Genomic DNA, 57,671 nt, shown 5'->3' with positions numbered 1-57,671 from the left:
CCACGTGACGAGCGACGGCGAGGGCGAGCTCGCGGGGCCGGCGGTGGCGCCGGTGCTCGCAGCGCCGTGGGCGGGGACCGGGGCGCCGCCGGCGGCGCCGCACACGGTGATCCGGGACGCGCGGTTCGGGGGCGCGGACGCGTGCGCGGCCTGCCACGAGTTCGCGTTCCCCACGGCGCGAGGGCGGTCGACGGCGGAGCTGATGCAGTCGACCCTCACCGAGCACCGCGCGTCGCCCGCCGCGGCCCAGCCCTGCGCGGCGTGCCACATGCCGCGCGGGCCGGGGCTGCGGCGCGGCCACGGGTTCGCAGGATCGCGGGACGAGGCGCTCGTGCGGAGCGCCGTGGCGGTGACGGCGCGGCGGCTGTCGGCGACGCGCGTGGCGGTGACGCTCGCGCCCGCGAACGCGGGGCACGCGTTCCCGACGGGGGATCTGTTCCGGAGGCTCGAGGTGTCGGCAGAGGCGCTCGGGCCCGACGAGCTCGTGCTGGGGCAGGAGGAGCGCTACCTGACGCGGCACTTCGTGCTGCGGCCGGGGACGATCGGGCGGAAGCTCGTCGCCGACGACCGGGTGCACGCGGAGCCCGTGACGGTGGAGCTCGACGTCGGGTCCGCCGGCGAGGGGCGGACGCTCGCGTGGCAGGTGGCCTACCAGCGGGTGGCGCACCCGAACGGGGTGGACCTGCGCGACGCGGCGATCGAGGGCGAGATCCGGGTGGCGTCGGGGAGGCTCGCGCCGTGAGCGGACGCGGGATGGCGCGGCGGGGAGAAGGAGGAGCGATGAGCGGGCGAAGGGCGTGGTGGGGGCTGGGCGGGCTCGTGATGGCGATGGCGGGGTGCGGGCCGGCGCAGCGGGCGGCGGACGGGCCGCGGGCGGCGGATGCTGCGCCGGGGCCGGGCGCGCCGGGTACGGCAGGCGCGGCGGGCGGATCGAGCGCCGCAGGCGCGGCGGGCGCCGCGAAGGCGGACGAGGCGGCGAAGCCGGCGCCGCCGCCGAAGTCGGCGTTCACGCCGGTGGCGCAGGTCCCGGCGGAGATCGATGTGCGGCTGCACCCGGTGGAGGGGGCGCTGCTCGTGTCGACCACCAACCTGCTGACGCTCGAGGGGGAGCAGATGGGCGCCGCCGTCGGCGTGCTGAAGGATGGGACGATCGAGTTCCCGAAGCGGCTGCGCCTGCTGGCGTGGGGGGCGGCCGTGATCGGCGTCTACGGGCGCTATCCCGACCAGCTCGACCTGATCGCGACGGGCACCACGGGCCGCACCGGCGTCGCCGAGCACCACGTGCTGGGGGCGCAGGGCTGGGTGCAGCGGATGGGCGACCCGGGGCTGTGGTTCACCGGGGTGGCGAGGATGGGCAGCTCGCTCGTGGGGCTGGTGGGGCCGACGATGATGGGGGTCCCGAGGTTCGTCACGCTGCGCGGGCCCAGGGTGGGGCTGACGATCACGCCGGCGCCCAAGAAGGAGCCGTGCCGCGGGTGGGAAGCGCCGCTGCCTTACCCGGAGGCCGAGGTCCGCCCGCAGGCGTTCGGGGCGACGCGCGACGGGACCGCGCTGAGCTACGGGCTCGACTGCGACGTGGAGAGCGCCCTGGAGGTCTGGAAGCCGGGCGAGAGGCGCTCGACCCTCATGCCCGTCCCGGCGCTGTCCGAGGGGCAGAGCCCCGACGATGCGCGCACGCTGATCCTGCCGGGCCCCGGCGAGGGCGAGGCGTGGATCGTGGACGGGGGCGTGCTCCGCTACCAGGGCGGGGAGCCGAAGAGGATCGACCCGCCGGCGAAGGGCGCGCGCGTGCTCACGGCGTCGGCGGCGCCGGACGGGACGCTGTGGGCGATCGCGGACGGGGCGCTGTTCGCGCGCAAGGGCGAGGCCTGGGAGCAGGCGCCGCTGCCCGACGGGGTGAAGGCCCAGGACGTGGCCGTGGGGAGCGACGGGGCGGTGTGGGTGGCGGCCGGGGGGGCGATCCTGAAGCACGGCGGCGGCAGCGAGGCCGCGGGCGCGGCGCCGGGGACCATCCAGCTCCAGAAGGGGCCGCCGCCGAAGCCCAAGCCGAGCCGGCCCTTCCCCGAGCCCGGCGGGCCGACGTGCCCGCAGAACCTCGTGGTGCTCTATACGTTCAGCAAGACGGCGCCGGACGACTACGACTTCCCGCTGACGCGAAAGGCGCTCAAAGGACGCACGGAGTTCTCTCCGGCGCGCTTCGTCGTGACGCGCGACATGGGGCAGCGCTTCTTCGCCGCGTTCGTGCCGAGCTGGGATCTCGCGAAGAAGCTAGAGGAGCGGATCAAGACCGATGTGCAGGGCTCGACGCCGCAGATCGTCTGCGCCGAGCCGGAGGTGGTGCGGGAGCTGAAGCTGGATCTGAAGACGGGCGAGGTCGTGAGGTGAACGCGGGTGGCGGTGGCTGCCACGACGGTCCACCGCCTCGGCGCGGCGCCGATCGACGTCGAGCGAGACATCGACCTCCAAGGCGCCAAGATATCGTCCTCTTCTTGGCGTCTTTGGCCGGGTCAGAACACGAGCCGGGCCGATAGCCCCGCAGGGCCGAGCGACGCGATGGGCCGCAGCTCGATCTCCACCTCGCCCCGATCGTGGACGCGGTAGACCTGTGGCCTGTTCATGAGGAGCAGGACCGTCCCCGTGATCATCGTCGCTCCGCCGGCGACGAAGGCGCCTATCGCCAGGTCGCCGCTGGCCTGGTCGCCCTTGTGTGCCGCGTCGCTCCACATCAGCCCGCCACCCGCGACGCCCAGGGCTGCGCCTGCCCCGAGCATGGTCCAGGGGACCCACGCGGGCCACCGCGGCTGGCCGATGACGGTTTCGACGCGCCGCGCGAGCTGGCCGGAAGCCTCTTTGCCGGCGATGACGAGGATGGGCTTGACGACCGTGGAGTAGCCGTCCCTCCTCACCATGACGACGTGCTCTCCGGGCGTGACCATCCGGCGCTCGGCGCCGGGGCCGACGAACCAGGGCTTGTCGTCGAGCAGCACGGCAGCGCCCGGCTCATCGCAGCGGATCTCGATGGCGGCGAGCTCGTGCTCCATGAGCGCGCGCATCGCCGCGCGCGCCTCCTGCTCCGTCTCGGGCGCGAGCGTGCCGGGCCCCCATCGCAGGGCGAGCCGCAGGTTCTCATAGGCCACGAGCGGCAGACCGAGGCTCTTCAACACCCGCGCGAGATAGAGCCGGAGCTCGGGATGCTCCCAGGCGGCCAGCGCCTCTTCGTATTTGACCCGCGCCTCGGCGAACATCATGCGCCGGTGCAGCGCCCGCGCCTCCGTGAATAGCTCGTGCGCCCGCTGCTTTCGATCGTCGGAGATGCCCTGGTGCCATGGCCGCGGCGGCCGCGACGCACGGGGCGAAGACGTCTCCACCGCCGCCGGCGGCGGCAGCGGCGGCGACGGGGGATGCGGCGAGAGAGAAGGCGGATGCGGCGACAGCGACCCTGGCGGCGGGCCCGCCGACCCAGGGCCCGTCCCTGAGCCCGTCCCTGAGCCCGTCCCTGAGCTCGTCGTCCCTTGGGCCCGCGCAGGCGCGGCGCAGAAGGAGCACAAGGCCACGAGAGCGATCGATGATGAGAGCTTCGCTGCTGGGAGGGGGACGTGCATGGGTCGTTTTGCTTCGCGGGTCGCCCGGGGTGATCCATCGAGCCTTCACCCCGGCTCACCGGGCCGGCGAGCATGCCGCGCTCCCGAGGGTACGCCCTCGCATGTCCTCCTGTGAAGCGAGGTCGTATCAGATTTGAGGATGCACGCATGCATTGGGCGCCTATGCTATCGTGATCGCGCTCGCAGCTCTCGCCGTGGTAACCGCCGTTTCAGTGATGGCGTTGTTTTATGCGCAGGGGGGAAGATGTCCACCGAGCTGATCATTCTGGGGCCGACGGGTGGTCGATCGTCCGGCGCGGGCGAGCACCATCATGCGGGGAGCTTTCCGCTGCGCACCGGAGGGCGCGAGGACGCAGGCTACACAAGCACGATGTTCGTCGGCGCGGCGCCCGCTGCGCCCGCGCGGGCCGGCTTCGCGGCAGAGGCGGCCGTCGTGCCGGCGGGCGCTCGCGCGGCGAAGGCCGGCGGGACGGCGAGCGCGGGCGCTCCGCCGTCCTCGTCGCCTCGGCAAATCAACCCGCTGCTCTCGGCCGGCGCCCGCATCGGGCATTACGAGATCTTGCGCGAGCTCGGCCGGGGCGGCATGGGCGTGGTCTTCCTCGCGCGAGACATAAGGCTCGCGCGCCTCGTCGCGATCAAGCTCCTCACGAAGCTGAACAGCAACGGCGTGTTGCGCTTTCTGAACGAAGCGCAGGCGACCGCGCGCTGCAAGCACGAGCATATCGTGACGATCCACGAGGTGAACGAGCACGACGGATACCCGTACATGGTGCTCGAGTACATCGACGGGCAGAGCCTCGGCGCCTGGATGAGGCAGCGCAGGCCCGCGGACGCCGGGGAGGAGACGTCGACGGCGCCGGTGCCGCCCAGCCTCGCCGTGGAGCTGATGGTCCCGGTCGTGAGCGCGCTCTCGCGCGCGCACGCGTCCGGCATCGTCCATCGCGATCTCAAGCCCGAGAACATCATGCTCGAGGCGTCGGGGGCGATCAAGGTGGTCGATTTCGGGATCGCCAAGCTGCGCGAGGACGAGGCGCGCCTCGCGGCCGCGGTCGAGCGCTCTGTTACCAGCGCCGTCGCCCGCGATGCGCGCCTGACGGGCGAAGGAGCGGTCATCGGCACACTACCTTATATGTCTCCCGAGCAGTGGCGAGGAATGGATATCGACCAGTCGAGCGATATCTGGGCGGTGGGCATCATGCTCCACGAGCTCGTGCTCGGCGCGCACCCGCTCGCGCCGGTCAGCATGGCGAGCCTCCTCAGGGTCCCGGTCGCCGAAGATCCGATGCCCGAGGTCAGCGCGCGCCACCCGGAGCTCGGCCCGCTCGGCGCGATCATCGATCGCTGCCTGCGCAAGCGAAAGGCCGAGCGGTTCGCCTCCGCCGAGGAGCTCCTGGCCGCGCTGCTGCCCCTCCTGCCCGGGCGCCGGGAGGTCCACCTCGCCGCCGACGAGAGCCCGTTCGCGGGCCTGTCGGCGTTCCAGGAGGCCGACGCGGACCGCTTCTTCGGCCGCGCGCAGGTGCTCGCCGCCGTGGTCGCGCGCCTCCGGAGCCAGCCGCTGCTCGCGCTGGCGGGGGCGTCCGGCGTGGGGAAATCGTCGCTCGTGAGGGCGGGGGTGATCCCGGCGCTCAAGCGCTCCGGGGAGGGCTGGGAGGCGCTCGTCCTGCGGCCCGGGCGCGAGCCCATGGCCGCGCTGGCGCACCTCTTCAGCCACCCCGGGGTGACGCTGAGCGCCGCCTCGCGCGCGCTCGCCGCGCAGGGCGCCGCGGCGACGGGCGCGGGCTTCGGCGAGCGGCTGCGCGCCGAGCCTGGCCTCCTCGGCGCCGCGCTGCGCGCGTGGTCGGCCAGCACGCAGCGACGCCTGCTCCTGTTCATCGATCAGTTCGAGGAGCTCTTCACGCTCGGCGCCCCGGCCGGAGAGCGCGAGTCGTTCCTCGCGTGCCTCGAGGGGGTCGCCGACGACGCCTCCTCGCCGCTCCGGGTCGTCCTGTCGGTGCGATCGGACTTCCTCGAGCGGATGGCCGAGCACGAGCATTTCATGACGGCGATGATCCGCGGCCTCGTGTTCCTCCGGCCGATGGGGCGCGAGGGGCTGCGCGAGGCCCTGATGAAGCCGGTGGAGGCGGCGCGGCACGAGATCGAGGATCCGGCGATGGTCGAGGGCCTCCTCGACGCGCTGGAGAGCACGCGCGGCGCGCTGCCGCTCCTCCAGTTCACCGCGGCGAGGCTGTGGGAGATGCGCGATCGGGGGCGCCGGCTGCTCACGCGCGAAAGCTACGAGGCGCTCGGCGGCGTGGCGGGCGCGCTGGCGAGCCACGCCGACACGGTGCTCGCCGCGATGAGCGAGCGCCGGGCGAAGCTCGCGCGGGCGGTCCTGGAGCGCCTGGTGACGCCGGAGCGGACGCGGGCCGTCGCCAGCCTGGGGGAGCTGTGCGAGCTGCCGGGGGATCGAGGCGAGATCGAGCGGGTGGTGGGGCTGCTCGCCGACGCGCGGCTCCTGGCGCTCGAGACGGGGAGCGACCGCGCGGGCACCACGGTGGAGCTCGTGCACGAGTCGCTCATCGAGCGGTGGCCGACGCTCAAGCGCTGGCTCGATGAGAACCAGGAAGACGCGGTGTTCCTCGACCGCCTGCGCGCGGCGGCGAGGCTCTGGGAGTCGAGCGATCGCGCCGCGGACACGCTCTGGCGCGGCAAGGTCGCCGACGACGCGCGCCAGTTTCATAAGCGCTACCGGGGGGAGCTGCCCGAGCGGGAGCGGCTCTATCTGGAGGAGGTGCTCCGGTTCGCCGATCAGCAGCAACGCGGGAGGCGCCGCCTCGTGTCCGGGATCATGGCGGCGCTGTCGCTCCTGATCGTCGCGGCGGGGGCCGGGATCGTGAAGGTGACCGGTCAGAACCGGGTCATCACGGCGCAGTTCCACGAGATCCAGCGCACCGAGCACACGCTGAAGGGCGCGCTCGCGAGCGCGGAGGCCGCCCGGGGCGCGGCGGAGCGGGCGCGGCAGGAGAGCGAGGCCGCGCGGCAGGAGAGCGACGCGCAGCGGAGGCGGGCCGAGCAGCTGCAGCAGGACGCCGAGGAGGCCCGGGATCGCGCGGAGGCCGAGGCCGAGAGGGCCCGCGTGGCGGCCGGTCAGGCGCAGGCCGCGCGGGATGAGGCGCGGAGGTCCGAGGCGGAGGCGCGGCAGGCCGAGCTCAAGGCCACCCGGGAGGAACAAAAGGCCAGGACGGCGTCCGAGGAGGCGCTGCGGAGCCAGCGCGAGCAGGAGCTGCTCATCGAGCGGAGCGTGGGGAAGATCGGGGAGAGTTTGGACTAGGTCCGTGCCTCAGAGATCCCGCCGAGGATGGCTTGGCGGCCCCCTTTACCGCTTCTCGCCGCCCGCCGCCGGCGCGCCGCCGCCCGGCGTCGCGTCGACGGCATTGGGCCCGAGCAGCGTCCCGCACATCGTCTTGCACAGGATATCCGTCGCTTTGCACTCGCACTTGCCCTGCTGCTTGAGCTCGAGCTTGCCGCGCATCTGCTCGACCGTGAACTGCGCGAGCCGCTCGACCCGGTCCATGTTCCACCCCTCCTGGATCTGGCGCGGCGTCCGCGGGTCGGTGGTCTTGCCGTCGGGCTCGGCGCAGCAGCGGAAGCTCAGGAAGTAATAATAGAACCCCTCGTCGTGCGTGTAGATCTTCGGCCGGCACTGGTTGCGCACGCCCTTGTACCAGGGGCCGCCGGTGTGGACGCTGTCGAACTTGCCGCGCCAGCCGCCGGTCGTCTCGCTCGCCACGACCTCATCGGTGTTCGCGGGCAGATCGGCGACGCCATAATCGCTGATGCATTGCGCCTGCGACCCGCTCCGCACCCCTTTCCACAGGCGCGCCAGCTCGCCCGGGTCGCGCTTCGCCACCTTCTTCATGTCGGGGTCGTCCCAGAGGTGGTCGCCGTTGCACTTGGTCGCGTCGCGCGAGTACCCGTAAGGGAACGGCTTCATTTCCGGGCCCTCGCAGGCGAGCGTCCACTCCGACTCGGTGCAGAGGCGCTTGCCGACCGCGGCACACTTGACCTGCGCCTGGTGGAACCGGTTCATCACCTCGGGCCGCTCCCCCTTCTTGTTCGGCCACTCGTACGTGTCGATGCAATAGCGCTTCTTCGTCTTGTCGCCGACGCAGCGGCCGGGGGTGGGGGCGAACTCCTCGCAAATCGTCTTCTTGTTCGACTTGTCGTACCAGCTGCGGAGGCAGCTGTGCTCGACCTCGGAGCAATACTCGCCCTCGACGAGCTTCATGTCGGCCGGGCACGCCTGCTCCTCCGCGGCGGCGGTCTCCCCGCCGGCCGTCCCGGGCTCGGCGGAAGGCGCGCCGGGCTCGGAGGTCGGCGGCGTCGCGGCCGCGGGCCCGGCCGGGGACGGAGCGGCCGCGGGCGGGCGATCGTCGTGCGCGCGCGGGGCGGCGGGCGTCAGGGCGGGCTCAGGGGGAGCGCCGGAGCAGGCGGCGGCGAGCGTCAGGGCGGGGAGGGAGAGCAGGAGGCGTCGCATGGCCGGCGTCATAGTCGAGATCGCGGCGGGGGGAACCAGCCATCGCGCCCTCGGATCCAGGCCACGCGCGCCCGGGCCGCCTCGGAGAGGCGGCCCGGCAGGACCAGCGTCATCTCCCCGCCACGCTCCGCCGCTGCCGCGAGCAGGCCGATGCGCCGCTCCTGTCCAGCGTGCGCGGCGACTCACCGAGACAGGGCATCGGCGTGCATCGCCCGGGGCACGCCGGAGGCGCGCGGTGTCCTGCGGGCGAGTTTGAGATCTCCGTGTCGCGACCGCGCACGCCGGCGTCGACCTCGCCGGCGATGAGTCGGAATCGGGGTGTCCTATTGACGCGGAATCCGAGCGAGCCCAGCCTCGCGGCATGCGGAGTCCGTGGTGGATGGGCGTGCTTGCCTCGGTCGCGCTCGCGCCGGCTTGTGGGGCCCGGAGCGAGGTTTACTTCGACCTGCCTGCGGGCGTAGGCGAGGTCGGATCGACCACCGCGGGAGCTGGCGGCGGTCCCAGCCCTGCTTCGAGCTCGGCCGGGGTCGGCGGCGGCGGCGCCGGCGCCGCCGACCCCGCCGGCACGTCGGGCGCCGGGGGCTCAGGCGGTCAAGGCTCGGGCGGTATGGCGGGCGCGGGGGGCGCCGAGCAGGAGTGCGATCCGAGCTATGTGCACACCGGCTTCTGGGGCTCCACCCGCCAGGAGGCCCTCGAGGACCTGCGCGGCGTCACCGTGGTCGACGGCTCGCTCGCCCTCGGCGGCGACATCTCCGACCTGTCCCCGCTTGCGTGCCTGACGACCGTCACGGGCGAGCTCCTGATCAACGACACCACGCGCTTGACCAACCTGGACGGCCTCGGCTCCCTCGCCTCCATCGGCTCGACGCTGACGGTGGTCTATAACGCTTCGCTGCGCAGCCTCAGCGGGCTTCGGAGCCTGGAGAAGGTCGGGGGAACCATCGAGATCCGTGAAAATCCGCTCCTCGAGAGCGTCGCCGGCGTCGGGGTGGACGCGTTCCAGTGGGAGGTGCTGGACAACGATTCGCTCGAGTCCTTGTCGGGCTTCGAGGGCATCGAGGAGGGGGAGCTCTGGATCAGGGGCAACGACCGGCTCGCGACGCTGGACGGTCTGCGCAACCTGCGCCGGGGGTCGCTCATCCTGGCGGACAACGACGCGCTGACCAGCCTCGAGGGCCTCGGCGCCGTCGAGGCGCTCGTGAATCTCCACATCTCCGAGAACGACGGGCTCGTCGGCTTGCAGGGCCTCGAGCAGCTCACGACCGTGGATAACCTCACGCTGGCCGAAAACCGACATCTGAGATCGCTGGACGGCCTCGAGAGCCTCGTCTTCGCGAGCCAGATCTCCGTCTCGTCGAACGAGCGGCTCGTGGACCTGACCGGGCTCGCAGCGCTCGAAGCCGCCCACGACCTCTACGTCGGCCAAAATTCAGGGATGGTGAGCCTGGACGGCCTGCGTTCGCTGCGCAGTGTCTCGAGCGTCGTCGCCGTATCGAATCCCGAGCTGGTGAGCGCCAGCGCGCTCGCCCACGTCCGCTCGAACCCGGACGGCGCGCCGTCGCTCTACCTCCACGACAACCCGAAGCTCACCAGCATCGACCTCGGCGAGGTGACGAGCCTGGGGGAGCTGTCCGTCGAGGGGTGCGGCTCCCTGACGGACCTGTCCGGGTTCGCCGACATCGCTGAGATGACCGCGCTCACCGTGCGCCAGAACTCCGGGCTCGTGAGCCTCGCGGGGGTCGAGCGGATCTCGGAGCTCTCTCACCTGGAGATCACCGGCAATCCTCTGCTCGCGAGCCTGCAGCCCCTGAGCGGCCTCCGCGAGGTGCGAGGCGCGATCTATATCGCCCATAACCCCGCGCTCACCAGCCTCGACGGGCTCGGCTCCTTCCGCGCGGGCGGCGGCTTTACCGAGACGGTATTGCTCGCGGGCAACCAGGCGCTCGTCGACATCGACGCTCTGCGCGGCCTGGTCCGCGTGGGCTATTTCAGCATCGAGGACAACGACGCTTTGCCCCGGCTGACCGGGCTCGAGGATGTGACCGAGATCGACAGCCTCAGGATCGAGGGGAACGCGTCGCTCGCGACGCTCCGCGGCCTGGGCGCTCGAACGATCACCTCGCTGCTGGACATCAAGTACAACCCGAGCTTGCCGAGCTGCGAGGTCGATGCGCTCGTGGAGCGCCTCGACCGGACGCCTCCCAGCGTCGTCGAGGAGAACAACGGCACCGGCGCCTGCCCGCCCTGAGCCGGCGGCGCCGCGGCAGCGCTGGATCGGCGCGCCCCCCCGGCCGCGCGCCCGCTCAGCCCTGCTTCGGCGCCCTCATCCGGGCCGGGTCCACGACCGCGTCCCGCGCCACCTTGCCGAACGTGATGACGCTCCGGTCGCCGTTCTTCTCCTCGATGACCACCCGCCGCACCGACCACAGCTCCGGCCCCGACGTCATCTCGAGGCTGCGCACGTGCTTCGCGACCTCCTCGGCCCGCGGCCGCGCCGCCAGCGTGATCCCGTCGGCGCGGCTCGGGATCGAGAGGTCGTAGCGCGCCCTGAGCTTCGCGAGGTCGCCGCCGAGGAGCACCAGGAGGTCCGAGAGCACCGCGCCGAAGCGCCCCGCCGCCCCCCGCCCCGCGCCCGCCGCGCCCTTCGGCGTCGCGAAGCCGAACCCCTCGGGCGTGATCCAGTAGGTGATCGCGTCCGGCGGCTTGAGCTCCCAGCGGAGCCGGTCCGGCAGGACCAGCGTCATCTCCCCGTCGCTCTTCACCGCCGTCGCGAGCAGCCCGATGCTCCGCTCCTGCGTGAACGGCGCGACCAGCGTCTTCACCGACGCGCGCGCCCTCGTGATCTCGGCGAGCGCGTCGCCCACCTCGTCCGCGCGCGCGCGGCCGGCGAGCGAGAGCGCGCCGCCGCACGCCGCGAGGCCCATCAAAAACGATCGTCGCTGCATCCTCGTCCTCTACCTTCAGACGGGCGCGCGGCGCTCAGTCTGCAACGGCCTTCGGCGTGTTGGGCCCGCTCTCCGGCAGCGCCGGCTTGGCGATGTACTCCTTCGGGAGCTCGCCCGTCAGCGACTTCAGCCAGACCACGATCTGGTGGACCTGGCTCTCCACCAGATCCTTGCCGAGCTGGTGCTTCCCCATGAGCCGCACCGCCTCCTCCAGCGACGAGATCGACCCGTCGTGGAAGTACGGCGCCGTCGCGGCCACGTTGCGCAAGGTCGGCACCCGGAAGACCATGAAATCCGCCTGCTTCTTCGTGATCTCGAAGACGCCGCGGTCCATCGTGTCGGGCCACGACCGCACAAGGCCGAGCTTCTGGAACATCGTCGCCCCGACGTGCGGGCCGAAGTGGCACGTCACGCAGCCGACCTCGACGAAGGTGTTGAACCCCTCCTTCTCGGCGTTGGTCAGCGCGTCGCGCTCCCCCTCCAGGAACTGATCCCACCGCCCGCGCGTGAACAGCTTGCGCTCGAACGCGCCGATCGCCTTCGCCGTGTTGCCGACCGTCACGGGCCACGGGTCGTTCGGGAACGCCCTGCCGAACGCCTTCACGTAGTCGGGGATCGAGCGCAGCGTCGCCTCGAGCCGCACCGGCGTCATCGCCATCTCGCTCGGGTTCATCATCGGCCCGTTGGCCTGATCCTCGACGCTGTCGAAGCGCCCGTCCCACATGAGCGAGAAGAACCCCGCCGAGTTGTAGACGCTCGGCGTGTTGCGGCGGCCGCTCTGGTGGGCGTGCCCGATCGAGACCTTCGCGCCGTCGGCGCCGTAGCGGTCGAGCGGGTGGCACGAGTTGCACGAGAGGTCGTGGTTCTTCGAGAGCCGCGCGTCGTAGAAGAGCATCCGGCCGAGGTGGATCTTCTCGTCCGTGAGCGGGTTGTTCGAGGACGTGACGACCGCCGGCAGCGGGTTGAAGCTCGCGAGCCGCTCCGGATCGATCTGCACGGACGGCTCGGCGGGGGCCGCGGCGGTCGCCCCCGGCGCGGCCGCGGTCCCGGCCGGGGCCATGGGCGCGGCCGGCGCGGCGCCGGTCGCCGTGGAGGGCGCGGCCGCCGTCGTCTTCTGCACGAGCCAGGCGCCGACGCCGGCGCCCGTCGCGGCGACCAGCGCCGCCGCCGCCACGAGCGGGGCCGCCCTGCTGCGGGGGCGCGCGGCCGCGGGCGGCGGCTCGCCCGCCACGATGATCGTCTTCTGGAACGGCACGGAGGTGCCCGCGACCGTCCTCGACGAGGGCGGCCCGTCCGGCAGCCCGCGGATGACGGGGTTGCTGTGGCTCGGGTGCTGGCCGCTCTGCCCGAGGTGCTGGCCGCTCTGGCTCAGGTGGTGGCCGCTCTGGCTCAGGTGGCCCTGGCCGCTCTGCGAGAACGCCGTGACGTGCTCGGGCCAGCTGCGGGGCGTGGCCACGGGCGTGGGCGGGCGGCGACCCGTGTGATCGCCGTGGTCCTGCCAGCTGCGGGGCGTGGCCACGGGGGTCGGCGGGCGCCGCGTCGGGTGATCGCCGTTGTCCGGCCAGCCGCGGGACGTGCCCCCGGGCGTGGGCGTGCGGGACGTGTGGACGGGCGTGGGCGGGCGCCGCGTCGGCGCCTCGGGGTGCGCCGAGCGCGAGGGCGGCGGCATGTCGGCCTGCAGCGACTCGGGCAGCGGCTGCAGCATCTCCTCGCGGATCGAGAAGCCGTGCGGCAGGAGGATCCGGCACTCCTCGAGCATCTCCTCCGCGCTCTGGAAGCGCAGGTTCCTGTCGATCTGGAGCGCGCGGTGGACGATCTCGCCGACCTCGTAGGTGACCCAGGGCGCCAGGCTCTGGATGGGCGGCGCCGGCGTCGAACAGATCGCGACGATGAGCTCGCCGAGCCCGCGCGAGTTCCGGTAGGGGGTGCGGCCGGCGAGCATCTTGAAGAGGACGATGCCGAGCGACCAGAGGTCGGTCCGGCCGTCGACGTCCTTCATGTTGCGCGCCTGCTCGGGCGACATGTAGATGGGCGAGCCGATCAGGTTGCTCGTGGCGGTGAGCTCCTGGTGGGACTCGAAGCTGTCGTCCGCCTGGATCTTGGCGACGCCGAAGTCGAGGAGCTTGACCGCGTACTCCCCCCTGTCGCGCCGGGCCAGGAACAGGTTGGCGGGCTTGATGTCGCGGTGGAGGACGCGCGCGTCGTGCGCCTTGATGAGGCCCATGCACGCCTGGGCCACGATGCAGAGCGCGAGCTCGGGCGGCAGGGGGCCGAGCCGCCGGAGCATCTGGTCGACGTCCTCGCCGGAGAGGAGCTCCATCACGAGGAAGGGCAGGCCGGTGGCCCGGTCCCTGCCGCTATCGAGCACGCTCGCGATGTGCTCGCTCTCGATCGCGCCGGCGGCCCTGGCCTCGCGCTCGAAGCGGGCCATCACCGCGTCGTCCTGCGCGAGCTTGCTGGTGATCACCTTGACGGCGACGCGGCGGCCGGTGCCGAGGTGCCGTGCCTCGTAGACTGCCCCCATCCCGCCCTCGCCGAGCAGCCCGAGGATGAGGTACCGTTGATCGAGGGTGGTGTTGATCAGGTTGATGTCGGTCATGATCCGGTCGACCCGGTCGCCGCTCCGCTGCCGCGACCTTGCGCCCCGCATCGCATTGTCGGACGGAAGCTCCCGCTAGGCAATCTCGCGGTACGGGAGCGCCGGACGAGAGGTGTCCTAGCCCCGGTGTACGGGCGTGGGAGAGGGGCCCTGCGAAACTGCGGCGAAACAGTTGCGCGCCGGGCCCGGCCGTGTCTCCGGCGCGCCGCGGAGCGGCCGAAAGCGGCGCATCGCCGGCGTTCGCCGCAGGACGGCGCGACCCGGACGCAGCGCTGTCCAGCTCGCCATGGGATGGACACGACCCGGACGCAGCGCTGTTGCGCGGGCGCCGGGGACGGCCTGGGGCTGTCGCGATCGGGCAAGAGAGATTGCTTCGTTAAGTTGGTTATTTTTGGGTTAAGATCGTTGGTTATTTAAGGAGCGTCGCGCCGTCGCGCCCGAGGAGCGACGCGGTCGTGCTTTCAGGGATCGCCCGGGTCGCGCTTGGGGTCCGCGGCGGAGGGGCCCGGGGCGTCGCTGCCGAGCTCGCCGCCCGCGTGGGGCGAGCCGGCGCGCTCCCAGGCGGCGTAGTCGCCGCTCGTGAGCAGCGGATCCTCGGGCAGGGCGTCCGGCTCGGCGGTGTCGAGGGCGGGGTCGAACGCCGGGTCGAGCAGCCGCGACAGATCGAAGCGCAGGAAGCGGCCGGCGAGGTGGGGGCCCTCGCTGACCCAGAGGACGCGCGCCGTCGCGTCCATGACGACCGCGTGCGTGGCGATGAGGGCGTCGATCGCGCGCCGGTCGCCGAGCGGCAGCGGCGCGCCGCCGGGGCCGCGCCGGTCGCGCAGGACATCGACGGCCGCCTCGACGGTCGCGCCCTCGGGCAGCGCCGCGAGCCGCTCGTCGAGGCGGCGGCGGCGCGCGTGGGTCGAGGTCTCGGCCTGGACGCGGAGGTTGCGCGGGTCGCCGGCGAGCGGCCCCTCGAAGTGGTTGGTGAGGGCGACCTTGCCGCGGCCGCGGCGCGCGTGGAGCTTCGCGCCGGGCGCGCGCTCGGCGATCGCCACCTCGCCGGCCGCGTCGACGAGCATCACGAGGTGGGAGACCATGGGGGCGCGCGCCTCGAGGAGCGCGAGCGCCTCGTCGACGCCGCGGGCGCGGCCGAGCACCTCGCGCATCGTGTGCACGACCGGCTCGCCGGCCGCGCGCGGCTCGCCGGCCCGCCCGCCGTGGACGACGAGCGCGAGGCCGGCGGCGTTCATCCCGGTCACCGCGCCGACGAGGCCGGGCCAGGCCACCGAGGCGTACGGGATCTTGCCCTGCTCGTGGACGAGGAACACCGCCTTGCCCAGGTCGAAGACGGGCCCGGCCTCGAAGTCGAAGTTGCGGGCGAGCACAGCGTGCCCGCCCGCCGACGCGGCCCCGGTGAGGGCGAAGCTCGTGCAGCCGATGAGCGGGGAGTGCTCGAACGAGAGCGCGATGTCGTAGAGCGACTGGAGGAAGACGAAGCGGTGGTACGTGGGGAGGACGCCGTCGAACGGGTCGGGCGAGAAGGCGCGGGCCTGGGCGGCGATCTCGCGCCGCGCGCCGTCGCTCATGCCCTCGTCGACGCCGCGGAACTCGAGGCGCGAGAGGTCCATGATGAGCCACCGGAGCGGGGCGACGGGCACGTAGCGGCGGAACTGCTCGTAGAGGGTGCCCTCGTTCTGGACCATCTCCGGGTAGAAGAGCCGGCCGTGCTGGTGGCCGATCTCCTCGGGCGTCCCGGCGAGGCGCGCCTCGAGGATGCGGCCGCGGCGGCGCGCGTAGGCGGGGCCGAGCACGCGCAAGCCCGCGGGCCCTGCGGCGGGCTCGCCGGAGGCGGCGCGGATCGGCGGCGGCTCGATGCGGGTCGCGGCGGCGATGCCGAGGTGGGCGAGGACCGGCGCGGCGAGGAGCGCGGCGGCGGCGATGAGCTTGCGCCGGTGGCGGGCGAGGCGCGAGGGCGGGCGGCGCGCGTCCGCGGCGGCGCCGGGGGCCGCGCTGGCGCCGGGGGCCGCGCTGGCGCCGGGGGCCGCGCTGGCGCCGGGGGCCGCGCTGGCGGCGGGGGCCGCGCTGGCGGCGGGGGCCGCGCCGCCCGTCGCTGCGCTGCCCGGCGCCGCGCCCGCGCTGGAGCCGGCTGGGTCCGTCACGCGTTCCAGTGCGCTGGCCCCGCGTCAGGGGGGCGCGGCCGTCGGCTGCGACGGGCGGGGGTCGATCTCGGCGGCGAGGGCGCTCGCCACGGCGGAGCGGCGCGGGGCCGCGGACGGCGCCGGCGCGGCAGGCACGTGGCGGAGGCCGCGCGTGAGCGCGAGCGTCGCCACCACGCGGCCCACGATCCGCGCCGGATCGCGCACGCTGTCGAAGTGGGTGAGCCGCTCGTCCTCGGGCGGGTAGATGACCCGGATCGGCACCTCGACGATGCGGACGCCGGCGGCGACGGCGCGCAGGAGGATCTCCGCCTCGAAGGCGTAGCCGTCGTCGCGCGCGCCGAGCGACAGCGTCGTCCGGAGCGGGTAGCGGCGCAGGCCGCACTGCGTGTCGGCGAAGGGGCGGCCGGCGAAGAGCGAGAGGAAGAAGTTCGAGATGCGGTTCGAGATCTGGTTGGCGCGCGGCGCGCCGGCCGACGCGAGATCCCGGATGCCGAGGACCAGCGCCTCGGGATCGGCCTCGGCCTCGACGAGGCGCCGCGCCTCCTCGGGCGGGTGCTGGCCGTCGGCGTCGATCGTGATCGCCACGTCGAAGCCGGCGGCGAGGGCGAACTCCATCCCGGTGCGCAGGGCGGCGCCCTTGCCCTGGTTCTCGGGGTGGATGAGCACGGTGGCGCCGGCCGCGCGCGCGCGCTCGGCCGTGCGGTCGCTCGAGCCGTCGTCCACGACGACGACCGCGCCGTCCAGGCCGTTGACCCGGAGCGCCTCCCGTGTGACGTCCCCCACGTTGCGCTCGGCCTGGTAGGCGGGAATGATGGCGCAGATCCGCATGCAGCAGAGCGCGATTACCATGGTGTGCCCTGGATGAACAGCGGCAGGCACGATCTGTCCGTTGCGTCCGCGTCGTCCCGTCCGAGCCTGCTCCGCCGCCGACCCCAGTTCCGTCGCGTCTGGCTGAGCGAGATCGTCTCGCTCCTGGGCGACTGGATGAGCTTCGTCGCTGTGAGCCTGCTCGCGCTGGGCGGCGAGGGGGGCGGGGTCGTGGCGCTCGCGCTGGTGATGGTCGGGCATCACCTCCCGAACGCGCTGTTCGCGCCGGTGGCGGGCGTGCTCGCGGACCGGCTCGATCGGCGGTGGCTGCTGGTCGCGACGAGCGTGGCGCAGGGCGCGCTCACGGTCGCGATGCTCGGCGCCGCGGTGCTGGGCAGCGTGGCGGCGGTGCAGGTGCTCGTGTTCGTCCGCGCGTCGGTGGGGGCGCTGCGCCTGCCGGCGCAGAGCGCGGTCTTGCGCCACGTGGTCGCGGAGGACGAGCTCCTCGAGGCGAACGCGATCGCGTCGGCGACGTGGAGCGTGATGTTCGCGGTCGGGATGGCGGCCGGCGGTCTCATCGCGTCGCTCGGCCCCGCGGCGGCGCTCGCGCTCGACGCGGCGTCGTTCGGCCTGTCGGCGCTGTTCCTCTGGGGGCTGCCGCCGATGGTGGCCGAGGGGCGGCCGGAGGGCGGCGTGCTCTCGGCGCTCGCGTCGGTGCGCCGGGACATCGCGCTCGCGTGGAAGCACGCGTGGGATCGTCCGCCGCTGCTCGACGCGGTGCTCGCGAAGACGCCGGTCCACCTGGCGAACGGCGGGGCGCTGCTCTTGCTCAACCTCGTCGCGGCGGAGCGCGCGTTCGCGGGCACGGCCGCGCTCACGCTGGGGGTGCTCCAGTGCGTGCGCGGCGCCGGGACGGGGGTGGGCCCGCTGGTCGGCGTCGCGCTGGTGCGCCGCGGGCTGCGGGGCGAGCTCGCGGCGACCGGGGCCGCCTGGATGACGTTCGCGGCGATCGCGGCGTTCTCGGTGACGGGGCACGCGGCGGCGCTGATCGCGGTGGCGCTCGTGTGGGGGCTCGGCAGCGGCGCGAACTGGGTGCTGTCGAGCGCGGAGATCCAGCGGCTGTCGCCGGACCGGTTCGTCGGGCGGCTGTCGGCGATCGACAACCTGGTGCTCACGGTGGGGCTGTGCGCGACGTCGCTCGGCGGGGCGGTGCTCGTCGAGCGGGTCGGGGTGCCCGGGGTGGCGGCGTGGCTGGGGCTCGGGGCGGGGGTGCTCGCGTGGATCGGGTCGCAGTGGATGCTGCGCCGGCGGGCCGCGGCGGTGCGCGGGCGGGGCGCGGCGGAGGTCGCGGCGGAGCCGGAGGCGGTTTCCTTGCGGCCCGGGACGGAGCGCAGGTAGCTTGCCGTGTCGATGATCCCGGACGTGTGGGCGCCGCTGCGCGGTCTCTCGGTGGGCCGCTGCGACGATGAGGGCCTCATCAACGGAACGTGGTTGGCCGGCCTGGCCGGCGGCGGGCCGCCGCGGTTCGTGGTGCAGCGGGTGAGCCCGATCTTCGCCCCGGAGGTCCACGACGACATCGAGGCGGTGACCGCGCACCTGGCGCGCCGGGGCCTCGCGACGCCGCGGCTGCTGCGCGCGGAGGACGGCGCGCTCTGGGCGCGGGACGGCGCGGGCGCGGTGTGGCGGGTGATGGACTTCGTCCCCGGCCGCACGCACCACCGGGTCGGCTCGCCTGCGCTCGCGCGCGCGGCGGGGGCGCTGGTGGCGCGGTTCCACCGGGCGGCGGACGATCTCGAGCACGCGTACCGCCACGTGCGCGCGGGCGCGCACGACACGGCGCTGCACATGGAGCGGCTGGACGGCGCGGCGACCGGGGGGGAGGGGAGGCGGCTGGCCGACGCGATCCTCGACGCGTGGCGCACGTGGCAGGGGCGGCTGGATCTGCCGCTGCGGCACTGCCACGGCGACCTCAAGATCTCGAACCTGCGCTTCTCCGAGGCGGGGGAGGGGATCTGCCTGCTCGATCTGGACACGCTGGCGCTGCAGCCGATCGACGTGGAGCTCGGCGACGCGTGGCGGTCGTGGTGCAACCCGGTCGGGGAGGACGCGACCGACGCGCGGTTCGATCTGGAGGTGTTCGCCGCCGCGGCGGCGGGCTACCGCGAGGTGCGGCCGTTCGGCGCGGAGGAGCGGGAGGCGCTCGCGGACGCGGTGGAGCGGATCGCGCTGGAGCTCGCGGCGCGGTTCTGCCGGGACGCGTTCGAGGATCGGTACTTCGGCTGGGACCCGGCGCGGTTCCCGACGCGGGTCGCCCACAACCTGCAGCGTGCGGCGGGGCAGCTCGCGCTGGCGCGCTCGGCGCGGCGGCAGCGCGGGGAGATCGCGCGGCTGCTCGCGGGGGGGTGACACGGGTCCGTGCCCATCGGCCCGGACCTCGACCGCGCCCCCCGGCGATCGGCCAGATCACCCGGGGGGTGATCTTCCGGATCACCCGAGCGCGCGCGCTCGGCCCGGATCCCGCCCCGATCCGACCTCGGTTCTGGTCGCGATCGAATTTGTTGGCCTCCACGGACGGGCACGGCCGCTGCAAGTCGCGGCGATACGAGCGGACCACGCAGGTCGCCGTCGAAACCAGAGGAGGACGCATGGATCGGAGAGACGGTTGCGCAGCGCTGCTGACCTGGGCTTGCCTCGGCGCTCTCGGGGGGTGCATCACGGCGGCCGACGAGCCAGCGGGCGCGGAGGACACGACGAGCCAGGAGCTCGCCGAGGTGTCCTACAGCCCCGGCGCGGGGTGGAACCTCGTGTGGTCGGACGAGTTCGACGGTTCGAGCCTGAACACGGCCAACTGGAACGTGCTCACGAGCAACTACGATCCGGTCACCAACAACTGCAACTTTGGCACCGGAGAGCTCGAGTACCCGCGCGCCGCGAACGTCGCCGTCCGCGATGGCAAGCTGGTCATCTCCGCGCAGCGCACGAGCGACAACCCGGCCGCGTCCCAGTGTACCGGGTACGGCGGGCGGTCTTTCTATTCCGGTCGCATCCACACGAAGGGCAAGGTCGAGCGGCGGTACGGCAAGATCTCCGCGAGCATCAAGGTGCCCTCCGGCTACGGGATGTGGCCGGCGTTCTGGACGCTGGGCGCCAACATCGACTCCGGCGCCAACGCGTGGCCTCGCTCGGGCGAGATCGACATCCTCGAGTGGAGATCCACCGAGCCCACCTGGATGCAGTCCGCGGTCCACTGGTGGAACGGAGGACAGGCCGACTGGGGGACCGGGGCGAACCGCGGATCGAGCCTCGCCGATTCCTTCCACGTCTACGAGGTCGAGTGGTCGTCGAGCAGCATGATCTTCCGGCTCGACGGCAGCATCGTGGCCAACAATACGTATTACCACAACGAGGCGGAGCTCCAGCAGAACCACTACATCCTCTTGAACCTCGCCATCGGGGGCAACTGGTACGGCAACCCGAGCCCCGCGAGCATCGATCTGCCGTCGGGCACCACGAAGACCATGGAGGTCGAGTGGGTGCGCTGGTACCAGCAGGGTGGCGGCGGTGGCGGATCGAGCGGCATCTCGCTGACCAACGCGAGCTTCGAGTCCGGGATGACCGGCTGGACCAACTGGAGCCCGAACGGCACCGGGGCGGCGGGCTTCAGCGAGACGTACAACGGCGCGCAATCCGGCTCTTACCACCTCACCCACTGGACCAATGGCTCTCCGTTCGAGGTGTGGACGTACCAGACGCGCTCGGGGCTCGCGGCGGGCGACTACAAGGTCCGAGCGTGGGTGAAGAAAGGCGGCAGCTACGATTTCAGCCGGCTCCAGGCCAAGACGTGCGGATCGTGCTCGCCCACCTACACGACGATCGGGACCTATGGGGCCTGGACGCAGATCGAGACGCCGGTCATCCATGTCACGGGCGGTTATCTGGAGTTCGGCTTCCACACGAAGGCCACCTCCGGCAACCCGGCCAACTTCATCCACATGGATAGCGTCGAGCTGATCCGCCTCTGACGGCCCAGCGCTGCCGTCACACGTTCGCCACGGCGTAGGTCATCACCGGCTGCACGCGGCCTTTGACCGTGATTTCGCTGACGGGGCGCGTGTTGAAACGATCGCTCACGAGGCGGTGCGTGTCGTCGCTGAGGAGCACGCTCACGCCGAGCTCCTTGGTCGCGCTCTCCAGGCGCGAGGCGAGGTTCACGGCGTCGCCGATGACCGTGTACTCCATCCGCGCTTCGCTGCCGATGTTGCCCGCGACGACCTCGCCGGTGTGGATCCCGACGCCGGTCTTCAGCGCCGGGACGCCCCGCTCGGCGAGGCGCTCGTTGAAGCGCTCGAGGGCGGCGCGCATGCGGATGGCCGCGCGCACGGCGCGCACGGCGTCGTCCGGCCTGGGGACGGGCGCGCCGAACACCGCCATGATCGCGTCGCCGATGTACTTGTCGACGACCCCGCCCTCGTCGAGGATGATGGCCACCATCTCGGTGAAATATTCGTTCAGGAGCCCCACGAGCTCATGGGCGTTCATCTTCTCGCTGATGGTCGTGAAGCTCCGGATATCGCAGAAGAGGATCGAGACGGTGAGCGTCTCGCCGCCGAGCTGCACCTTGCCGGCGAGCAGGTGCTCGAGCACGGACTCGGTCATGTACTTGCCGAAGGTGCTGCGGAGCTTGTCGCGCTCCTTGAGGCCGTCGACCATCGAGTTGAAGCCGGCCGCGAGGTCCTCCAGCTCGTCGCCGGTCTTCACCCCCTCCACGTGGACGTACTGCTGTTGTTCGAGCTGCTTGAGGGCGACGTTCACGCGGGAGAGCGCGCGCGACATCGTGGTCGCGAGGCGCGCGCCGAGGATCAGCGAGACGAGCGCCGCGAGGGTGAGCACGCCGGCCGCGAGCATCAGGTTCTGGCGCACGATCTTCTGGACGTCGCTCACGTCGAGCGCCATGACGATCGAGAAATCGCCGGCCTTGCCCCGCAAGGAGCGGGGGGCGAAGCGGGAGAGGGCCCAGAGCGAGCTCGCGTCCTCGACGATCGTGGGGTGGGTCTCGTCGCCGATGGAGGCGCCCTGGAGCAGCTCGGTGGGGAAGCGCGCGGTGCCGGTGATCCGCTTGCCCGACGGATCGACGAGCGCGATCTCCACGCCGAGCCTCGTCGCCGCTTCGTCGAAGTAGGTGTGGTCGATGGGGATGCAGGCGAGCAGCGATCCGGCGTCGCCCCTCGCGCGCTGGGCGACCATGTACGCGGGCGGCGCGCCTTGCTGTCCTTCGCACCCGTGGACGAGCACGTCCCGCAGGTCCTCCATCTCGTCGAGGTTCGAGAGCCCCTCGGCGAGCCCGGGGACCTCGTCCGTGCTCGCCGGCGGGGCGTCGAGCCCTCGCGCGGCGACAAGGTCGCCGAGCTCGTCGAAGGCGGCGATGGCGACGTTGGGATGAGCGGCGATGACGGCCTCGAGCGCCGTATCGACGGCCGCCTCGTTCCGCAGCCGGAGCCCGTCGACGAGCTCGCGCGTGCGGGACGCCTGACGTGCGCTCGTCGAGATGGAGCGCTGCTGCTGCCGGAGCTCGAGGCGGAAGTTGCGGATCGCCTGCGGGACGCGCTCGCTGATCTGCGCGAGGAGCTGCCGGTGCATCACCCAGGACAGCACGGGGAGGGCCGCGAGGGTCGCGAGCGAAGAGAGCGCGACGAGGACGGTGAGCTTGGCGCGAACGGTGCCGAGGCGGAACATGAAGGGGTTCATCAAAGCAAAGTCCGCTGCGGGGGGACAGCGCGTCGTCCGGGGAGGCGGTCGCCGGCTGCTGGGGAGAGCGCCGCACGCGCCTCGTCAGCGACGGTGAGGCCGGCAACCGCGCTGTGTTGTGCGCTCGGCTCGCACTCATCGGCATGGAGCGCGAGGAAGCGGGAGGAGCGAGCAGGAGCTCGGGCCAGCGGCCCCGCGGCCCCGCGGGTCGTGGAGTGAGCTAGGGGATGCAGACGTTGGGCAGCACGCTCAGGCTGTTGTCGCCGAAGTTCGCGATGACGAGGTCGGGCTTGCCGTCGCCGTTCGTGTCCGCGGTCGCGACCGAGGCGGGCTGAGCCCCCGTAGGGTAGTCGACCTTCTGCGCGAAGGCGCCGTCGCCGCTGTTGAGCAGCATGCTCACCGTGTGCTCGCCGCGGTTCGCGGTGACGAGGTCGGTCGCGTCGTCGCCGTTCAGATCCGCGGCCGCGACCGAGTTGGGTGCGTTCCCGGTCGGGTAGTCGACCTTCTGCGCGAAGGTGCCGTCGCCGCTGTTGAGCAGCACGCTCACGGTGTCGCTCTCGGAGTTCGCGACGACGAGGTCGGGCGTGCCGTCGCCGTCCACGTCCGCGGCCGCGACCGAGACGGGGGCATTGCCCGTCACATAGTCGCGCTGCGAGGCGAAGGTGCCGTCGCCGCTATTGAGCAGCACGCTCACCTTGGCCCTCTCCCCCCAGTGCGCGACGGCGAGGTCGGGCTTGCCGTCGCCGTCCAGGTCCGCGGCAGCGATCGATTGAGGGGTTTTTCCTGTTGCGTAGTCGCGCCGTAGGGCGAAGATGCCATCGCCGTTGCTGAGCAGCACGCTTATGCCGTCGAGCTCGGCGTTCGCGGCGTTCGCGGCGGCGAGGTCGGGCCTACCATCGCCGTCCAGATCCACGACCGCAATCGGGTTGAGTACGTCGTCCGCTGGGGGGTCGAGCGTTGGGGCGAAGGTGCCGTCGCCGCTATTGATCAGCACACTCACGCCGTCGTTGGTTGCGACGACGAGGTCGGGATGGCCGTCGCCGTCCAGGTCCGCGGCCGCAACGGAGACGGGGGCATTGCCCATCGCATAGTCGCGCTGTGAGGCGAAGGTGCCGTCGCCGTCGTTGAGCCGCACGCTAACGGTGACGCTCTCGCGGTTCGCGACGGCGAGGTCGGGCTGGCCATCGCCGTTCAGGTCCGCCGCCGCAACCGAGGTGGGCATAACGCCTGTCGGGTAGTAACCCTTATTGTCGAGCTTGACGCCGTTGAGCTGCATGACGTTGAGCAGCACGCTCACGGTGTTGCTGTCGCGGTTCGCGACGGCGAGGTCGGGCCTGCCGTCGCCGTTCATGTCCGCGACCGCGACCGAGATGGGGGCATCGCCCGTCGGGGGGGCGCTATCGGCGGTGAAGCGAGCGTCGCCGATGTTGCGCAGCACGATGACGGTATCGCTATCGGAGCTCGTGACGACGAGGTCGGGCCGTCCGTCGCCGTCCAGGTCCACGGCCGCGATCGAGCTCGGGCGATCGTCCAGGGTGTGGTCGCGCCTAAGGAAGGTGCCGTCGCCATTGCCGCGCAGAATGCTCACGACGCTGCGCCCGGAGGAGCCGCTCCCGACAGCGAGGTCGGGCCTGCCGTCGTCGTCCAAGTCCGCGGCCGCAAGCGAGGTGGGGGAATCACCCGTGGGGGCGTCGATCGCAGGTTTGAAGGTGCCGTCGCCGCCGTTGAGCAGCACGCTCACGGTGTCGCTTTCGGAGTTCGCGGCGGCGAGGTCGACGTCGCCGTCGTTGTTCAGATCCGCGGCCACGACCGAGGTGGGCTGGTCCCCCGTTGGGTAGTCGATCTTGGCGCCGAAGGTGCCGTCCCTGTTGTTGAGCAGCACGCTCAGGGTGTTGCTGTCGCGGTTCGCGACGACGAGATCGGGGGTGCGATCGTCGTTCAGGTCCGCAGCCACAACCGAGCTCGGATTGTCGCCTGTGGCGTAGTCGCGCCTGGGGGCGAAGGTGCCGTCGCCGTTGTTGAACAGCACGCTCACCGTGGAGCTGGCGCTGTTCGTGACCACGAGGTCGTGCTCGCGGTCCCCGTTCAGGTCCGCGGTCGTCACCGAGAAGGGGCCACGGCCCGTAGGGTAGTCGATCTTGGTGGTGAAGGTGCCGCTGTTGAGCAGCACGCTCACGGTGTTGCTGTTGTAGTTCGCGACGATGAGGTCGGGCTTGTCGTTGCCGTTCAGATCCACGGCCCTCACCGAGGTGGGACTGTTGCCCACGGGAAAGATCAGCGGCCCGGGGAACCCGGGATTCCTACACACGCAGTTCCCATTGCCGCAGCTCTCGCCGATCCCGCAGACCACGGGAGCGCTGGTCTTGCACGCGGCGGTGGTCGGGTCGCAACCGACGCACGGATCGCAGATGTCGCCGTTGTTCTGCCAGGCCCCTTTCGCGTCGCAGACCTGCGGGATGTTCCCGGAGCACTGGAAATCCCCCGGCGTGCAGCTCTGCACGCAATCGCCGCCCAGGCATTGGAATCCGGAGTCCGCGTCGCACGGCTCCCCCGCCTCCCACAGCCCCTCGTCGTTGCACGTCTCGGGCGTCAGGCCCTTGCACCGCTTCCCCGGTGCGCACTCGCCCAAGCACGCTCCGTCCTTGCATGTCTGCCCCATGCACGCGTTATCTTCGTCCTGCCAGTTCCCCGACGCGTCGCAGCTCTGCGGCTGCTGGCCGCTGCACCGCCTGTCGCCGGGGCCGCAGACGCCCGTGCACAGGCCCGCCACGCAGGTCTGGTCGCTCGAGCACTCCCCCTCGCTCGATCTACAGGCGCACGCCTCGTCCGATGTACACGTGCACCTGCCGTAATCGCACCCCTCTGCGCACGCCGGCTGCCTCTCCCAAACACCGCTCGTATTGCAGACCAGGGGCGTCGCGCCATCGCACTTCAGGTCGTGGGGCGAGCACGCGATCTGGAGCTCGTCGATCCCCAGCATCGCATCGCAGCTCAACACGCAACCGGCCCCGATCACGAGCACCGCCAGCGCCGCGAGGACCTGCGTGACCCTGCTCATCACCGCGTCCATCAGAAGCTCCCCTCCGCCGAAAGTCCGAAAGGCCCGACGCCCACCTTCCACGCTGTCCCCGCCGCTGTCGCCCGCGGCTTCTCCTCTTTGAGCCGAGCCGCGACCAGCACGACCGTCCCCGCGGCGGCGCCGGCTCCTCCCACGATCAGCCCCGCGAGCGCCGCGACCCCGAGCGCATGCGCGCGCTCCTTCTGCCCGGCTCTCTCGCGCGGGCAGAGGCCACCCGGGCATGCCTGTTTCAGTTCGGCGCTCGTGTTCAATGCGAGCACGCCGCTCACCGCGAACACCCCGAGCCCCAGCACGCCGGCCCCGTACGCGGCCGTCGCCCCCACCGTCCTCGCCGTCCAGAACCCCGGCTCCGGCGGCACCCTGTCCAGCGCCACCGTCACCTCTCGCTGCTTGCGCCGCTCGAGCGTCACTTGCTGTCTCGCATCGAGATACCCGTCCGCCCGGACCCCGATCGCGTGCTCCCCCAGCGGCAGGCGCCCCTCCCACGGCGTCCGCCCCACCTCCTTGCCGTCGATCCACAGCCGCGCTCCCCTGGGCGCGGACTCGATCTTCAGCGGCGCGTCCTGGTCCTCCGCCCCGAGCACCACCTCGGCCACCTCGTACAGCCGCACGCTCACCGTCTCCACCGCCGACGCCATCTTCGCGCCCTGTCGCGCCCCCGCCCGCTTCTCTCCAGGCAGTGCCCCGGGCACGTCGCACGAGAGCAGCGCCTCCTCGTCCAGGAACCCGCGCAGCCTCACCGTGTGCTCTCCGGGATCCAGGAGCCCCTCCCAGGGTGTCACGGCGCCCGTCGCCTTCCCGTCGATCTCGATCTCCAGCGGCCAGTTGTGCCTCTCGCTCACCCGGAGCCGCCCCTTCCTCGACGTCGCCACGAGCTCGGCCACGTTCTCTCTGCCCGCCTTCACCTCCACCGTCGTCCTGATCGGCGCGAACCCGTCCTTCTCTACGCGGACCGCCCGACTGCCCACGCTCAGCCGGAGCGACTTGTCCAGGGGCAGCCTGCCCCGGAACCTATCGTCGATGAACAGCGACGCCCCCGCCGGCACGTCGCCCCTCAACACCAGCGTCCCCACGAGCCTCGCGAGCTCCGCCATGTCCGCCGCCACCATTGCTTCCGTCCCGGGAGGAAGCTTCGGGTACTCGCGGCGCATCGCTTCATAGTGCTCCAGCGCGTCGTCGTAGTGGCCGAGCTGCTTGAGGCACGAGGCCACATAACCCATTGCATTGCGGGTCTTCTTGCGCTCGAGCGACTTGCGGAACTCCTCGAGCGCCTCGCGGTACTCCTGCCGGTCGAAGTGCGCCACGCCTCTCTGGAAGTGGGCGCGGGCGGCGGCCTCGTCGCCGGACTCGTCGACCTGAGCCGTCCGGTCCGCCGGCTCCGCCGCCGCCTTTGCGCCGAGGAGCCCGAGCGCGAGGATCCAGCCAGCCGTGGCTCGTGCAGGAAAGCGACGCATGATCATTCCTTTTTTCCGGGAGCGGCCCAGTAGACGAGGTGGCTCGAAGCCCGTCAAGCCGAGCGCAAATTCTCCAAAGCGTCCGTCCGGTTGAGTTTCCGACGCGCGACACCCTCATCCCGTGGCCGCTCGGCAGCACGCGGAACCGTCGCATCGCATGGTCACGCCGCGCCGCCATGATCTTGACATGATCACGGCTGCCCCGGGTACGATGCCTCTCAGCTATCCAGTACATCTGTATTTGAGTAACCCATGTGGATCAACATCGAGGTGGGCGCGGGCGCGGATGGCGTGAGCGTGAGCGCGAGCGGGAGCCGCGGAGAGCACCCCCCGGCCCACACGCTTTCGCCCGAGCTGGGCATGCCTGCGCTGCAAAGCCTCGCCAGCAAGGTCGGCAGGGCGGTCCGCAGCGGCGGGGCGCTCGATCTCGCCGTCGTGAAGGAAGCCCAGGCACTCTACGGCGAATTGCTCAAGGACGACCTTCGGGACGTGCTGGCGAGGCTCCGCGAAGCGTCGAAGGGCAGCCCGGTCCTCGTGCGGCTCTTCCTGCGCGAGCGCGCGCTCCTCGGGATTCCCTGGGAGGCCCTTTGCCGGCCGGGCACGACGGAGGGGTTCCTGGGGACCGACCCGAAGCTCCTCCTTTCGCGCGGCGTGACGTCGCCCGAACCCTGGGAGCCGCGCGACGTCCTCGGCGCCGTCCGCGTGCTGGCGATCGCGCCGGGCAGGGACGAGCGGAGCCTCGTGGTGCTGAGAGAGGCCCTCGCGCCGTCCATCGAGGCAGGTGAGGTGGAGTGGCTGGATCCGATCGCCGGCCCGCACATCGGCGCTCAAGCCCTCTTCGATCGGCTGCGGCGCGGAAAGACCCCTCATGTGCTGCACTGGCTCGGTCACGGCGGGGTGGATCTGTCCGGAAACCCCGTCCTGCGCCTGGCAGACGACGAGTACGACGAGGAGGTGTGGATCACCGCGGAGGCCCTGGGGAACGAGCTCTCCGCGAGGTTCTCCGAGGATCTGCGCCTCGTGATCCTCGAGGCGTGCGAGGGCGCGAAGGCAGGCGCGCTCGGCAGCGCCGCCGAGATCCTGGCGCGCGCCGGCGCGGACGCGGTGGTCGCCCACCTCTGGCCGGTGAAGGCGGACGTGGCGCGCCTCTGCTCGTCCGAGATCTACCGGTCCCTCACGGGCTCCCAGCAAGGCTTAGGCGACATCGGCGTCAGCGTGACGGCGGCGCGCAGGACGCTGCTCGTGCAGAGCGCCGAGGCGTTCTCTCCCGTCCTCTTCCTGCGAGGCCCGGGCTCGGTCATCTTCGACTTCAGCGACCGGCGCGTCTCCCGGCAGCGAGAGCGGCGGAGCTCGAGGGGCCTCTCGCCCGCGCTGCACAGCCTGCTCGAGAAGCCGTTCACGATGGTGCTCGGCGATCTCGAGGAGGACCGCGCCGCGCTGAAGGCCGAGCTCCTCTCGTACATGAAGGAGAGCGGTGACACCGCGCCCGAGACCCTCTCGCTGAGCGCGCTCACGCAGCGATGCGCGCTCAAGTTCGGGCAGGAGAAATTGCACGTGCTCTTCCAGCAAGCGCTCATGACCTCCCGCGAGGTGCCGGTCCCGCCGCTCGCCCGGGCGTTCGCGCGCCTCGTCGCTCCCGGCGTCCACGTCACCCTCCTCTGGCGGCCGCACCTGGAACGCGCCATCGCCGAGGCGCATCCGCAGCGGGACGTGCGCGCCATCCAGCCATCGCTGTTGAGCGCGAGCGGCGCGCCGCTCGTGGTGAAGCGCGCCGCCGGGGCCGCCGCGTGGAAGATGGAGCCTGACCTGCCGAAGCGGTTCGACCTCGACAGGGAGCTCGTGATCCTGCGCCTCTACGGGGGATATGCGGCCGGGTCCCCCGTCTTCTCCCATCCCGTGCTCACCGAGGACGACCACATCCACGGTCTCCTCGGGGCCATCGGGTTCGACCCGCCGGTGTGGATGGAGGAGCTGCTCTCGCGGCCGCGCGTCCAACCAGGTCTCTTCGTCGGGCTCTCGGCGCTCGACTTTCGCCATCGCATGCTGCTGCGCTGGCTCTACGATCAGCGACAGCCGCCGAGCGACAGCATGGCGATCTTGACGCCGGACGTCGACGCCAGCGAGCCCAAGATCTGGGAGCGCGGCTGCGGGCTCCCGGGCGGCGGGCGCATCGCCTCGGTCATCGAGCATCCAGAGCTCGTCTCCGAGCTCGCGGCGCTCGCCCGCGACGAGGGACCATGAGCGGGAGCACGCCTCCGGGAGGCGCGACAGCGGACGAAGCGCCCGACAGCCTGGCCGCGCCCTCCTCGGCCACGGACGCCGAGCGCACCGGCATCTTCACCGCGCCGAATCCCTTTCCTGGCCCGCAGCCGTACCGCGCCGCCGATCGGGCTCGGTTCCACGGTCGCGAAGAGCTCTCGTACCGCCTCGAGGCGAGCGTCCTCGCCAATCGCTGCGTGACCGTCTACGGGCTGTCTGGCTCGGGCAAGTCGTCGCTCATGCAGGCGTCGGTGATCCCGGCGCTCGTCGACTCGCACCAGATCCGGGTCGTTCGGATCGACGCCTGGCCCGAGGGCAAGCACCCCACGGAATGGCTCGCGGACGCGGTCTACGCGGCGCTCTCGTTCGGCGGGCGGCCGGCCGACCTGCCGGCGGAAGAGGCGTTGCTGGCGGCCGCGCAGCGCGCCGCGCGCAAGTCGCCCCGGATCGTGCTCCTGTACCTCGACCAGCTCGAGCAGCTGCTTTACCCGAGCCGGAGCACGGCCGAGGTGGAGGCGTTCTTCGCCGCGTTGAACCGCCTCGTGGACACGCCGCTCCGCGACCTGCGCGTGGTGTTCTTGCTCCGCGAGGATTACCTGGGTCGCTTCCGCGATCGGCTGCGCGAGCACCGCCGGATGTTGAGCCACGGCTTCCGGGTCGGCACGCTCACCGTGGCCGAGCTCTCCGAGGCGGTTTGCAAGGCCGCGGCCGGCGGACAGCCGCCGCAGACCTGGGAGATAGAGCCGACGCGCGCGCTCCTGCGCCAGGTGCGCACGTCGGGGCAGGCCGAGTCGGACGACGCCGAGGCGCAGGCCGCCTACGCGCAGATCGTGTGCCGGGCGCTGTTCCAGCAGCGGGCGCAGGCCGGCGGCGCGGCGGAGCAGGCGGCGGTCGAGGCCGAGCCGATCCTGCGCCGTTACCTGGAGATGACGCTCGACGATCTCGGCGCGCTCAGCGCGGCGGCGCGGCGCCTCCTGGAAGATCACCTCGTCACGGCGGACGGCACCCGCACGCTGCGCACCGAGAAAGAGCTCCTCCGGCTCTTGCCGGCCAAGGAGCTCGGGCCGATCCTCAAAGCGCTCGAAGGCGCCGCCATCCTCCACGCCGAGGAGCACCAGGGCAGCCGCTATTTCGAGATCGGGCACGACTGGCTGGCGCTCAGGGTCTCCGAGGCGCGACGGCAGCGCGAGCTCGAGGAAGCGCAGCGCCGCCGCGAAGAGGAGCAGCTGAGGGAGCTCGCGCGCGAGCGCAGCGAGGCGGAGAGGCGGCTTCGAAGGGCGCGGGCGCAGCGGCGCTTCTTCGCGACCGTGGCCGTCGTGGCGGTCGTGGTGGCGGCGGGCGCCGTGTGGATGGGCCTCTATGCCGTTCGTCAGAAGGCGTGGGCCCAGGACGCGATGACGGAGGCCCAGAGGGCCGAGGCGAACGCCAAGGAGAAGGAGATCGAGGCCTACGACGCGCGCCTCCTCGCGGGCTTCCGCGAGCTCAAGAACAGCGGCCAGATCGCGTGGGGCATCAAGCTCTTGAGGGAGGTGAAGCGGCCCGAGACCGCGCGCGGCTGGCTCGCCCTGGCGAGCGACGCGCTCGGCCAGAATGCGCTCTACGTCACGCTCCGCGGCCACCAGCAGCCGATTCACGCGGCCGTGTGGAGCCATGATGGCCAGCGGGTCCTGTCCGCGTCCGACGACATGACGGCGAGGCTCTGGAACGCCGGCGGCACAGGCGATCCCATCGTGCTCTCCGGGCAGCGGGGGCGAATCAACGCATTTGCCTTTAGCCCCGACGACAAGCGCGTGCTCACCGCCTCGGAGGACGGGGCCGTGCGCCTGTGGGACGCCGACGGCGACAAGCTCGACGTGCTCGAGGTCGGGGGCGTGCCCGTGCGCCACGCCGCCTGGAGCCCCGACGGCGCGCGCGTCGCGACCGCCTCGGCCGACGACATTGCCCGCGTCTACAGCGTCGCCGGCGGCGGTGTTGTCGAGCTGGTAGGCCACACGGCAGAGCTGAACGTGGTCGCCTTCTTCGGTGACGGCGAGCGCGTGCTCACCGCCTCGGACGACGGCACCGCGCGTGTCTGGTCGGCCGACGGCGCCGGGCAGCCGGTGATCTTGCGGCGGCCGGATGTCAGGCTCGTCTCCGCCGCGCCGAGCCCCGATGGCACCCGCGTCCTCACCGTGTGGAGCGACGGCGCGGCTTGGATCTTCGAAGCTTCGGGCAAGGGGAGACCGGTCGAGCTCGAGGGCGGCCAGGGCAGGGTCCTCTTCGCCGCGTGGAGCCCCGACGGCGCGCGCGTCGCCGTCGCGTCGGCCGACAAGACAGCCCGTATCCGCAGCGCCGACGGCAAGGGACAGCCGATCGCCTTCAAGGGACACGGCCGCGCCGTCACCTTCGTGTCCTTCCGGCCGGACGGCAGGTACATCGCCACGGCCTCGCCCGACCAGACCGCGCGGCTCTGGCCGTCGGAGGGGGGCAAGCACGTCGTCCTGGCCGGGCACGACGGCCCGGTGCTGTCGGCCGCGTGGAGCCCGGATGGAACGCGCGTGCTCACCGCCGCGGCGCCGCAGCTCGTGGGCCCTTCGCGAGACAACACGCTCCGGATCTGGCGCCCCGCGATGCTCGAGTCTGTGCCGCGCGAGCGCCGCGCGTTCTATCACACTGCGTCCATCGGCCCCGGCGCCGAGCGTGTCGCCTCCGCTTACGACGACCGCGCCGCGCGCGTGTGGCGCGCAGACGGCACCGGCGTGGACCTCGTGCTCGCGAAGCAGGACGCGTGGGTCGCGGGCGCAGCCTTGAGCCCCGACGGCGCGCGCGTCGCCGCCCCGTGCTTCGATGGGACGACCCGCATCGTGGGCGTGGACGGCAAGGGAGAGCCCGTGTCGATCCAGGGGCACGCGGGCCCTGTGCGCGCCGCCGCGTGGAGCCCAGGTGGAACGCGCCTCGTCACCGTATCGGACGACCGGACCGCGCGCATCGTCTCCGCGGACGGCACGGGGGCGGCTCGGGTGCTGTCCGGGCACACCGACGGACTCACCTCGGCGGCGTGGAGCCCGGACGCACAGCGCATCGTCACCACGTCGATGGACCACACGGCGCGCGTCTGGCTGGCCTCGGGAGGCCAGCAGCTCGCGGTGTTCAAGGGGCACGGGGGCGCCGTGTACACCGCGGCGTGGAGCCCTGACGGGGGGCGCATCGTCACCGGCTCCGAGGACGGCACCGTCCAGGTCTGGGACGCGGCGAGCGGCACGGTCGTGGCGTCGCTCGATCGTGGCGTCGCGGTCCTCCAGGCGATCTGGAGCCCCGGCGGCGACCGGATCGCCTTCTCGTTGCGGCACGGCGGCGTCCTCCTGTGGAGCCGCGACGCGTGGGACCGCCCTGGGACGATCGAGCCTGTCGTGCTCGACTCGCAGGCGGCGATCATCGCCATGGCGTTCCTCGACGACGGGAAGCGGCTCTTCACCGTCGCCGCCGACAACACCACCCGCACCTTCACGATCGACGTCGCCGAGCTCCGGCGGGACCTCCTCTCGAGCAACGTGGACTGCCTTCCTGCGAGCTTGCGGATCCTCCACCTCGGCGAGCCGCTTGACGCAGCGTCGGAGCGCCATGCGGCGTGCGAGCGAGAGCATTCCAGGACACCGTTCTTCGGGGAGGGTCAGGGACCATGAGCGTCGGGACTAGGGGGCGAGCCCATCGCGCGGGGGTGTTCGTGGTGGCCGCGGCGATGTGCCTTGTCGCCTGTGAGCGGCTGCAGTCGTCGCTCCCTGGCGGCGGCGCGCCTGCGGCGGCGACCGCGGCCACGGGTGCGGCCGCGGGCGCGGCGTCCAGGGCAGCGGCTCGCCGTGAGATGGCCGTGCTCGGGCCGAACGAGCGGCGCGTGCCCCTCATCGTGCTGCCGGGCGACGCCTTGGTGGAGGTGGACGGCCAGCCGGCGTATCGCCGGAACGGGGTGATCGACCTCACCGGCAGGGTCGGCGACGTGCGTCGCGTGCGCGTGTGGAAGGGCAGGAAGGCGGCGCCGGAGAAGGAGGTGAACATTCAAGAGCCTCAGCCCTCCCCGCCCGTCGTGGACCTGAACGAGGCCCCGCCGTCGAGGCCTGTCAAGGCGACGAAGAGGCCGGCGCGCTTCGGCGGCTTTGACGACGATTGATGTCACGGGTGTCGTGACGGCAGGGACCGGGAGGAGGGCAGGCTTCGTGCGCTCAGCTCATTCGCGATCGCTGGTTGGTTGGGTCCTCGCGCTGCTGCTGATCGACTCCGGCGCGAGGGCGCGCCGACCGCGATCCCGGGCAAGGCGCCGCAGGCGGCTGTCTCCAGCGAGGAGGCCGAGGCTCGCGCGCACTTGGTGTCGCTGGAGCGACGGCCGGACCCGTTGGCCGAGGCGCGCGCTGCGATGGACAGGAAGATCGGCGTCGTGTTGGCATATGGTGTCGGGGCGGCGGGGCTCGGGGTGTTTGGCGTGGCCGGGGCGATGGCGCTCGACAAGGTGAAGGAGCTCGACGCCCGTTGCCCTGCGAACGCCTTGACCCACTCGTTCAGGCTGCCCCCACCGGGCGTGGCCACGGCCTTGACTCCGCCTTGAGCCGGGTCAGCTCGGGCTGGTTGTCGAACGCCGCCGACGCCTCGTCCGCGCACGGCGCGCGCAGCACCTCGAGCCTCGGCACGAACGCCTGCTGCGCTCCGGCGGCCGCCGCCTTCACCTCCGGCGCCAGCGAGGGGTGCGCCTCGATGACCTTGCAGAGGAAAAGGATGGCCGCCCCAATTCCGTCGTGCCGGACGTCGGCCTCCGAGAGCTCCCGGGCGAGCGGCGCCTGCGTGCCCGCGGCCTCGGGGATCGCCTCGATCTCCTTCTGCCTCGCCCGGAGCCGCGGCTCGTACAGCCTGCCCGTGGCCGAGAGCCGCAGCTCCTCGACCCTCTCGTCGAGCAGGTCGCGGAGCGCGAGCTTCAGGTGAAATGGCTGTGGACGAGCGCGCCTGGGCGGTGCTCGATCCGGGCGGAGATCCGTTCGAGCCCTTGCCGCAGGTCGAAGGGGGTTTACCCTGGGGTCGGGTGCACGGGGGCCGTTACCACAGTGAATCCATGACAGCGCCAAGCCAGCTATTCCAAGCCATCGTAGCGAAGTACGGATCCTTGGAGAATTCCGACTTTCGATGGGTTGTCGAGGAATACGAACGAAAGCCGTACCGCGAGCTCGAACGACGCCTGGTGAGTCGCTTCTCGATCGAGGACATCACGGACCTGAACAACGACGTCAGCTGCGTGTTCGCGATATCTTCCGAGGGATCGGAGGCTCGCTGGACCCTGAGGCTCTCTCTTGTGGGGCCCTATGCCGTCCTTCTCCGTGAAACCGATGCAAGAGACTGGGATGTTTATGTTCAAGGCGAATCGGATGCCAGGTCGGAGGACGAGCGTTGGATCCTGGAAGCATGCAGGCAGCATGCGGTCGAAGTACTTCGTCTCGACGTCCTGAAGACACCGATCGGTCTGCGGCTCTTCGATACAGATCCTGAGAATGTGAGACTCTACCAGGCGCTCTTCTCAGACAACGACTATCTGCCGGGAGAGTACAACGCTGAGCATGACACTTGAACGGCTCACATGGGTGATGGTGGAGGCGCCTGCTCGCGGCCACTGCCCCCCAGTCGTCGACCACCCCATGCCGCGTGTGGAGCCACGACCCGCACCTGACGGTGCGGGACGGGCGGTTCATCACCAGGCACATCTACGCGGGGCAGACGCGCATCGCGAGCAAGATGGATCCGGACTGGTTCCGGGACCCGTCGACGATCTACGAGCACCCGGACCACCTGGGCAGCACGAGCTTCGCGTCGAGCAACGAGCAGACGCTGACGCAGCGGGACGAGTACTTCCCGACAGGCAGCTTTGGACCAGATCAGCGATGGGCGCAGGCGCTCTCCCCCCCGGCCGGCCCCTACGCCGCCTTCAGCGTCGTCGTGCAATGCCCGCAGCGCACCGCCTTGATGGGGATGCTCATCGCGCACTCGGGGCAGTCCTTGGTCGTCGCCGCCTCCTCGTGCTTTCTCTGGAGCTTCCCCATGAGCTGCATCAGCAGGAACACGCAGAAGGCGATGATGAAGAAGCTCACCAGGTTGTTGATGACCTGGCCATATTGAAGGAGGACCGCGCCCGCCTTCACCATCTCGTCGGCGTTGACGTAGGGGCCGGGCCCGCTCGGCGCCTTCAGGACGATGTAGTGCCGGCTGAAGTCGATGCCGCCCGTCACCAGGCCGATCGGCGGCATGATCAGGTGATCGACGAGGGACTTGACGATGTTGCCGAACGCCGCGCCGATCACGACGCCGACCGCCATGTCGACGACGTTGCCACGAATCGCAAACTTCTTGAAATCGTCCCAGAACATCGCTCTCCTCCCATCGCCGAGGGCCGCGGCTCGCGCAGGCGACTCCGGCTCGGTCATCGCTTTATCGCAACTTCGGCGCTGCCAACAGCCACCCTGTCCACGCCGCCCACGCGGCCGGCGCCGTCAGCACAAACGGTGCCACCGAGCTCCTCCGTGAGCTCATCCCGGCCCGCCGGTCGCTACCGGCTCGGTCCGCCTCGTGCGCCCGCTCGCGCTCCTCCCGCGCCTCCCTCCCGCTCCACCCCCGACCTCGCCCCGCTCCCCGTGCCCGCCGCTCGCCCACTCCAGAGCCCGCCTTCAGCCCCCTGCTGCACCCGCCGCCTCGCCCCAGCCCCTGCAAATCCGCCACACCCCTCGCCCCCCCAGCTCCACCCCCCGCCGATTTCTCACACACCGGTTCCCCGATCCCGCCCCGCCTCTCTAGGATGCGCCCCGGAGGACCCACCCCCGCCATGGACCCCGACACCGAAGCCGCCCTGCGCTACCGCGCGAAAGCCGAGCTGCGGAAGCGCGCCCGGGCGGTCCGCAACTCCATCCCCCGCGACGCCATCCTCGAGCGCTCCCGCCGCATCGTCCGCGCCCTCGCCGAGCTCCCGGCCGTCGTCGCCGCCCGGCGCGTCGCGCTCTTCTACCCGATCGAGGACCGCAACGAGGTCGACCTCCGCGAGCTCGACCCGCTCCTCCGCGCCCGCGGCGTCCAGGTCGCGTACCCCGCCATCGACCCCGAGTCGCGCGCCATGACCTTCCGCTTCGTCGCCGACCCCGAGGCCATGCAGGAGCGCGGCCTCGGCTTCCGCGAGCCCGACCCCGCCGACGAGGAGGCCGCCGCGCTCGACGTCGTCGTCGTCCCCGCCCTCCAGATCGACGCCCGCGGCCACCGCATCGGCTACGGCGCCGGCTACTACGACAGCACCCTGCCGCGCTTCTGCCCCCCGGCGCACGCCGTCGGCGTCGCCTTCGACTTCCAGCTCATCGCCGAGGTGCCCGCCACCGACGGCGACGTCCCGCTCGGGACCATCGTGACCGACGCCCGCGTGCTCGACGCCGAGCCCGCCTAGGATGCCCAACGGACCGCTGCCCAAGAACCCGGTGGAAGGGGAGACCGACAGCGCAAGGCCCGTCCTCATCGCCGCCCTCGCGTCCGGCGCGATGATCGCCCAGCAGGTCGCCGGCCGCGCCACCCGCGACGCCCTCTTCCTCTCCGCCTTCGGCGCCGCCGACGTCCCCAAGGTCATGGCCGCCGGCGCGGTGCTCTCGTTCGCCGCCGTCCTCCTGCTCTCGCGCGCCCTCCTGCAGCTCTCGCCCGCGCGCGTCGTCCCCGCCACCTGCGCCGCGAGCTCCGTCCTCCTCGGCCTGGAGTGGGCCCTCGCCCTGCGCGCGCCCGGCGCCGCCGCCCTGGTCTTCTACCTGCACGTCGCCGTCTTCGGCGCGACCCTCATCTCCGCCTTCTGGTCGCTCGTCAACGAGCGCTTCGACCCCCACACCGCCCGCCACTCCATGGGTCGCATCGCCGGCGGCGGCACGCTCGGCGGCGTCATCGGCGGCGTCTTCGCCTGGCGCGCCGGCCACCTCGTGGACGCCCCGACCATGCTCCTCGCCCTCGCCGGCCTGAGCGGGCTGGCCGCCCTGGCGACCTACCTCCTCGGCGCCGGCCTCCCGGGCGCGACCGCCGCCGGCGCCGAGGGCCACGCCGAACACCACGCCGGCGCCGCCGCCGCCGGCTCCAGCGCCGCCTCCGCCGCCGCCAGCCCCTCCGGCCTCCGCGCCCTGCGCGAGAGCCCCCACCTGCGCGACCTCGCCCTGCTCGTCGGGCTCGGCGCCGTGAGCGGCGCGCTCTTCGACGTGGCCCTCAGCGCCGAGGCCGCCCACGCGATGCGCGACCGCAACGAGCTGCTCTCGTTCTTCGCGCTCTTCCACCTCTCGGTCAGCCTGCTCTCGTTCCTCGTGCAGTCGCTCGCCGCCACCTTCTCGCTCGACCGCCTCGGGCTCGCCGCCACCATCGGCATCCTCCCGGCCGCCGTCCTCACGAGCTCGCTCTCCATCGTCGTCGCGCCGCGCCTCTGGTCCGCCTCCATCGTCCGCGCCACCGAGGCGGTGCTCCGGAACTCCCTCTTCCGGTCGGGCTACGAGCTGCTCTACACGCCGCTGCCCCCGGACCAGAAGCGGTCGATCAAGACCCTCATCGACGTGGGCTTCGACCGCATCGGCACCGCGGCCGGCAGCGGCGTCGCCATGGTCCTGCTCGCGCTCGCGCCGGACGCGTCGCTGCCGCTCCTCATCGGCCTCGGCACGGCGGCCGCGGGCGTCACCCTGCTCTTCACGCCGCGGCTCCACCGGGGCTACGTCGCCGCGCTCGAGGGCAGCCTGCGCTCCGGCGCCGTCTCGCTCGACCCGGCGAACGTCGTCGACGCGACCACCCGCCGCACCCTGAGCGGCACCGTCGACGCGCTCAGCCGCGACAAGGTGCTCGCCGAGCTCGCCGCCCTCCGGAGGGGGACGGCCGCCCGGGCCGACGCCGGCCGCGCCCACGGCGACGGCGAGCGCATCTCCTTCGTCGGCCCGCCGATCTCCGCCCGGCCGCCGGTCTCCGCCGGCGCCCCCGGCGACGGCCCGCGCGCCCCGGCGGGCGAGCGCAAGACCGCCGAGGGGCCGCTCTCGGCGCGCTCCGCCTCGGCCGCGCTCTCGTCCGACCCGGTGCTCGCGGCGGTCGCCGACCTCCGCTCGGGCGAGCATGAGCGCATCCGCAGGGCGCTCGCGGCGCTCGCCCGCGAGCCCGACCCCGCGCTGGTCCCGCACCTCCTCCCGCTCCTCGAGCGCGACGGGCTCATCTCGGAGGCGATCCGCGCGCTCCGCGCCGTCGCCCCCCGCGCGACCGGCCAGCTCCTCGACGCGCTGCTCGACCCGGCCGTGAGCCTCGCCGTCCGGCGCCGCATCCCGCGCGTGCTCCAGGCCTGCCCCACCCAGCGCGCCGCCGACGGGCTGATGCTCGGCCTCGCCGACGAGCGCTTCGAGGTGCGCTACCAGTCCGGCGTGGCGCTCGCGCGCCTGCTCCAGCAGCGCGCGCCGATCCACCTGCGCCGCGACGACGTGATCGCGGCGGCGACGCGGGAGATCGAGATCGACCGCCGGGTGTGGGACGCCCAGCCCCCGAACGCGTCCCCGCCGGCCGAGGCGCCCCTGTCCGCGCGCCTGCTCGTCGAGCGGACGAGCCGCAGCCTGGAGCACGTCTTCCGCGTGCTCTCGCTCTGCCTCGAGCGCGAGCCGCTCGAGATCGCCTACCGGGCGCTCCACGCCGACGACGCGCACCTCCGCGGGACCGCGCTCGAGTACCTGGAGAACGTGCTGCCGGCGCCCATCCGCGAGAGCCTCTGGCCGTACCTGGGCGCCCGTCCGACCGCCCCCGCCGAGCCGCTGACCGCCGCCGAGCCCCGCGCCGGCGAGCCGGGCGCCGCGGCGCCGGGCGCCGCCGAGCCCCGCCCTGGCGAGCCGCGCGCCGCCGAGCCGCGCGTGGCGCGCCTGCCCGAGCAAGCGCTCGACGAGCTGCGCCGGTCCGCCGCCAAGTGGCCGCGGACGTCGATCTCGGCCGCGCGCCGGCGCAGGGAGCCGCGCACGTAGCGCGTGCGCTCCCCACGTCGCGCGACGCTCCCCTACGCTCCCTCGCGCAGCGTCGCGCTCCCTCGCGCAGCGGCGCGGGGCGGAGGCGTCACCGAGCGCCGAGCGGCGCGTCGATCCGGCGAGCGACAAAAAGAAAAAGCGTCGCCGGGGCCCGGGGGGGGAGAGGCCGCACCAGCAACGCTGACCTATGAATTAGCAGCTCGTATGCCACGGCGAGAAGCTCAAAAATCGCTGCGAAATCGCATAGATGTCCCGGGCGCATTCCCTCGCGTTGCACTCCTGCGATTTCACCCTTGCAGGCGCGCATTGCGTCGGGGGCGGGGCGGCTAGTGCAGCGGCTCGCGGCGCCGCGCTCTCTCGTCGAGGTGCTCGGCGATCGTGAGCCGGTCGGCGTCGCTCATGACCACGAAGCGGACGGCGAGCAGGTTGTCGCGATCCCAGACCGGGCGGGCGCGCAGCCGGATGGGGCGGCCGACCCCGAGGTCGAGCTCGAACGGGGTGACCGCCGGCAGCGCCCGGCCCGCGAGCCCGGGCGTGCGCTCGACGACCATGCCGGTCGGGGAGAGATCGATCGCGCGGCACCGGTGCCTGTGGCCGTCGACGAGCGCCGAGACGGGGAAGTCGACCTGTGCGCGCGCGCCCTGCCTGCGATCCATGCGTTCCTCCTGGGTCCTCGTGAGGCGCCGAGCGTAGGTCGCGCGGCTCGTCCGGGCCAAACATCGGGCGGGCGAGCCCCGCCGGCGCCCCGCAGCGCGGCGGCGCGATCCCGGCGCGGGTGCGATATGCTGGCGGGGCGAAAGGAAGGACGGCGATGCCCACGTGCCGCGAGTGCGACAGCGAGGTCGACGAGCTCAAGACGATCAAGGTCGGAACCAAGAAGAAGAAGGTCTGTGAGGACTGCGCCGATCGCGCGGCCCAGGAAGGCGCGATCGCCGAGGAGAGCGAGGCCGTGGTGCAGCAGATGATGGGCTTCAAAGGCAGGCGCTGAGCCCGCCCCGGCCCCCGCTCGGCCCGCCAGACGCCCCGAATCCAGGAGGAAGACGGGAATTCCTGAAAGGCCACGAGATCTCCTCCTGAGCCCGATTCATCCTTTTCCGTATTCCTGACAACCCGTTCAGTTTCCCCGCGGGGCCGGCGGCTTACTATCCCGTGGCTGGCGGCGCGATGAACGGCGCGACGCGCGCGACGATCGCGCGGGCGCGCCGGCTCCCGCCGTCGAACGTCGCTCATTCGTGCCTCTCGGCGATCTCCCGCCCGATCGCCGCGATCTCGCCGGCGAGAACGCATCGGCGAGCGCGCGCGGGTCCCCTGGGAACGGGCGCGTCTGCCGGCCGAACGCACGGCGCCTCGTCGAATCGCAATGGCGGAGGCCCACTCGAGGTCGCGAGCGCCGCAATGGAAGCTCTCCCCGGAGATCCGATGGGCGAATGACTCCGCTGCACGCGCGCCGAGGCGCGCTGGGCAAAGCCGCGTCACCGCGGAGGAGCGCCCGGCGCGCGTGGCACCGCCGCGCGCGCTCGAGGCGCCGCGGCAGCGGCTCGAAGCGTGAAAGGCGCTGCTCCTATGCGGGCGCAGCGTGATCGGCGCGACCACCGCTCCGCCCATCGCTGACGACGAATCGGTGCGCGCTCCGGCGAAGCACGCCGCCTCGACGCGGCGTGGACGTCGCCCGCGAGCTCGACAGATGCGGGGAGAGGTAGGCAGAGGTCGTTGGGACGAACGGAGTTTCCGGTGTAGGTGCGTTTTGGCCAACAAATATGCGGGATTTTGACCATGAAAGAGCGAACGAGCGGCCACATCGCTACACATTCCTCACATCAGCGGACGAGCTGCGCATTGCAGTTTTGCATCGAATTTTTGCAACCTTGATGTGAAAAGCGGCTGAGGTGTGCGACCTAATTGGCCGATCGTTTGATTTGCGAAAGCATTTCGTCTTGACCCTTTGCTCCAATCCAGGAATAAGTTGTCTCACGAGAGCGCCGGTATCCGCCCCTCTGGTGCTGAATGGTCTGCACCGATGGTTCGCGGCGCGAGGGTCTACAGCGGGAGGCTTCGCTTCTGCCCCCTGTAGCCTTCGGCCGTTACGGTCCTGTTCACCGCAGGGGTTCGACGACGCCGGGGGAGAAAAAGCCATGCATTCGATTTCTCAAGGCTTTGGGTCGCGGTCGTTTGCTGCCGGTAAGTTCATCGCCTCGCTGATGGCGATGTCGATCGTCGGCTCCGGCTGCGCGCCGCTCGACGAGGACGTGACCGCGGAGGATTGGGGCACGGAGGAGCAGGCCGCCGGCACGACGTTCCTTGTCGGCCCTACGCGCACCTACAAGACCCTCAACGACGTCGCGAACCTGCTGAAGCCGGGCGACATCGTGGAGGTCGACGGCAACGTGACGTACCCGGGCAATATCCGGATCACGAGGGGGGGCACGGCCAGCGCGAAGATCACCATCCGCGGCAAGCGCGTCTCCGGGAAGCGCCCCATCCTCAAGGGCGGCACCAACACCATCGAGCTCAACGCGAACCACGTCGTGCTCGAGGGGTTCGATGTGACCGGCGGCACGACCCGGTGCGTTTTCCATCATGGTCACGAAGTGACCATTCGCGACACGGTGGTCCACGACTGTCCTGCGCACGGCATCCTCGGCGCCGACAGCGACTCGGGCTCGCTGACGCTGGAGTACGTCGAGGTCTACAAATGCGGGAACGGGACGCAGAAGCACTCGATCTACATGGCCACGGATGAGAGCGCGTATCCCGGCGCCGTGTTCCGGATGCAGCACAGCTACGTCCACGACACAAACGGCGGCAACGCGGTGAAGTCCCGCGCGGAGCGGAACGAGATTTACTATAACTGGATCGAAGGCGGGCTCTACAAGGACCTCGAGCTGATCGGTCCGGACGGGCAGGATCCGGGGCTCGCGCGGGAGGACTCCGATGTGGTCGGCAACGTCTTCCGCAAGACGCACACGCAGTACGTGGTGCGCGTCGGCGGCGACGGCACGGGCGACACGAAGGGGCGGTACCGGTTCGTCAACAACACCTTCCTGCTGATGCAGGGGTCGAACGCGGCGATCCACCTGTTCGACGGCATCGAGAGCATCGAGCTCCACAACAACATCTTCCACCGCGTCGGCGGCGGCAGCGTCCAGATCTTCCGCGACGACGCGAAGTGGGCGACCGGCAGCCCGGTGATCAAGGGCGTCAACAACGCGGCGCCCAAGGGCACGGCCGTGCCTTCCACCTTCGCGAATACGCAGTTCGTGGACGACCCGGGCTTCACGAGCCTGGACAGGCGCGACGTGACGCTGAAGTCGTCGAGCCTGCTCCTGAACAAGGGCGTGAGCCAGATCTCGGGGATCTCGGGGTACCCGTTCCCGAAGCCGCTGGCGAGCCCGCTCTTCCACCCGCCGAAGGGGGCGATCGAGGCCGTCGGCACCGCGCGGCAGCGGACGGCCGTGGGCGCGATGGACATCGGCGCCTTCGAGTTCGGCTCGGGGACGACGACGACGACGCCGAGCGAGCCGACGACGCCGAGCGAGCCGACGCAGCCGGAGCCGACGACACCAGACCCGGCGCCGTCGTGCCCGACCGTGGACGCTGGCGAGTGGGTGAACACGCCGCTGACGACGCAGTGGGGCACCTTCTCGGCGACGTGGGACGTGACGCCGAGCGCGGCGAAGATCGACGGGGTGGTCGGGCTGTCGAGCGGGGCGGCGGATCAGTGGACCGAGCTCGCGGCGATCGTGATCTTCGACGAGCAGGGCAACGTCCGGGCCCGGAACGGCTCGAGGTACGAGGCGGCGACGGTGTTCCCGTACGTGGCCGGGAAGACGTACACGGTCCGGATGGTGGTCGAGACGGCGTCGCGGCGGTACTCGGTGTACATCCAGCCGAAGGGCGGCGCCGAGGTGCAGCTCGCGTACCGGTACGCCTTCAGGACCGAGCAGGCGCAGATCCGGTCGCTCAACAACTGGGCGATCACCCAGACCGTGGGGTCGGCGTCGCTCTCGGCGTGCAACTTCTCGATGAAGTGAGCGCCTCGGAGGGGGCGGCCGGCGGAATGAGCGCCGGGGCCCCCTCCTCCTCCTTACACTTCGCTTAGATACCTGCCCGGGGGCCCGACCCGAGAGACCGTGCTGCTACGTCACCGCACGTTGAAGCCGTGGCGCAGGACCGGGAAGACGCCGAGGTAGAGGCTCCCCGAGGTCGCCCCGATGGCGGGCCAGTCCTGATCGGGCCGCATGGCCTCGAACTCGGCGACCTGACCGCGGAGGAAGTGGCGATAGAAGTACACGAAGTCGTGCTCGCCGTTGGAACCGTCGTAATAACCGTGGTTCGAGGCGCCGTGCAGCCCATGGATCCCGTTGTACGAGCGCAGCACGTTGCGGTTGTACCCCTCGTAGTTATGGATCACCTCGTGGAGGAGCCCGGCGTTCGGGACGCCGATCCCTTCGCCGATGTAGGTGGTGGGGATCGCGAGATACCGGTCGTCCCAGGCCCACGCGAGGTTGCTCACGTCATCCACCGGCGATCCGTCGGCCCGGTGCTGCGGGATGAAGAACACGATCATGTCGTAGTCCGAGAGCAGGTGCGCGGTCGGGTGCTCGCTCTGGAAGCGCCCGGTGTCCCACCCGTCGTGGTTCGGCTCGTAGATCGGCACGTCCTCGACCGGGGGCAGGACATCGACGGTCCACTTGGCGAGCCCGTACGACAGCGGCTCGAGCCACCTGGCGCTGGTCGCCCTCGCCTGCGTCAAGAGCGTCTCGATGTCGTCCTCGGAGAGCACGCCGACGTTCGACGGGTCCGCTCCGCCGAGCGACGCGCTGTAGTTGATGCTGGTCCGGATGGGCAGGATCCCGATGCGGGTGTCCTCCTGGACCCCGAGCGGCGGGTTCGCGGTGACGTCGACGGTCATGGGCGACGCGCCGACGGTCACGCTCTGCTCCCGATACGAGCCCGTGTAGTCGTGGGGCGGCGACTGGGTGCCGAGCCCGACGCCGATGGTGTAGTTGCCCGGCGGCAGCGAGAGCGTGGTCGGCGTGGAGCGCCCCGTGTAAACGTCGTTCACGTACACCTTGCCGGGCTGCGCGCTCGCCGCCGTCACGGTGACAGGCTGGTACGCGGGCCGGTTCGGGGTGTCCACGGAGTACGTCAGATCCGCCACGATCCCCTGCCGCACCTCCTGGCCGTTGCACAGGGTCGCGGGGCACGTCGCGTTCACGACGCGCTGGTTGTCGACCCAGACCTCGACGCCGTAGCTCGTCGATCCTCCGGTGTTGAGGGCCTGGATTCGGAGATCGTTGTCGCCGCTCCCGAACCAGTCGCTCACGTCGATGCGCTGGCCGATGCTCGGATCGGCGCTGTTGAACATCCTCCGCTGCAGGCCGTTCACGTAAAGGACGAGCCGCTCGTCCGCGCTCGAGACGCGCAGCTCCACCTTGGAAGGACCGGCCGGCGCGCCGCCCACGAAGCGTAGGTTGTCGACCACGTAATCGGTCGTCGTCTGCGGGACATTCAGGACGATCTTGAACGTCAGATCGCTGTAGGTGTTGCTCAGGGCGCTGACGACGTTCGCCGGCACGCTGAACGAGATCGGGCTGTACGTGCCCGCGGGCAGCCCGGCGAGGTTCACCTGACCCAACCACACGCTGTGCACGCCCTGGGACGGGATGTTCACGACGAGCTGCGCGTTGCCGAAGCCGGGCGACACCGGCGGCTTCAGGTCGAAGGCGATCGTCGAGGTCGCGCCCGACACGGTGGTCAGCGGCACGGACTGGAGCTCGACGAAGTTGAAGTTCCGCAGGGCGAGCGCGGAGGTGCCCTCGGAGTGATCGGCGCTCGCGCTCTTCACGCCGCCGGAGGCCGTCCAGTCTGCGGTGCTCTCGAACCCGAGCACCGACGCCGGGTTCACGAGGGCCTGCCCCACCTCATCAACGAACTGCTCGTCCGTGCTGGTCCCCTGTGCGCAGGCGGCGAGCGCGAGCGCGCACGAGGTCGTCATCATGAAACGTAAACGTCGCATTCGATGATCTCCTTTGGATTGGCGGAGCGTTAGTCCCGCTCCGCCTCGCGCCGGCCCGGCGCGGCCCGCCTCCGTGAGGCGAGCCGCGCCCGTGGCAGCGCGGCTGGCAGGGCGCTATCGCAACCGGCGTGCCGCCCCGCCGCGCGAGGGGCATTTCCTGCGACAATGGGCGGCGAGACGCGCCGAGCGCGGCGCACGAGCGGCTGCCGCGCCAATCGAGCTCGCTCACGGATCCAGCCTGCAGAGGCAAGCGTTGCCGCCCTGGCAAAGTTTGCCAGCGCTGAAAACCAGAGGCACGGCAAGGATTGCCATCCCGCCGCACGCCCGCGCCTCGGACGCGCCAGGACGACAGCCGCAGGCACCGCTCGCCCCGCGCCTGCAGACGGAGGCTGATATGAACCGGTTAAGGGTCGAGAAGGCGAGCGCGCGGGCTCTGGGAGGAGGCCGTGAAGGGCGCGGCGCCGGGCGGGCCCCCGCGAGGGGCCGCCCGGGGGCTCAGGCGAGGCCGCTGCGCTGGAGCAGGGCGTCGAGGGTGGGCTCGCGGCCGCGGAAGCTCTTGTAGAGATCCATCGGATCCTGCGTGTCGCCGAGCGCGAGGATCTGGCTCCGGAACGCGTCGCCCACCTTCCGGCTGAACAGGCCCTCCTCCTGGAAGCGGGAGAAGGCGTCGGCGTCCAGCACCTCGGCCCACTTGTACGAGTAGTAGCCGGCGGCGTAGCCCACCGGGCTCGAGAAGAGGTGGGAGAAGCCGGCGATCATCGCGTAGCCCTCGGGCAGCGGGACCGGCGAGTAGCGGGCGAGGACCTCGCGCGCGAACTCGACGACGTCGCCGCGCTCGGGGGTCCAGTCCACGTGGAGCGCGAGGTCGATCTCGGCGAAGCCGAGCTGCCGCATCGTCACGGCGCCGGCGCGGAAGGTGCGGGCGGCGCGCATCCGCTGGAGCAGGTCGTCGGGGACGGGCGCGCCCGTCTCGTGGTGGCGCGCGAAGAGATCGAGCGCCTCCCGCTCCCAGCACCAGTTCTCCATGATCTGCGAGGGGAGCTCGACGAAGTCCCAGGCGACGTTGGTGCCGGCGAGGCTCCGGATCGGCACCCGGCTGGAGGCGTGGTGCATCATGTGCCCGAACTCGTGGAACAGCGTCTCGACCTCGCGGTGGTTGAGCAGCGCGGGGCGGCCGCCGACCGGCGGGGTGAAGCTGCCGGCCAGGACCTCGAGGTGCCGCGCGTCCTCGCCGGCCGCGCGCCCGCCGTCGCTCGGCGCGCCCGTGACGAGCCCGTGCATCCAGGCGCCGTCGCGCTTCTGCTCGCGCGGGGCGAAGTCGAGGTAGAACGCGGCGCTCTGGGCGCCGTCCGCCTCGAGGAGCCGGTAGGCGCGGACGCTCGGGTGCCACGTGGGCGCGTCCTGCCAGGGCACGATGCGCACGCCGTAGAGGCGGTGGGCGATCTCGAACAGACCGGAGACGACGCGATCCAGCGGGAAATACGGGCGGAGCGCCTCGTCGTCGAAGTCGTAGCGGGCGCGGCGCAGCTTCTCGGCGTAGTAGGAGACGTCCCACGGCTCGAGCGGCGGCGCGCCCGGGCCCTCGATCTCGCGGCGGAAGGCGGCGAGCTCGTCCTTCTCGCGGGCGAACACCGGCTCGGTGCGCTCCCGCAGCGTCGCGACGAAGCGGCGCGCCTCGGCGCCCGTCTTGGCCATGCGGTCCTCGAGCACGAGGTCGGCGAAGGTCGCGTAGCCGAGCAGCTTCGCCTTCTCGCTGCGGAGCTCGAGGATGCGGCGGATGAGCGGGCGGTTGTCGTGCTCGCCCTCGGTCGCCCGCGTGTTGTAGGCGCGGTAGAAGCGCTCGCGGATCGAGGCGTCGTCGAGGTGCGTGAGCACCGGGATGTAGCTCGGCGCCTGGAGCGTGAAGCGGTAGCCCTTGAGGCCCTTGTCCTGGGCGCTCTGGCGGGCGGCCTCGATCGCGCTGGGCGGCAGGCCGGCGAGGCGGGCCGGGTCCTCGACCACGAACTCGAAGGCGTTCGTGGCGTCGAGCACGTTCTGCGAGAAGCGCAGGGTGAGCGTCGCGAGCTCGACGTCGATCTCGGACAGGCGCTTCTTGCCGGGCGGGTCGAGCTCGGCGCCGCTCCGGCGGAAGTCGTCGAGGGTCTTCTTGAAGAAGCGGCGCCGCGGGCCGGTGAGCGCCTCGGCCTCGGGCGTGGCCGCGAACGCCTTGAGCGCGCCGTAGACGCCCTCGTTGAGGGCGATGCCGCTGAGGAACTCGCTGACCTCCGGCTGGACGGCGTTGTAGGCGGCGCGCAGCTCGGGCGTGGTGGACGTCGACTCGAGGTGCGAGACGACGTTCATGGCGCGGTCGAGCCGCTCGGTGACGGCCTCGAGCGCGGCGAGGGTGCTCTCGTAGGTGCGGGGGCCGGGCGCCGCGATGAGCGCCTCGAGCCGGGCGCGGGCGTCCGCGAGCAGCGCGCGCACCGCGGGCTCGACGTGCTCGCTCCGGATGCGATCGAACGGGATCTCGAAGCCGAGAGAGAGCAGGGGATTGTCGGTCGCTTCGGTCATGATCGTTCCTGGTTGGGCGTGAGGGGGCCGACGGACGGGGCGCGGCGCCGGCACCCTCGGCCGGTCCGCGCAGCCCTCCTTTGGTAAAGGCGTCCGCGGGGGTTGGCTAGTGCCGGGCGCGCGAAGGCGCCGGGAAGCGGGGCGGGCAGCGCTAGGCGCCGAGCCAGCGCGCGACGATCGTGGCGAGCACGTCGGACGTCCCCGAGTGGATGCTGCCGCCCAGCGCGTCGTCCACGGCGGAGGGGAGGCCGCTCTCCTCGAGGTAGCCGGCGCCGCCGCGGAGCTGGAGATCGTCCAGCGCGGACTGCAAGGCCGAGTCCGCCGCGTGCCACTTGGCGAGCGCGGCCTCGGCCTGGCCGCGGTGGCCCTGGTCGAGCTCCCAGGCGGCGCGGTAGACGAGCAGCCTCGAGGTCTCCAGCCGGAGCTTCATCTGCGCGAGGCGGTGCGCGACGGCCTGGTGGCGCGCGATCGACTGGCCGCCGATCGCGCGCTCCCGGGCGAAGCGGACCGCCTCGCCGAGGGCGCGCTCCATGGCGCCGAGGCGGAAGGCGAGGATCAGCGCGCGCTCGTAGGTCATCGCGATCTGGAAGACGGCGAGGCCGGCGCCGGCGCGGCCGAGGAGCGCGTCGGGGCCGACCTCGCAGCCGGCGAACGAGACGGGCGCGAGCCGCGCGCCGCGGAGGCCCGCGGTCGCGAGCGGGGCGCCCGGGCGGATGCGCGCCGCGCCGCGGCCCTCCGCGGCGGCGGGAGCGCCCGCGGCGTCCGCCCCGCCGGCGGCGTCGCGGGGGACGAGCAGCGCCGTGAGGCCGCGCGCCGGCGCGCCGCCGTCGCCGCCGTCGCCGCCGTCGCGCGCGATCGCGAAGTACACGTCGGCCCGGTCGGCCCAGGTCACGTACCGCTTCTCGCCGGTGAGCCGGTAGCCCGCGGCGGTGCGGTCGGCCGTGGCCTCGACCGACGCGACGTCCGAGCCGGCGCCGGCCTCGGTCGCCGCGACCGTGGCCATACGCTCGCCGGTCGCCATCCGCGGCAGCCACGCGCGCTGCTGCGCGGGCGTGCCCACCCGGGCGAGCAGGAGCGCCACGCCGAAGAGGTGCGCCCCCGCGGCGAGCAGGACGCCGCCGTCGCGCAGCGTCGCGCCGAGGCCCTCGTAGGCGAGCGCCGTCGTGACGAGGTCGAGGCCCTCGCCGCCGAGATCGCGGGCGATCGGCAGGCCGAGGGCGCCGCCCCGGGCGAGGACGCGCATGCGGTCGTCCGGGGCCGCGGCGTCGGCCTCGGCGCCGAGGGCGCGCATGCGGTCGTGGACGGCGCGCTGCGCAGGGGTCCATCCGAAGTCCATCGCTCGTGCGATACCAGAGCGGGCGAGGGGCGGGGAGCACGCGCGGGCGGCGCGCCGTCGACCACCGCCTGCACCGCCTGCACCGCCTGCGCGGACCTCAGTAGGGGCGCTCGCCGACGAAGTTGCCGGGAGGGTCGTAGTTGCACACCCAGAGCTGCCACGACCCGCCGCCGAACGGCGAGTCGCCCGAGCAATCGGCGACCCCGCAGCCGAGCCGCAGGGAGTCGGCCCAGACCACCTGCGTGTAATGGCCGCAGGTGGAGCTGCACGAATTGCTCGCGAGGTCGTAATTGGCGGCCTCGTCGACCCACGCCGCGACGACGTCCTCCGGCGAGGCCGCGGCGCCGCTCGTGGCGTAGAGGTTCTCTCCGTAGCTGCTCTTGCTATGGCCGAACACGCACCCGTCGGCGTAGGCCTGGGCCACCGCGGCGATCTCGGGCGACCACGTGAGCACCGGGATCGGATCGTCGGAGGGCGGTTCGACCGCGGCGCGCGCCCTGTTGTGGGCCGCCGTGATCCCGGCCATCTCGGGCGGCTCGCCGGCGGCCTGGCCCGCCGTGGCCTCGTCGTCGGACGAGCCGCTGCACGCTGCCGTCAGGGCGAGGACGAGAGAGAGCCGCGAGAGCCGGGGGAGCCGTGGGCCGAGCGTGGTCACGGGGCGATTGTCCTACGGCTCGGCCGAGCTCTGCAACGGCTATTCGAGGATGGCTATGAGCGAACCACGACGTGCCGTGTCATGGCGCGCCGGAGAGCACCCCTGGACGGCCGCATCCAGGCGTCGTGCCCGCGCCGAGTCGCATATCAACAGATCTCGTCATGCCTTGCTGGCGTGCTGACGGGCCTCGCCCTAGGGTGACGCCGAGAGCGGGAACAATTCCGCAGGATGGTCCTTGTCAGCCGCGTCGGTTTATGAGTTATTGTCGCCCTGCTTCGGCGGCGGCTGTCGCCCAAGCATCACGGTGAGCGGCCGCCCTCATGGGGTTTCGCCGCAGCCGCGGCGATCCGGCACCGGACGCGCTCCCGACAAAGAACCAAGGAGTTTCCTGATGAACATCCGTCTGACGTGGCGAATCGCGACATTCCCTCTGGCGCTGGCGGGGCTCTCCGTCGTTCCGCTGATGGGGTGTGACAAGGCCGCTGAGCTGCAGAATGACCTCTGCTGTCGCGACTTCACGCCGGGCGCCGATCTCGCCACGGTGCAGTGGGGGCTCGAGGGCGAAGCCGAGCTCAATTACGGTGCCTTCATGCAGTCCGTGTCCGACTTCACCGGGGCCGCGGGCTCCATCGTGGCCGACGTGACCAGCGCCTGTCAGGCGATCGCGCTGGATCTCGGCGAGGACGCGTCGACGATCACGGCCACGAAGCCGAGCGAGCGGGCGACGCAGTGGTGCGAGCTCGCCATCGACGCGATCGGGGAGGCGGCGGCCGATCTGTCGTTCTCTTTCCAGCCGCCGAGCTGCACGGTCGACGCGAGCGTACAGGCGAACTGCGAGGCGAGGTGCAGCGCCAACGTCAATTGCCAGCTGACGCCGGCGGAGATCATCGCGCGCTGCGATCCTGGCGAGCTCTCGGGCCGGTGCGAGGGGACGTGCACGGGCAGCTGCGAGGGCTCGGCCAACCTGGCCGTCACCTGCGAGGGCACGTGCCACGGCACCTGCGAGGGCACGTGCGACGGCGAGTGCTCCGCGACGACCGCGGGCGGCGACTGCCGCGGGGCGTGCGACGGCACCTGCACGGGCGAGTGCCGCGGATCGTGCGAGATCGCGGCCGACGCGCAGGTGGAGTGCAACGCGGACTGCTCGGGCGAGTGCAGCCTCACGTTCGAGGCGCCGAAGTGCAAGACCAACCTCAAGCCGCCGAAGGCCGAGTGCACGGGGACCGCGGAGTGCAGCGGCTCCTGCGAGGCGAGCGCGAGCGCGAGGGCGAGCTGCAAGGAGCCTGCGGTCACCGTCACGGGCGGGGCGGGCGCCGAGGCGGTGGTCGCGACGCTCCGGGCGAACCTGCCGCGGCTCCTGGTCGCCGCCCAGGCGCGGGGCAAGCTGCTCCTCGACAGCGCCGAGGGCGTGGTCGCGGCCGCGGGCAACCTCGAGGGCGCGGTCACCGGCAGCGTGAAGGCGGGGGCGTGCATCATCCCGGCGAGCAACGCGATCACGCAGGCGGTCGAGAACATCGACGCGAGCCTCACGGCCAGCACCAGGGTGATGGGCGAGCTCAGGATCGCCCCCGCGGGCGGCGAGTGAGCGCGGGCCCGGCGGCGGCGCGGGCCGCCGCCGGGCGAGCGTGACCCTCCTGGACGGCCGAGGCCGGGCGCCGCGCGCTCGCCTCGGCCGTCGCCGTTCGCCCGCCTTCACGTAGGCTCCGCGCCATGCGGCTCGCCGGACGCGCGGCCGAGCGGGCGGGCTACGGAGCTCCGAGAGCCGGTGGACGGCTACCGGTCGGCGCATGCGGGTCCAGGATATCGCCACCATGAGCGAACGAGTCCTGATTGCGTGCCGCGCGTCGCGCGCCCGGAGCGGCGCGCGACGCGCGCGGCTCGGCGCCTGCCTGTGCGCCGCAGCCCTCTCGTCCTTCGTTCTCGGGTGCGAGGGGCTCGGCTCGGGCCGGGCGCGCGAGCCGAGCGGCTACCGGCCCGATCGCGGTCAGTGCTCCGAGGAGTGCGGGCGCAACGTCAGCTGCATGAACAAGTGCCAATTGTCGCCTCCGCGGCGGTAACCGGGCCGCGATGCCCTCGCGGGCCCAGGGCGCGGGCTCGTCCGTCGGCGATGCTCGCGCGGCGCGACCGGCCGCCCTCGGGACGGGCGCCTCGCGCAGGCCGCTCACCGCGGCGCGGCCTCCCTGGCGCGGGCGCGGAACGCCTCCGGCGTCGCGCCGGTCCAGCGCCGGAACGCCCGGTGGAAGGCGCTCGGCTCCGAGTAGCCGAGCAGGTAGGCGACCTCGCCGATCGCCATGTCCGCCTCCAGGAGCGCTGCCGCGCGGCCGCGGCGGACCTCGTCGAGCAGGGCGTGGATCGACGTGCCCTCGTCGCCGAGGCGGCGCTGGAGCGTGCGCGGGCTCATCCGCAGGCGCGCCGCGAGCGCGCCCAGGTCGGCCCCCTCGCGCAGCCGCTCGCCGAGGAGCGCTCGCACGCGGTCGGACAGCGCGGGCGGCGCCGCGCCCGGCAGGCTCGCCGCGATGACCTGCACGTGGCGCTCGAGGAAGGCGGCGAGCGCCTCGTTGGCGTGGGGCAGCGGCCGGGCCAGCGCCTCGACGGGCAGGACCAGCTCGGTCTGCGGCGCCCTGAAGCGCACCGGCGAGCCGAGCCGCCGCGCCTTCTCGGCCGGATCGCCCGCGGGCGCATGGCGGAAGCGCACCGCGACCGCCTGGATCGGGTCGCCGCACATGCGTCCGGCGTTCACGAGCACGTCGAACGCGAACATCTCCGCCACCTGGCCGTGGGCTGGCCGATCGGGCCCGAACGGCGCGAAGGTGATGTGCGCAGCGCCGCCGTGGATCTCCAGGGTGTAGCGCTCGCCCTCGTTCCAGACCTGCTGGTAGCGGAGCATCCGGTGGAACGCCTCGCCGAGGGTGGGGCTGCTCATGGCGAGGAAGCCGAGGGCGTCGAAGTGCTCCGGCTGGAATCGCCCGGCGAAGTCGAGGCCGAGGTGCGGATCGGCGGCGGCCGTCGCGGCCGCCTCGACGAGCGCATAGAAGGCCGTGAGCGGGACGCGGGCGTCGGGATCGGCGAGCGCCGCGGCCGGGATCCCCGCGGCCTCGAGCAGCGCGGCGCGGTCCGCCCCGCGCTGCGCGGCGTGGTCGGCGAGCTGCGCGGCGGTGCGGGCCCAGATCGTCGGCGCGCGCGCCGGGGCCCGGGCGGGCTGGCGCCGCAGGTCAGCCCTTGTGGCGCGCGCTGTCACTGCTCCCCCGCCGAGGGAGCCTCAGGCTTCCGGGCAATCGGAGGAGCATCATGCGAAGGCACGGCATCGAGGAAGGGCGCGGCGGGTTCGTCGAGGGCGCCTGGTACATCATCGCGGACGCGGCGCGCGTGGGCAAGCGGCCGGTCACGGTCGAGCGGTTCGGGACGCGCATCGTGCTGTTCCGCGACGAGCGGGGCGCGCTGGTCGCGGCACGGGCGCGCTGTCCGCACCGGGGCGCGGACCTCGGCCTGGGGCGCGTCGTGGACGGGGCGATCGAGTGCCCGTACCACGGCTTCCGGTTCGCGTCGGACGGGCGCTGCGTGGCGATCCCGTGCGAGGGGCGGGGGGCGAGCGGGCGCGGCGTGGCCGAGGCGCTCGCGCTGACGCGCTACGAGGTGCGCGAGCACCGGGGCTTCGTGTGGCTCTTCTGGGGCGAGCGGCCGGACGAGCTGCCGCCGGTGCCTTGGTTCGAGGGGCTGCCGGCGGACGAGCGGCACGCGCACACGGCGTCGACGGAGTGGGACGTGCCGTTCGCGCGGGCGATGGAGGGGATGCTCGATTTCCATCACGCGCCGTTCGCGCACCGGCCCTGGATGCCGGGCGTGGGTGCGCTGCTGGACCCCTACGACGTGCGGGTGGAGGGCGACGTCATCCACGCGATGGGGGTGCTCCGCCACGACGACGGGGCGCCGTGGGACGGCCGCCGGGGGTGGAAGCTCGAGATGGAGGTGCGCTTCCCGGGGGCGTTGCGGCTCTCGTTCGGGAAGCTGGTGGTGGGGGTGGTGGGGTGCGCGCCGATCGACGCGGGGCGGACGGCGATCGTGGGGCGGTACTACATGCCGGTCCCGGCGATCGGGCGGCTGCTCGCGCGGCTCGGGCTGCTGATGGAGTTCTGGCTGATCCAGCCGGAAGACGAGCGGATGCTGGCGTCGTCGGAGCCGCGCGACGCGGACCTGGAGGCGTGCCGCTTCGTGTGCGCGGACGCGGGGATCCTCGCGTGGCACAAGATGCGGCGGGCGCGGTTGAAGGCGCAGCGGGAGGGGGCGCCGCAGGCGGAGCCGCGCCGGCTGCCGGTCGAGGCGGGGTGAGGCGCGGCGCGGCACGGCGCGGAGGCGGCGGGGCGGCGGGGCGGCGGGCGCGCGGGGCGGCGGGCGCGTCAGCCACGCATCGAGGCGAGCGTCTGGACGACGACGCGCAGGTCGTCGACGTCGAGCGGTTTGTCGAGCACGGCGTCGGCGCCGAGGCGGTAGGCCTCGGCGTGGGTCTCCGGGTCTCCGAACGCGGTGATGAGGACCACGGGGGTGGCCCAGTCGTCGCGGCGCAGGCCGGCGAGCAGCTCGAGGCCGCTCCTGCCTGGCATCCGGATGTCGCTGACGACGACGTCGGCTGGGGCGCGGCCGCCGGAGACCAGCGCGTCGCCCATCAGCTCGAGGAGGTGGTTGGCGTCGCGCGCCTCCAGGACCTCGTAGCCGTCGCGACGGAGGGCGGTGGCGAGCAGCAGCCGCAGCTCCCGGTCGTCCTCGGCGAGGAGAACGCGGACGGGCGTCGCGACGGGGTGGACGCTCGGCAGGGGTTCAGGGGGCACACTCGGGGACCAGGCACGTTCGCGGAGCTGCTCGGGGTTCATGGGTTCTCCTTCGATAGATCCCGAGTGCAGGCAGCGTGCCGCGGGCAGCGGCGGGAACCGGGAGCCGACCCGGGTTGGGCAGGAACCGACCCGGGTTGAGGTGAGAGCCAGGAACCGACCCAGGTTGGGGCGGCCCGACCCAGGTTGGGGCGGCCCGACCCAGGTTGGGGCGGCCCGACCCAGGTTGGGGCGCCCGGCCCAGGTTGGGGCGCCCGGCCCAGGTTGGGGCGCCCGACCCAGGTTGGGGCGGCCGGACCCAGGTTGGGCGAGGGGGACCGACCCGGGTTGAGGTGAAGGCCCAGGAACCGACCCAGGTTGAGGTGGCTACCAGGTTGAGCTGGCTACCCAGGTTGAAGCGACCCGACCCAGGTTGAGCTTGCTACTCAGGTTGAAGCGACCCAACCCAGGTTGAAGCGCCCCGACCCAGGTTGAGGTGGCCGGGGTGTTCCTCCGCGCCTCAGCTCTTCGCCGCCCCGGCGGCCGGCTCCCACCGCTCGAGCTTGCGGTGCAGCGTCTTCCGGTCGAGCCCCAGGATCCGGGCCGCCAGCGTCTTGTTCCCGCCCGCTGCCTCCAGCACCCGCAGGATGTACCGGCGCTCCACCTCCTCGAGCGGCACCAGCTCCGACGGATCATCCCCCGCCACGAGCACATGCGACGGCCGGTGCTCCCGCACCTTCGCCGGCAGATCGTCCACCGTGATCTCCTGGTACCGCGTGAGCGCCACCGCCCGCTCGACGCAGTTCTGGATCTCCCGCACATTGCCCGGCCACGAATACGCAAGCAGCCGCTCGGCGGCCGCGGGCGACAGGCCCACCACCTCCTTGCCCGAGCGCGCGGCGAAATCCTCCAGGAAGCGCTGCGCGAGCAGCAGCACGTCGCTGCCCCGCGCCCGCACCGGCGGCAGCTCCACGTGGAGCACGTTGATCCGGTAATACAGATCCTCCCGGAACCGGCGCTCCTCGACCGCCTCGTCCAGGTCGCGGTTCGTCGCGGCCACGATGCGCGCATCGAACGGCACCTCCGCGTTCCCGCCCACCGGCCGCACCCGCCGCTCCTGCAGCGCGCGGAGCAGCTTCGGCTGCACCGCGAGCGGCAGCTCCCCGATCTCGTCGAGCAGCAGCGTCCCGCCGTTCGCCTCCACGAACAGCCCGGAGCGCGCCGCGCGCGCGTCGGTGAACGCCCCCCGCGCATGCCCGAAGAGCTCGCTCTCGATCAGCGACTCCGGCACCGCCGCGCAGTTGATCGCCACGAACGGCCCCCCCTTGCGGCGGCTCCGCTCGTGCAGCGCCCGCGCGACGACCTCCTTGCCCGTCCCGCTCTCGCCCGTGATGAGCACCGTCGCCTCCGCGTCGGCGATGCGCTCGATCAGATCCTGCACCGCCCGCATCGCGGCGCTCCGGCCGATGAGGTCCGGGAACGCGCCGGGCCCGGCCACCGCGCGGCGCAGCCGCCGCACCTCGGCCTTGAGCGCGTGGTGCGCGATCGCCCGCTCCAGCGCCAGCGCCAGCGCCTCGATGTCGACCGGCTTGGTCACGTAGTCGTACGCGCCCGCGCGGATCGCCTGCACCGCCGTCTCGATGCTGCCGAAGGCGGTGATCACCACCACCGGCAGGTCCGGCCGGATCTCGGCCGCCCGGCGGCAGACCGCGATCCCATCCATGCCGCGCATGTTCAGGTCGGTCAGGAGGACGTCGAAGCGCTCGTCCTCCTCGAGCAGCGCGAGCGCCTCCGCAGGTGAGGTCTGCGTCGTCGCCTCGACGCCCCGCGCGCGGAGATCCGCCGCGAGCCACGCGCACATCGCCTCGTCGTCGTCGATGATCAGCGCTCGCCGTCCCATCTCTCCTCGATCGATTGCGTAATACAGCGCCGGGCCCGCCACCAGCCGTCGCTAGGCCGCCGTCCCGGCCAGCCCGCCCTCGCCCCCGGCCGCCGGCGCCGCGCCCCCCGGGCCGCTCGGGGCGAGGTACACCGTGAACGTCGAGCCTTTGCCGAGCTCGCTCTCCACGTCGAGCCAGCCCCCGTGCTCGCGCACGATGCCGTAGGAGACGCTCAGCCCGAGGCCGGTGCCCTCGCCGACGTCCTTCGTGGTGAAGAACGGCTCGAACACGCGGGAGATGTTCTCGGGCGCGATCCCGTCGCCCTGGTCGATCACCCGAATGGCCACGTGCTCGCCCTCGGCGCCGCCGTGATCGGCCGGCGGGCGGGCGCGCGCGCGCTCGACGCGGACCGTGAGCTCGCCGCCGCGCCTCATCGACTGCATGCCGTTCATCACGAGGTTCGTGAGCACCTGCTGCATCTGCCCGGTGTCCACCTGGGCCTGCGCCCCCGGCGGGGCGAGGTCCGCCTCGTCGAGGCGGAGCGTCACCCCCCGCTTGCGGGCGAGGGGCTCCAGCAGCGCCAGCGTCTGGCGCGCGATCTGCGCGAGATCGGCCGGCGCCTTCTGCGCCACCCGGCGGCGCGCGAAATCGAGCAGCTGCCGGATGATCTTCGTCATCCGATCCGCCTGCTCGGCGATGATGCGCGCGCTGTCCGCCGCCTCCTCCGGCGAGAGGCCGCGGGCGATCATCTTGGCGCGGCCGCCCACCACGTTGAGCGGCGTGCCGAGCTCGTGCGCGATGCCCGACGCCAGCTTGCCCACGGTGGTGAGCCGATCGGCGTGCCGGAGCTGCTCCAGCGCGGCGATGCGCGCGGTCGTCTCCCGGGCGGCGCGCTCGCGCGCCTCGGCGAGGTGCTCGCACATCGCGTTGATCTCGCGCGCGATCTGCCCGAGCTCGTCGCGCTGCGGCAGGATCAGCGGGCCGCCGAGGTCGCCTTCCCCGATGCGCCGCGTCTTGTCGACGAGCCGCTGCGTCGGGCGCCCGACGAGGAGCTGCCCGAAGGTCATCGCCAGCAGGCCGCTCAGCGCCGCGAGGGCGACGATGGTGGTCACCGTGTTGATCACGCTCGCCTGGACGTACGACTCTCCCTCCTCGAGGGACTCCGAGATCTCGATCGCGCCGACGCGCGTCGGGTCCACGGCGACCGGCGCGTAGGTGTAAAAGCGCCCGGTCTTGTCGCCCTCGCGCTGCATCCGGAACACCTCGGTGCCCCCGGCGAGATCGGCG

At 72.3% G+C, this 57,671-nt stretch carries 38 protein-coding genes (2 of these 38 running past the window's edge); 18 read left to right on the top strand and 20 right to left on the bottom strand.

Translation table 11 applies throughout. The features are described from left to right. Positions 1-742, top strand: partial view of a multiheme c-type cytochrome gene (locus WMF26_RS40435; protein ID WP_437997085.1) — the 3' portion only. 380 nt of this gene lie to the left of the window's left edge; 742 of the gene's 1,122 nt are visible here — the last part of the coding sequence; the start codon falls outside the window, past its left edge; it ends in the stop codon at positions 740-742. A 38-nt stretch (positions 743-780) separates the two neighbouring features. Next, the gene (locus tag WMF26_RS40430) at positions 781-2,385 is read left to right on the top strand and encodes a hypothetical protein (protein WP_437997084.1); all 1,605 of its coding nucleotides are present in this window, start codon (positions 781-783) and stop codon (positions 2,383-2,385) included. A 122-nt stretch (positions 2,386-2,507) separates the two neighbouring features. Here WMF26_RS40430 and WMF26_RS40425 read toward each other — a convergent pair whose 3' ends face one another. Next, on the bottom strand, positions 2,508-3,248 hold the full coding sequence (locus WMF26_RS40425) for a hypothetical protein (protein WP_437333460.1): 741 nt from the start codon (positions 3,246-3,248) through the stop codon (positions 2,508-2,510). 724 nt (positions 3,249-3,972) lie between these two features. Between WMF26_RS40425 and WMF26_RS40420 the strand changes: the two genes are divergently transcribed. Continuing rightward, positions 3,973-6,912, top strand: a complete 2,940-nt coding sequence (locus tag WMF26_RS40420) for an nSTAND1 domain-containing NTPase (protein ID WP_438002482.1) — start codon at positions 3,973-3,975, stop codon at positions 6,910-6,912. Positions 6,913-6,957: 45 nt separating this feature from the next. Here the strand turns inward: WMF26_RS40420 and WMF26_RS40415 are convergent, their stop codons facing one another. Next, entirely contained in the window at positions 6,958-8,118 is a 1,161-nt protein-coding gene (locus WMF26_RS40415; RefSeq protein WP_437997083.1) for an SUMF1/EgtB/PvdO family nonheme iron enzyme, read from the bottom strand. A gap of 379 nt (positions 8,119-8,497) precedes the next feature. Here WMF26_RS40415 and WMF26_RS40410 point away from each other — a divergent pair, with 379 nt between their 5' ends. Then, entirely contained in the window at positions 8,498-10,366 is a 1,869-nt protein-coding gene (locus tag WMF26_RS40410; RefSeq protein ID WP_437997082.1) for a leucine-rich repeat domain-containing protein, read from the top strand. Positions 10,367-10,421: 55 nt separating this feature from the next. On the opposite strand, the gene WMF26_RS40405 is transcribed toward WMF26_RS40410, so the two are convergent. From WMF26_RS40405 to WMF26_RS40390, 4 genes are all read right to left on the bottom strand, one after another. Continuing rightward, on the bottom strand, positions 10,422-11,063 hold the full coding sequence (locus tag WMF26_RS40405; protein WP_437315134.1) for a LolA family protein: 642 nt from the start codon (positions 11,061-11,063) through the stop codon (positions 10,422-10,424). A 34-nt stretch (positions 11,064-11,097) separates the two neighbouring features. Then, positions 11,098-13,713: a cytochrome c peroxidase gene (locus WMF26_RS40400; RefSeq protein WP_437997081.1), complete on the bottom strand. Its 2,616-nt coding sequence runs from the start codon at positions 13,711-13,713 to the stop codon at positions 11,098-11,100. 410 nt (positions 13,714-14,123) lie between these two features. Continuing rightward, positions 14,124-15,806: a C45 family autoproteolytic acyltransferase/hydolase gene (locus tag WMF26_RS40395; RefSeq protein WP_437997080.1), complete on the bottom strand. Its 1,683-nt coding sequence runs from the start codon at positions 15,804-15,806 to the stop codon at positions 14,124-14,126. A gap of 24 nt (positions 15,807-15,830) precedes the next feature. After that, positions 15,831-16,655, bottom strand: coding sequence for a glycosyltransferase family 2 protein (locus WMF26_RS40390; protein ID WP_437997079.1), 825 nt, complete (start codon positions 16,653-16,655; stop codon positions 15,831-15,833). 12 nt (positions 16,656-16,667) lie between these two features. On the opposite strand from WMF26_RS40390, the gene WMF26_RS40385 reads away from it, so the two are divergent. The 3 genes from WMF26_RS40385 to WMF26_RS40375 all read left to right on the top strand — a co-directional run bounded on the left by WMF26_RS40385 (position 16,668) and on the right by WMF26_RS40375 (position 20,635). Then, entirely contained in the window at positions 16,668-18,011 is a 1,344-nt protein-coding gene (locus tag WMF26_RS40385) for an MFS transporter (protein WP_437951449.1), read from the top strand. Positions 18,012-18,023: 12 nt separating this feature from the next. Further along, on the top strand, positions 18,024-19,019 hold the full coding sequence (locus WMF26_RS40380) for a phosphotransferase enzyme family protein (protein WP_438002481.1): 996 nt from the start codon (positions 18,024-18,026) through the stop codon (positions 19,017-19,019). 239 nt (positions 19,020-19,258) lie between these two features. Continuing rightward, a complete protein-coding gene (locus WMF26_RS40375) occupies positions 19,259-20,635 on the top strand; it encodes a glycoside hydrolase family 16 protein (protein ID WP_437997078.1) in 1,377 nt (458 codons plus the stop codon). 16 nt (positions 20,636-20,651) lie between these two features. Here the strand turns inward: WMF26_RS40375 and WMF26_RS40370 are convergent, their stop codons facing one another. Both WMF26_RS40370 and WMF26_RS40365 read right to left on the bottom strand, forming a co-directional pair. Beyond that, positions 20,652-22,358, bottom strand: coding sequence for an adenylate/guanylate cyclase domain-containing protein (locus tag WMF26_RS40370; RefSeq protein ID WP_437997077.1), 1,707 nt, complete (start codon positions 22,356-22,358; stop codon positions 20,652-20,654). Between the two features lie 220 nt (positions 22,359-22,578). After that, the gene (locus WMF26_RS40365; protein WP_437997076.1) at positions 22,579-24,987 is read right to left on the bottom strand and encodes an FG-GAP repeat domain-containing protein; all 2,409 of its coding nucleotides are present in this window, start codon (positions 24,985-24,987) and stop codon (positions 22,579-22,581) included. 28 nt (positions 24,988-25,015) lie between these two features. On the opposite strand from WMF26_RS40365, the gene WMF26_RS40360 reads away from it, so the two are divergent. Beyond that, the gene (locus tag WMF26_RS40360) at positions 25,016-25,210 is read left to right on the top strand and encodes a hypothetical protein (protein ID WP_437997075.1); all 195 of its coding nucleotides are present in this window, start codon (positions 25,016-25,018) and stop codon (positions 25,208-25,210) included. 217 nt (positions 25,211-25,427) lie between these two features. Here the strand turns inward: WMF26_RS40360 and WMF26_RS40355 are convergent, their stop codons facing one another. Continuing rightward, positions 25,428-26,891, bottom strand: coding sequence for a PEGA domain-containing protein (locus tag WMF26_RS40355; protein WP_437997074.1), 1,464 nt, complete (start codon positions 26,889-26,891; stop codon positions 25,428-25,430). Between the two features lie 252 nt (positions 26,892-27,143). Between WMF26_RS40355 and WMF26_RS40350 the strand changes: the two genes are divergently transcribed. From WMF26_RS40350 to WMF26_RS40340, 3 genes are read left to right on the top strand one after another with little or no spacing between them, the layout of a single operon-like run. Next, the gene (locus tag WMF26_RS40350) at positions 27,144-29,132 is read left to right on the top strand and encodes a CHAT domain-containing protein (protein WP_437997073.1); all 1,989 of its coding nucleotides are present in this window, start codon (positions 27,144-27,146) and stop codon (positions 29,130-29,132) included. Next, complete coding sequence (locus WMF26_RS40345; RefSeq protein ID WP_437997072.1) at positions 29,129-32,812, top strand: nSTAND1 domain-containing NTPase; 3,684 nt, start codon at positions 29,129-29,131, stop codon at positions 32,810-32,812. The genes WMF26_RS40350 and WMF26_RS40345 overlap by 4 nt, the downstream gene beginning before the upstream one ends. Next, complete coding sequence (locus WMF26_RS40340; protein ID WP_437997071.1) at positions 32,809-33,294, top strand: hypothetical protein; 486 nt, start codon at positions 32,809-32,811, stop codon at positions 33,292-33,294. Before WMF26_RS40345 ends, WMF26_RS40340 begins: the two co-directional genes overlap by 4 nt. Positions 33,295-33,679: 385 nt before the next feature. On the opposite strand, the gene WMF26_RS40335 is transcribed toward WMF26_RS40340, so the two are convergent. Continuing rightward, entirely contained in the window at positions 33,680-34,237 is a 558-nt protein-coding gene (locus WMF26_RS40335; RefSeq protein ID WP_437997070.1) for a hypothetical protein, read from the bottom strand. Positions 34,238-34,275: 38 nt separating this feature from the next. Here WMF26_RS40335 and WMF26_RS40330 point away from each other — a divergent pair, with 38 nt between their 5' ends. Then, positions 34,276-34,734, top strand: coding sequence for a hypothetical protein (locus WMF26_RS40330; RefSeq protein WP_437997069.1), 459 nt, complete (start codon positions 34,276-34,278; stop codon positions 34,732-34,734). 343 nt (positions 34,735-35,077) lie between these two features. On the opposite strand, the gene mscL is transcribed toward WMF26_RS40330, so the two are convergent. Further along, entirely contained in the window at positions 35,078-35,527 is a 450-nt protein-coding gene (gene mscL, locus WMF26_RS40325) for a large conductance mechanosensitive channel protein MscL (RefSeq protein ID WP_437997068.1), read from the bottom strand. 452 nt (positions 35,528-35,979) lie between these two features. On the opposite strand from mscL, the gene WMF26_RS40320 reads away from it, so the two are divergent. Together WMF26_RS40320 and WMF26_RS40315 are read left to right on the top strand one after the other, a co-directional pair. Beyond that, the gene (locus WMF26_RS40320; protein ID WP_437997067.1) at positions 35,980-36,585 is read left to right on the top strand and encodes a 5-formyltetrahydrofolate cyclo-ligase; all 606 of its coding nucleotides are present in this window, start codon (positions 35,980-35,982) and stop codon (positions 36,583-36,585) included. 1 nt (position 36,586) lies between these two features. Continuing rightward, positions 36,587-39,142 carry a hypothetical protein gene (locus WMF26_RS40315; RefSeq protein WP_437997066.1) on the top strand — a complete coding sequence of 852 codons (2,556 nt, stop codon included), beginning with the start codon at positions 36,587-36,589 and terminating at the stop codon, positions 39,140-39,142. Between the two features lie 326 nt (positions 39,143-39,468). Here the strand turns inward: WMF26_RS40315 and WMF26_RS40310 are convergent, their stop codons facing one another. Then, entirely contained in the window at positions 39,469-39,798 is a 330-nt protein-coding gene (locus WMF26_RS40310) for a PilZ domain-containing protein (RefSeq protein WP_020740063.1), read from the bottom strand. A 155-nt stretch (positions 39,799-39,953) separates the two neighbouring features. Here WMF26_RS40310 and WMF26_RS40305 point away from each other — a divergent pair, with 155 nt between their 5' ends. Further along, positions 39,954-40,130 carry a hypothetical protein gene (locus tag WMF26_RS40305; protein WP_020740062.1) on the top strand — a complete coding sequence of 59 codons (177 nt, stop codon included), beginning with the start codon at positions 39,954-39,956 and terminating at the stop codon, positions 40,128-40,130. A 1,144-nt stretch (positions 40,131-41,274) separates the two neighbouring features. Then, complete coding sequence (locus tag WMF26_RS40300) at positions 41,275-43,173, top strand: right-handed parallel beta-helix repeat-containing protein (RefSeq protein ID WP_437997065.1); 1,899 nt, start codon at positions 41,275-41,277, stop codon at positions 43,171-43,173. A 110-nt stretch (positions 43,174-43,283) separates the two neighbouring features. On the opposite strand, the gene WMF26_RS40295 is transcribed toward WMF26_RS40300, so the two are convergent. The 4 genes from WMF26_RS40295 to WMF26_RS40280 all read right to left on the bottom strand — a co-directional run bounded on the left by WMF26_RS40295 (position 43,284) and on the right by WMF26_RS40280 (position 49,702). After that, on the bottom strand, positions 43,284-45,161 hold the full coding sequence (locus tag WMF26_RS40295) for a PEGA domain-containing protein (protein WP_437997064.1): 1,878 nt from the start codon (positions 45,159-45,161) through the stop codon (positions 43,284-43,286). A 495-nt stretch (positions 45,162-45,656) separates the two neighbouring features. Then, a complete protein-coding gene (locus tag WMF26_RS40290) occupies positions 45,657-47,711 on the bottom strand; it encodes a M3 family metallopeptidase (RefSeq protein ID WP_437997063.1) in 2,055 nt (684 codons plus the stop codon). Between the two features lie 151 nt (positions 47,712-47,862). Next, entirely contained in the window at positions 47,863-49,047 is a 1,185-nt protein-coding gene (locus WMF26_RS40285) for an acyl-CoA dehydrogenase family protein (protein ID WP_437997062.1), read from the bottom strand. Positions 49,048-49,144: 97 nt separating this feature from the next. Next, positions 49,145-49,702, bottom strand: coding sequence for a CAP domain-containing protein (locus tag WMF26_RS40280; protein WP_437951422.1), 558 nt, complete (start codon positions 49,700-49,702; stop codon positions 49,145-49,147). A 391-nt stretch (positions 49,703-50,093) separates the two neighbouring features. Here WMF26_RS40280 and WMF26_RS40275 point away from each other — a divergent pair, with 391 nt between their 5' ends. Next, on the top strand, positions 50,094-51,287 hold the full coding sequence (locus WMF26_RS40275) for a hypothetical protein (protein WP_437997061.1): 1,194 nt from the start codon (positions 50,094-50,096) through the stop codon (positions 51,285-51,287). 576 nt (positions 51,288-51,863) lie between these two features. Here WMF26_RS40275 and WMF26_RS40270 read toward each other — a convergent pair. Further along, complete coding sequence (locus tag WMF26_RS40270) at positions 51,864-52,940, bottom strand: AraC family transcriptional regulator ligand-binding domain-containing protein (protein ID WP_437997060.1); 1,077 nt, start codon at positions 52,938-52,940, stop codon at positions 51,864-51,866. 50 nt (positions 52,941-52,990) lie between these two features. Between WMF26_RS40270 and WMF26_RS40265 the strand changes: the two genes are divergently transcribed. Further along, the gene (locus WMF26_RS40265) at positions 52,991-54,028 is read left to right on the top strand and encodes a Rieske 2Fe-2S domain-containing protein (RefSeq protein ID WP_437997059.1); all 1,038 of its coding nucleotides are present in this window, start codon (positions 52,991-52,993) and stop codon (positions 54,026-54,028) included. Between the two features lie 68 nt (positions 54,029-54,096). On the opposite strand, the gene WMF26_RS40260 is transcribed toward WMF26_RS40265, so the two are convergent. From WMF26_RS40260 to WMF26_RS40250, 3 genes are all read right to left on the bottom strand, one after another. Further along, positions 54,097-54,567, bottom strand: coding sequence for a response regulator (locus WMF26_RS40260; RefSeq protein ID WP_437997058.1), 471 nt, complete (start codon positions 54,565-54,567; stop codon positions 54,097-54,099). Between the two features lie 457 nt (positions 54,568-55,024). Continuing rightward, positions 55,025-56,404 (bottom strand): sigma-54-dependent transcriptional regulator, encoded by a 1,380-nt coding sequence (locus WMF26_RS40255; protein WP_437997057.1) that lies wholly within the window; start codon positions 56,402-56,404, stop codon positions 55,025-55,027. Between the two features lie 51 nt (positions 56,405-56,455). Next, on the bottom strand, positions 56,456-57,671 hold the 3' portion of the coding sequence (locus WMF26_RS40250) for a sensor histidine kinase (RefSeq protein WP_061626062.1). It continues 308 nt past the right edge of the window; 1,216 of the gene's 1,524 nt are visible here — the last part of the coding sequence; its start codon lies beyond the right edge, outside the window; its stop codon occupies positions 56,456-56,458.

Source organism: Sorangium sp. So ce185, from assembly GCF_051526825.1.
GTDB classification, from domain to species: Bacteria; Myxococcota_A; Polyangia; order Polyangiales; family Polyangiaceae; genus Sorangium; species Sorangium cellulosum_D.
This window is presented reverse-complemented; position numbering and strand designations above follow the sequence as displayed.

What these genes read in the sequence shown, in the direction of transcription:
- WMF26_RS40430 (WP_437997084.1), top strand. Translation starts at nt 781, where the DNA reads ATGAGCGGGCGAAGGGCGTGGTGGGGGCTGGGCGGGCTCGTGATGGCG.
- WMF26_RS40425 (WP_437333460.1), bottom strand. Translation starts at nt 3,248, where the DNA reads ATGATGTTCGCCGAGGCGCGGGTCAAATACGAAGAGGCGCTGGCCGCC.
- WMF26_RS40420 (WP_438002482.1), top strand. Translation starts at nt 3,973, where the DNA reads ATGTTCGTCGGCGCGGCGCCCGCTGCGCCCGCGCGGGCCGGCTTCGCG.
- WMF26_RS40415 (WP_437997083.1), bottom strand. Translation starts at nt 8,118, where the DNA reads ATGCGACGCCTCCTGCTCTCCCTCCCCGCCCTGACGCTCGCCGCCGCC.
- WMF26_RS40410 (WP_437997082.1), top strand. Translation starts at nt 8,498, where the DNA reads ATGGGCGTGCTTGCCTCGGTCGCGCTCGCGCCGGCTTGTGGGGCCCGG.
- WMF26_RS40405 (WP_437315134.1), bottom strand. Translation starts at nt 11,063, where the DNA reads ATGCAGCGACGATCGTTTTTGATGGGCCTCGCGGCGTGCGGCGGCGCG.
- WMF26_RS40400 (WP_437997081.1), bottom strand. Translation starts at nt 13,713, where the DNA reads ATGCGGGGCGCAAGGTCGCGGCAGCGGAGCGGCGACCGGGTCGACCGG.
- WMF26_RS40390 (WP_437997079.1), bottom strand. Translation starts at nt 16,655, where the DNA reads ATGGTAATCGCGCTCTGCTGCATGCGGATCTGCGCCATCATTCCCGCC.
- WMF26_RS40385 (WP_437951449.1), top strand. Translation starts at nt 16,668, where the DNA reads ATGAACAGCGGCAGGCACGATCTGTCCGTTGCGTCCGCGTCGTCCCGT.
- WMF26_RS40380 (WP_438002481.1), top strand. Translation starts at nt 18,024, where the DNA reads ATGATCCCGGACGTGTGGGCGCCGCTGCGCGGTCTCTCGGTGGGCCGC.
- WMF26_RS40375 (WP_437997078.1), top strand. Translation starts at nt 19,259, where the DNA reads ATGGATCGGAGAGACGGTTGCGCAGCGCTGCTGACCTGGGCTTGCCTC.
- WMF26_RS40370 (WP_437997077.1), bottom strand. Translation starts at nt 22,358, where the DNA reads ATGAACCCCTTCATGTTCCGCCTCGGCACCGTTCGCGCCAAGCTCACC.
- WMF26_RS40360 (WP_437997075.1), top strand. Translation starts at nt 25,016, where the DNA reads ATGCACGCGTTATCTTCGTCCTGCCAGTTCCCCGACGCGTCGCAGCTC.
- WMF26_RS40355 (WP_437997074.1), bottom strand. Translation starts at nt 26,891, where the DNA reads ATGCGTCGCTTTCCTGCACGAGCCACGGCTGGCTGGATCCTCGCGCTC.
- WMF26_RS40350 (WP_437997073.1), top strand. Translation starts at nt 27,144, where the DNA reads ATGTGGATCAACATCGAGGTGGGCGCGGGCGCGGATGGCGTGAGCGTG.
- WMF26_RS40345 (WP_437997072.1), top strand. Translation starts at nt 29,129, where the DNA reads ATGAGCGGGAGCACGCCTCCGGGAGGCGCGACAGCGGACGAAGCGCCC.
- WMF26_RS40340 (WP_437997071.1), top strand. Translation starts at nt 32,809, where the DNA reads ATGAGCGTCGGGACTAGGGGGCGAGCCCATCGCGCGGGGGTGTTCGTG.
- mscL (WP_437997068.1), bottom strand. Translation starts at nt 35,527, where the DNA reads ATGTTCTGGGACGATTTCAAGAAGTTTGCGATTCGTGGCAACGTCGTC.
- WMF26_RS40320 (WP_437997067.1), top strand. Translation starts at nt 35,980, where the DNA reads ATGGACCCCGACACCGAAGCCGCCCTGCGCTACCGCGCGAAAGCCGAG.
- WMF26_RS40315 (WP_437997066.1), top strand. Translation starts at nt 36,587, where the DNA reads ATGCCCAACGGACCGCTGCCCAAGAACCCGGTGGAAGGGGAGACCGAC.
- WMF26_RS40310 (WP_020740063.1), bottom strand. Translation starts at nt 39,798, where the DNA reads ATGGATCGCAGGCAGGGCGCGCGCGCACAGGTCGACTTCCCCGTCTCG.
- WMF26_RS40305 (WP_020740062.1), top strand. Translation starts at nt 39,954, where the DNA reads ATGCCCACGTGCCGCGAGTGCGACAGCGAGGTCGACGAGCTCAAGACG.
- WMF26_RS40300 (WP_437997065.1), top strand. Translation starts at nt 41,275, where the DNA reads ATGCATTCGATTTCTCAAGGCTTTGGGTCGCGGTCGTTTGCTGCCGGT.
- WMF26_RS40295 (WP_437997064.1), bottom strand. Translation starts at nt 45,161, where the DNA reads ATGCGACGTTTACGTTTCATGATGACGACCTCGTGCGCGCTCGCGCTC.
- WMF26_RS40290 (WP_437997063.1), bottom strand. Translation starts at nt 47,711, where the DNA reads ATGACCGAAGCGACCGACAATCCCCTGCTCTCTCTCGGCTTCGAGATC.
- WMF26_RS40285 (WP_437997062.1), bottom strand. Translation starts at nt 49,047, where the DNA reads ATGGACTTCGGATGGACCCCTGCGCAGCGCGCCGTCCACGACCGCATG.
- WMF26_RS40275 (WP_437997061.1), top strand. Translation starts at nt 50,094, where the DNA reads ATGAACATCCGTCTGACGTGGCGAATCGCGACATTCCCTCTGGCGCTG.
- WMF26_RS40265 (WP_437997059.1), top strand. Translation starts at nt 52,991, where the DNA reads ATGCGAAGGCACGGCATCGAGGAAGGGCGCGGCGGGTTCGTCGAGGGC.
- WMF26_RS40260 (WP_437997058.1), bottom strand. Translation starts at nt 54,567, where the DNA reads ATGAACCCCGAGCAGCTCCGCGAACGTGCCTGGTCCCCGAGTGTGCCC.
- WMF26_RS40255 (WP_437997057.1), bottom strand. Translation starts at nt 56,404, where the DNA reads ATGGGACGGCGAGCGCTGATCATCGACGACGACGAGGCGATGTGCGCG.